General features: G+C 65.3%; 59 protein-coding genes and 3 tRNA genes (2 of these 62 running past the window's edge). 27 read left to right on the plus strand and 35 right to left on the minus strand.

The features are described 5' to 3' along the window. Both AC522E_RS12410 and AC522E_RS12415 read left to right on the plus strand, forming a co-directional pair. Positions 1 to 406, plus strand: partial view of an ABC transporter ATP-binding protein gene (locus AC522E_RS12410; RefSeq protein WP_500746576.1) — the final stretch only. It extends 566 nt beyond the left edge of the window; 406 of the gene's 972 nt are visible here — the last part of the coding sequence; its start codon lies off the left edge, out of view; its stop codon occupies positions 404 to 406. Then, positions 403 to 1,164, plus strand: coding sequence for an ABC transporter permease (locus tag AC522E_RS12415; protein ID WP_500746577.1), 762 nt, complete (start codon positions 403 to 405; stop codon positions 1,162 to 1,164). Before AC522E_RS12410 ends, AC522E_RS12415 begins: the two co-directional genes overlap by 4 nt. Positions 1,165 to 1,258: 94 nt before the next feature. Here AC522E_RS12415 and AC522E_RS12420 read toward each other — a convergent pair whose 3' ends face one another. From AC522E_RS12420 to AC522E_RS12430, 3 genes are all read right to left on the minus strand, one after another. Continuing rightward, positions 1,259 to 1,660, minus strand: a complete 402-nt coding sequence (locus AC522E_RS12420) for a hypothetical protein (protein ID WP_500746578.1) — start codon at positions 1,658 to 1,660, stop codon at positions 1,259 to 1,261. Between the two features lie 254 nt (positions 1,661 to 1,914). Then, positions 1,915 to 2,802, minus strand: coding sequence for a PhzF family phenazine biosynthesis protein (locus AC522E_RS12425; RefSeq protein ID WP_500746579.1), 888 nt, complete (start codon positions 2,800 to 2,802; stop codon positions 1,915 to 1,917). Between the two features lie 525 nt (positions 2,803 to 3,327). After that, positions 3,328 to 3,418, minus strand: a tRNA-Ser gene (locus AC522E_RS12430). Between the two features lie 239 nt (positions 3,419 to 3,657). On the opposite strand from AC522E_RS12430, the gene AC522E_RS12435 reads away from it, so the two are divergent. Further along, positions 3,658 to 3,909 (plus strand): hypothetical protein, encoded by a 252-nt coding sequence (locus tag AC522E_RS12435; RefSeq protein ID WP_500746580.1) that lies wholly within the window; start codon positions 3,658 to 3,660, stop codon positions 3,907 to 3,909. 21 nt (positions 3,910 to 3,930) lie between these two features. Here the strand turns inward: AC522E_RS12435 and AC522E_RS12440 are convergent, their stop codons facing one another. The 3 genes from AC522E_RS12440 to AC522E_RS12450 all read right to left on the minus strand — a co-directional run bounded on the left by AC522E_RS12440 (position 3,931) and on the right by AC522E_RS12450 (position 6,367). Next, positions 3,931 to 4,722: a glycosyltransferase family 2 protein gene (locus AC522E_RS12440; RefSeq protein WP_500746581.1), complete on the minus strand. Its 792-nt coding sequence runs from the start codon at positions 4,720 to 4,722 to the stop codon at positions 3,931 to 3,933. Between the two features lie 98 nt (positions 4,723 to 4,820). Next, positions 4,821 to 5,432, minus strand: a complete 612-nt coding sequence (gstA, locus tag AC522E_RS12445) for a glutathione transferase GstA (RefSeq protein WP_500746582.1) — start codon at positions 5,430 to 5,432, stop codon at positions 4,821 to 4,823. 128 nt (positions 5,433 to 5,560) lie between these two features. Next, the gene (locus AC522E_RS12450; RefSeq protein ID WP_500750672.1) at positions 5,561 to 6,367 is read right to left on the minus strand and encodes an endonuclease/exonuclease/phosphatase family protein; all 807 of its coding nucleotides are present in this window, start codon (positions 6,365 to 6,367) and stop codon (positions 5,561 to 5,563) included. Positions 6,368 to 6,672: 305 nt separating this feature from the next. Between AC522E_RS12450 and AC522E_RS12455 the strand changes: the two genes are divergently transcribed. The 4 genes from AC522E_RS12455 to AC522E_RS12470 all read left to right on the plus strand — a co-directional run bounded on the left by AC522E_RS12455 (position 6,673) and on the right by AC522E_RS12470 (position 11,427). Then, complete coding sequence (locus AC522E_RS12455) at positions 6,673 to 9,198, plus strand: heavy metal translocating P-type ATPase (protein WP_500746583.1); 2,526 nt, start codon at positions 6,673 to 6,675, stop codon at positions 9,196 to 9,198. Continuing rightward, positions 9,195 to 9,680: a Cu(I)-responsive transcriptional regulator gene (cueR, locus tag AC522E_RS12460; protein WP_500746584.1), complete on the plus strand. Its 486-nt coding sequence runs from the start codon at positions 9,195 to 9,197 to the stop codon at positions 9,678 to 9,680. Before AC522E_RS12455 ends, cueR begins: the two co-directional genes overlap by 4 nt. A gap of 218 nt (positions 9,681 to 9,898) precedes the next feature. Next, entirely contained in the window at positions 9,899 to 10,651 is a 753-nt protein-coding gene (locus AC522E_RS12465) for a L,D-transpeptidase (RefSeq protein ID WP_500746585.1), read from the plus strand. A gap of 89 nt (positions 10,652 to 10,740) precedes the next feature. After that, on the plus strand, positions 10,741 to 11,427 hold the full coding sequence (locus tag AC522E_RS12470; protein ID WP_500746586.1) for a metallophosphoesterase family protein: 687 nt from the start codon (positions 10,741 to 10,743) through the stop codon (positions 11,425 to 11,427). A 48-nt stretch (positions 11,428 to 11,475) separates the two neighbouring features. Here AC522E_RS12470 and AC522E_RS12475 read toward each other — a convergent pair whose 3' ends face one another. Next, positions 11,476 to 11,727: a hypothetical protein gene (locus tag AC522E_RS12475; protein WP_500746587.1), complete on the minus strand. Its 252-nt coding sequence runs from the start codon at positions 11,725 to 11,727 to the stop codon at positions 11,476 to 11,478. A 347-nt stretch (positions 11,728 to 12,074) separates the two neighbouring features. Here AC522E_RS12475 and AC522E_RS12480 point away from each other — a divergent pair, with 347 nt between their 5' ends. From AC522E_RS12480 to AC522E_RS12490, 3 genes are all read left to right on the plus strand, one after another. After that, complete coding sequence (locus tag AC522E_RS12480; RefSeq protein WP_500746588.1) at positions 12,075 to 12,533, plus strand: cupin domain-containing protein; 459 nt, start codon at positions 12,075 to 12,077, stop codon at positions 12,531 to 12,533. 53 nt (positions 12,534 to 12,586) lie between these two features. After that, positions 12,587 to 12,862: a DUF4242 domain-containing protein gene (locus tag AC522E_RS12485; RefSeq protein ID WP_500746589.1), complete on the plus strand. Its 276-nt coding sequence runs from the start codon at positions 12,587 to 12,589 to the stop codon at positions 12,860 to 12,862. A gap of 388 nt (positions 12,863 to 13,250) precedes the next feature. After that, positions 13,251 to 13,451 (plus strand): hypothetical protein, encoded by a 201-nt coding sequence (locus tag AC522E_RS12490; RefSeq protein WP_500746590.1) that lies wholly within the window; start codon positions 13,251 to 13,253, stop codon positions 13,449 to 13,451. A gap of 176 nt (positions 13,452 to 13,627) precedes the next feature. Here the strand turns inward: AC522E_RS12490 and AC522E_RS12495 are convergent, their stop codons facing one another. The 8 genes from AC522E_RS12495 to AC522E_RS12530 all read right to left on the minus strand — a co-directional run bounded on the left by AC522E_RS12495 (position 13,628) and on the right by AC522E_RS12530 (position 20,382). Then, positions 13,628 to 14,035 carry a hypothetical protein gene (locus tag AC522E_RS12495; protein WP_500746591.1) on the minus strand — a complete coding sequence of 136 codons (408 nt, stop codon included), beginning with the start codon at positions 14,033 to 14,035 and terminating at the stop codon, positions 13,628 to 13,630. A 254-nt stretch (positions 14,036 to 14,289) separates the two neighbouring features. Then, positions 14,290 to 14,365 (minus strand) — tRNA-Phe (locus tag AC522E_RS12500). 107 nt (positions 14,366 to 14,472) lie between these two features. Continuing rightward, positions 14,473 to 14,673 carry a DNA gyrase inhibitor YacG gene (locus AC522E_RS12505; protein WP_500746592.1) on the minus strand — a complete coding sequence of 67 codons (201 nt, stop codon included), beginning with the start codon at positions 14,671 to 14,673 and terminating at the stop codon, positions 14,473 to 14,475. Positions 14,674 to 14,692: 19 nt separating this feature from the next. Next, complete coding sequence (locus tag AC522E_RS12510) at positions 14,693 to 15,325, minus strand: Maf-like protein (RefSeq protein WP_500750674.1); 633 nt, start codon at positions 15,323 to 15,325, stop codon at positions 14,693 to 14,695. Positions 15,326 to 15,448: 123 nt separating this feature from the next. Continuing rightward, a complete protein-coding gene (locus tag AC522E_RS12515; protein WP_500746593.1) occupies positions 15,449 to 16,285 on the minus strand; it encodes a CDP-alcohol phosphatidyltransferase family protein in 837 nt (278 codons plus the stop codon). Positions 16,286 to 16,327: 42 nt separating this feature from the next. Next, positions 16,328 to 17,029, minus strand: a complete 702-nt coding sequence (locus AC522E_RS12520; protein ID WP_500746594.1) for a phosphatidylserine decarboxylase — start codon at positions 17,027 to 17,029, stop codon at positions 16,328 to 16,330. Between the two features lie 53 nt (positions 17,030 to 17,082). Beyond that, on the minus strand, positions 17,083 to 18,990 hold the full coding sequence (locus AC522E_RS12525; protein WP_500746595.1) for an ABCB family ABC transporter ATP-binding protein/permease: 1,908 nt from the start codon (positions 18,988 to 18,990) through the stop codon (positions 17,083 to 17,085). Between the two features lie 96 nt (positions 18,991 to 19,086). After that, positions 19,087 to 20,382, minus strand: coding sequence for a LysM peptidoglycan-binding domain-containing protein (locus tag AC522E_RS12530; protein ID WP_500746596.1), 1,296 nt, complete (start codon positions 20,380 to 20,382; stop codon positions 19,087 to 19,089). A 133-nt stretch (positions 20,383 to 20,515) separates the two neighbouring features. On the opposite strand from AC522E_RS12530, the gene AC522E_RS12535 reads away from it, so the two are divergent. Next, a complete protein-coding gene (locus AC522E_RS12535; RefSeq protein ID WP_500746597.1) occupies positions 20,516 to 21,115 on the plus strand; it encodes an LOG family protein in 600 nt (199 codons plus the stop codon). A 348-nt stretch (positions 21,116 to 21,463) separates the two neighbouring features. Here the strand turns inward: AC522E_RS12535 and AC522E_RS12540 are convergent, their stop codons facing one another. Next, a complete protein-coding gene (locus tag AC522E_RS12540; RefSeq protein WP_500746598.1) occupies positions 21,464 to 22,588 on the minus strand; it encodes a DUF2865 domain-containing protein in 1,125 nt (374 codons plus the stop codon). 307 nt (positions 22,589 to 22,895) lie between these two features. On the opposite strand from AC522E_RS12540, the gene AC522E_RS12545 reads away from it, so the two are divergent. Then, positions 22,896 to 23,402: a CreA family protein gene (locus AC522E_RS12545; RefSeq protein ID WP_500746599.1), complete on the plus strand. Its 507-nt coding sequence runs from the start codon at positions 22,896 to 22,898 to the stop codon at positions 23,400 to 23,402. A gap of 155 nt (positions 23,403 to 23,557) precedes the next feature. On the opposite strand, the gene AC522E_RS12550 is transcribed toward AC522E_RS12545, so the two are convergent. Further along, positions 23,558 to 23,887 (minus strand): hypothetical protein, encoded by a 330-nt coding sequence (locus AC522E_RS12550; RefSeq protein WP_500746600.1) that lies wholly within the window; start codon positions 23,885 to 23,887, stop codon positions 23,558 to 23,560. A gap of 290 nt (positions 23,888 to 24,177) precedes the next feature. Here AC522E_RS12550 and cysS point away from each other — a divergent pair, with 290 nt between their 5' ends. Genes cysS through cimA form a run of 3 tightly spaced genes read left to right on the plus strand, consistent with a single transcriptional unit; the run spans position 24,178 to position 27,748 of the window. Further along, the gene (gene cysS, locus AC522E_RS12555; RefSeq protein ID WP_500746601.1) at positions 24,178 to 25,647 is read left to right on the plus strand and encodes a cysteine--tRNA ligase; all 1,470 of its coding nucleotides are present in this window, start codon (positions 24,178 to 24,180) and stop codon (positions 25,645 to 25,647) included. Beyond that, the gene (locus AC522E_RS12560) at positions 25,647 to 26,156 is read left to right on the plus strand and encodes a GNAT family N-acetyltransferase (RefSeq protein ID WP_500746602.1); all 510 of its coding nucleotides are present in this window, start codon (positions 25,647 to 25,649) and stop codon (positions 26,154 to 26,156) included. The genes cysS and AC522E_RS12560 overlap by 1 nt, the downstream gene beginning before the upstream one ends. Then, positions 26,153 to 27,748: a citramalate synthase gene (gene cimA, locus AC522E_RS12565; protein ID WP_500746603.1), complete on the plus strand. Its 1,596-nt coding sequence runs from the start codon at positions 26,153 to 26,155 to the stop codon at positions 27,746 to 27,748. Before AC522E_RS12560 ends, cimA begins: the two co-directional genes overlap by 4 nt. A 173-nt stretch (positions 27,749 to 27,921) precedes the next feature. Here the strand turns inward: cimA and gltX are convergent, their stop codons facing one another. Both gltX and AC522E_RS12575 read right to left on the minus strand, forming a co-directional pair. Next, positions 27,922 to 29,262, minus strand: a complete 1,341-nt coding sequence (gene gltX, locus AC522E_RS12570; RefSeq protein WP_500746604.1) for a glutamate--tRNA ligase — start codon at positions 29,260 to 29,262, stop codon at positions 27,922 to 27,924. Between the two features lie 130 nt (positions 29,263 to 29,392). Then, a complete protein-coding gene (locus tag AC522E_RS12575) occupies positions 29,393 to 31,126 on the minus strand; it encodes an NAD+ synthase (protein ID WP_500746605.1) in 1,734 nt (577 codons plus the stop codon). Positions 31,127 to 31,236: 110 nt separating this feature from the next. On the opposite strand from AC522E_RS12575, the gene AC522E_RS12580 reads away from it, so the two are divergent. Then, positions 31,237 to 31,437, plus strand: a complete 201-nt coding sequence (locus tag AC522E_RS12580; protein ID WP_500746606.1) for a hypothetical protein — start codon at positions 31,237 to 31,239, stop codon at positions 31,435 to 31,437. Positions 31,438 to 31,524: 87 nt separating this feature from the next. Here AC522E_RS12580 and AC522E_RS12585 read toward each other — a convergent pair whose 3' ends face one another. The 3 genes from AC522E_RS12585 to AC522E_RS12595 all read right to left on the minus strand — a co-directional run bounded on the left by AC522E_RS12585 (position 31,525) and on the right by AC522E_RS12595 (position 35,976). Continuing rightward, positions 31,525 to 32,910: a class II 3-deoxy-7-phosphoheptulonate synthase gene (locus AC522E_RS12585; protein WP_500746607.1), complete on the minus strand. Its 1,386-nt coding sequence runs from the start codon at positions 32,908 to 32,910 to the stop codon at positions 31,525 to 31,527. A 424-nt stretch (positions 32,911 to 33,334) separates the two neighbouring features. Continuing rightward, positions 33,335 to 34,720 carry a glutathione-disulfide reductase gene (gene gor, locus AC522E_RS12590; protein ID WP_500746608.1) on the minus strand — a complete coding sequence of 462 codons (1,386 nt, stop codon included), beginning with the start codon at positions 34,718 to 34,720 and terminating at the stop codon, positions 33,335 to 33,337. After that, positions 34,717 to 35,976 (minus strand): O-antigen ligase family protein, encoded by a 1,260-nt coding sequence (locus AC522E_RS12595; protein WP_500746609.1) that lies wholly within the window; start codon positions 35,974 to 35,976, stop codon positions 34,717 to 34,719. Before AC522E_RS12595 ends, gor begins: the two co-directional genes overlap by 4 nt. A 138-nt stretch (positions 35,977 to 36,114) precedes the next feature. Between AC522E_RS12595 and AC522E_RS12600 the strand changes: the two genes are divergently transcribed. The 3 genes from AC522E_RS12600 (at position 36,115) to AC522E_RS12610 (ending at position 39,137) form a co-directional block, all read left to right on the plus strand. Further along, positions 36,115 to 37,086: a Bug family tripartite tricarboxylate transporter substrate binding protein gene (locus tag AC522E_RS12600; RefSeq protein WP_500746610.1), complete on the plus strand. Its 972-nt coding sequence runs from the start codon at positions 36,115 to 36,117 to the stop codon at positions 37,084 to 37,086. Between the two features lie 67 nt (positions 37,087 to 37,153). Continuing rightward, a complete protein-coding gene (locus AC522E_RS12605; protein ID WP_500746611.1) occupies positions 37,154 to 37,633 on the plus strand; it encodes a tripartite tricarboxylate transporter TctB family protein in 480 nt (159 codons plus the stop codon). Positions 37,634 to 37,637: 4 nt separating this feature from the next. Continuing rightward, on the plus strand, positions 37,638 to 39,137 hold the full coding sequence (locus AC522E_RS12610; protein WP_500746612.1) for a tripartite tricarboxylate transporter permease: 1,500 nt from the start codon (positions 37,638 to 37,640) through the stop codon (positions 39,135 to 39,137). Positions 39,138 to 39,256: 119 nt separating this feature from the next. Here AC522E_RS12610 and AC522E_RS12615 read toward each other — a convergent pair whose 3' ends face one another. From AC522E_RS12615 to AC522E_RS12630, 4 genes are all read right to left on the minus strand, one after another. Continuing rightward, a complete protein-coding gene (locus tag AC522E_RS12615) occupies positions 39,257 to 39,577 on the minus strand; it encodes a DUF2853 family protein (protein WP_500746613.1) in 321 nt (106 codons plus the stop codon). Positions 39,578 to 39,727: 150 nt separating this feature from the next. Continuing rightward, on the minus strand, positions 39,728 to 40,231 hold the full coding sequence (locus AC522E_RS12620; RefSeq protein WP_500746614.1) for a DUF2059 domain-containing protein: 504 nt from the start codon (positions 40,229 to 40,231) through the stop codon (positions 39,728 to 39,730). Positions 40,232 to 40,261: 30 nt separating this feature from the next. Next, entirely contained in the window at positions 40,262 to 40,957 is a 696-nt protein-coding gene (gene rpiA, locus AC522E_RS12625; protein WP_500746615.1) for a ribose-5-phosphate isomerase RpiA, read from the minus strand. Between the two features lie 116 nt (positions 40,958 to 41,073). After that, the gene (locus AC522E_RS12630) at positions 41,074 to 41,529 is read right to left on the minus strand and encodes a hypothetical protein (RefSeq protein ID WP_500746616.1); all 456 of its coding nucleotides are present in this window, start codon (positions 41,527 to 41,529) and stop codon (positions 41,074 to 41,076) included. 102 nt (positions 41,530 to 41,631) lie between these two features. Between AC522E_RS12630 and AC522E_RS12635 the strand changes: the two genes are divergently transcribed. Continuing rightward, complete coding sequence (locus AC522E_RS12635) at positions 41,632 to 42,345, plus strand: HAD family hydrolase (protein WP_500746617.1); 714 nt, start codon at positions 41,632 to 41,634, stop codon at positions 42,343 to 42,345. A gap of 57 nt (positions 42,346 to 42,402) precedes the next feature. On the opposite strand, the gene AC522E_RS12640 is transcribed toward AC522E_RS12635, so the two are convergent. Beyond that, positions 42,403 to 42,477 (minus strand) — tRNA-Val (locus tag AC522E_RS12640). Between the two features lie 242 nt (positions 42,478 to 42,719). On the opposite strand from AC522E_RS12640, the gene AC522E_RS12645 reads away from it, so the two are divergent. Further along, positions 42,720 to 43,304: a L,D-transpeptidase gene (locus AC522E_RS12645; RefSeq protein WP_500746618.1), complete on the plus strand. Its 585-nt coding sequence runs from the start codon at positions 42,720 to 42,722 to the stop codon at positions 43,302 to 43,304. A gap of 295 nt (positions 43,305 to 43,599) precedes the next feature. On the opposite strand, the gene AC522E_RS12650 is transcribed toward AC522E_RS12645, so the two are convergent. Further along, a complete protein-coding gene (locus AC522E_RS12650) occupies positions 43,600 to 43,962 on the minus strand; it encodes a gamma-butyrobetaine hydroxylase family protein (protein WP_500746619.1) in 363 nt (120 codons plus the stop codon). Between the two features lie 99 nt (positions 43,963 to 44,061). Here AC522E_RS12650 and moaA point away from each other — a divergent pair, with 99 nt between their 5' ends. The 3 genes from moaA to AC522E_RS12665 all read left to right on the plus strand — a co-directional run bounded on the left by moaA (position 44,062) and on the right by AC522E_RS12665 (position 46,910). After that, the gene (gene moaA / locus AC522E_RS12655; protein WP_500746620.1) at positions 44,062 to 45,096 is read left to right on the plus strand and encodes a GTP 3',8-cyclase MoaA; all 1,035 of its coding nucleotides are present in this window, start codon (positions 44,062 to 44,064) and stop codon (positions 45,094 to 45,096) included. A gap of 100 nt (positions 45,097 to 45,196) precedes the next feature. Beyond that, complete coding sequence (locus tag AC522E_RS12660) at positions 45,197 to 45,982, plus strand: transporter substrate-binding domain-containing protein (protein WP_500746621.1); 786 nt, start codon at positions 45,197 to 45,199, stop codon at positions 45,980 to 45,982. A gap of 61 nt (positions 45,983 to 46,043) precedes the next feature. Then, positions 46,044 to 46,910, plus strand: coding sequence for an NAD(P)-dependent oxidoreductase (locus tag AC522E_RS12665; protein ID WP_500746622.1), 867 nt, complete (start codon positions 46,044 to 46,046; stop codon positions 46,908 to 46,910). 57 nt (positions 46,911 to 46,967) lie between these two features. Here the strand turns inward: AC522E_RS12665 and AC522E_RS12670 are convergent, their stop codons facing one another. The 5 genes from AC522E_RS12670 to cobT form a co-directional block, all read right to left on the minus strand. Continuing rightward, entirely contained in the window at positions 46,968 to 47,174 is a 207-nt protein-coding gene (locus tag AC522E_RS12670; RefSeq protein WP_500746623.1) for a hypothetical protein, read from the minus strand. 10 nt (positions 47,175 to 47,184) lie between these two features. Then, a complete protein-coding gene (locus tag AC522E_RS12675; RefSeq protein ID WP_500746624.1) occupies positions 47,185 to 47,976 on the minus strand; it encodes an enoyl-CoA hydratase-related protein in 792 nt (263 codons plus the stop codon). Further along, positions 47,973 to 48,623, minus strand: coding sequence for a uracil-DNA glycosylase family protein (locus tag AC522E_RS12680; RefSeq protein WP_500750675.1), 651 nt, complete (start codon positions 48,621 to 48,623; stop codon positions 47,973 to 47,975). Before AC522E_RS12680 ends, AC522E_RS12675 begins: the two co-directional genes overlap by 4 nt. 70 nt (positions 48,624 to 48,693) lie before the next feature. Next, the gene (locus tag AC522E_RS12685; protein WP_500746625.1) at positions 48,694 to 49,218 is read right to left on the minus strand and encodes a thermonuclease family protein; all 525 of its coding nucleotides are present in this window, start codon (positions 49,216 to 49,218) and stop codon (positions 48,694 to 48,696) included. Further along, the gene (cobT, locus tag AC522E_RS12690) at positions 49,219 to 50,244 is read right to left on the minus strand and encodes a nicotinate-nucleotide--dimethylbenzimidazole phosphoribosyltransferase (RefSeq protein ID WP_500746626.1); all 1,026 of its coding nucleotides are present in this window, start codon (positions 50,242 to 50,244) and stop codon (positions 49,219 to 49,221) included. Between the two features lie 134 nt (positions 50,245 to 50,378). Between cobT and AC522E_RS12695 the strand changes: the two genes are divergently transcribed. Genes AC522E_RS12695 through AC522E_RS12705 form a run of 3 tightly spaced genes read left to right on the plus strand, consistent with a single transcriptional unit; the run spans position 50,379 to position 52,085 of the window. After that, positions 50,379 to 51,158: an adenosylcobinamide-GDP ribazoletransferase gene (locus AC522E_RS12695; protein WP_500746627.1), complete on the plus strand. Its 780-nt coding sequence runs from the start codon at positions 50,379 to 50,381 to the stop codon at positions 51,156 to 51,158. Between the two features lie 16 nt (positions 51,159 to 51,174). After that, on the plus strand, positions 51,175 to 51,372 hold the full coding sequence (locus AC522E_RS12700; RefSeq protein WP_500746628.1) for a DUF1289 domain-containing protein: 198 nt from the start codon (positions 51,175 to 51,177) through the stop codon (positions 51,370 to 51,372). Further along, positions 51,369 to 52,085 carry a retropepsin-like aspartic protease family protein gene (locus AC522E_RS12705; protein ID WP_500746629.1) on the plus strand — a complete coding sequence of 239 codons (717 nt, stop codon included), beginning with the start codon at positions 51,369 to 51,371 and terminating at the stop codon, positions 52,083 to 52,085. The genes AC522E_RS12700 and AC522E_RS12705 overlap by 4 nt, the downstream gene beginning before the upstream one ends. On the opposite strand, the gene AC522E_RS12710 is transcribed toward AC522E_RS12705, so the two are convergent. Beyond that, complete coding sequence (locus AC522E_RS12710; RefSeq protein WP_500746630.1) at positions 52,069 to 52,920, minus strand: sulfite exporter TauE/SafE family protein; 852 nt, start codon at positions 52,918 to 52,920, stop codon at positions 52,069 to 52,071. The genes AC522E_RS12705 and AC522E_RS12710 overlap by 17 nt on opposite strands. A 154-nt stretch (positions 52,921 to 53,074) precedes the next feature. After that, positions 53,075 to 53,834 carry the 3' portion of an ADYC domain-containing protein gene (locus tag AC522E_RS12715; RefSeq protein WP_500746631.1) on the minus strand. 44 nt of this gene lie beyond the right edge of the window, so the window shows 760 of its 804 coding nt (coding positions 45-804); its start codon lies beyond the right edge, outside the window — the gene reads right to left on this strand; it ends in the stop codon at positions 53,075 to 53,077.

The following is a 53,834-nucleotide window of genomic DNA, read 5'->3' on the forward strand; positions in this document are numbered from 1 at the left end:
GGAAATGGTCCGCCGCCTGCGTGAGAACGGCGTCACCATCATCCTGACCACGCACTACATCGAGGAGGCCGAGGAAATGGCCGATCGGGTCGGCGTGATCAGCAAGGGCGAGATCATCCTTGTCGAGGACAAGGCGGCGCTGATGCACAAGCTCGGCAAGAGGCAGCTCACCCTGCATCTGCAGGCACCGCTTCAGGCGCTTCCGCCCGATCTGAGAGACGGCCGGCTCGAATTGTCCGCCGACGGCTCGGAGCTGACCTATACCTTCGATGCACAGAGCGAACAGACGGGAATCGCCGACCTGCTCCGACGCCTCACGGACCACGGGATCGATTTCAAGGATCTGAACACGAAGCAGAGCTCGCTCGAGGAAATCTTCGTCAGCCTGGTAGGAGCGCGCTCATGAACATTCACGCGATCAAGGCGATCTACCTTTTCGAAATGGCGCGCATGTGGCGCACCCTGCTGCAGAGTCTTGCGTCCCCGGTGATTTCGACATCGCTCTATTTCATCGTCTTCGGCTCCGCCATCGGCGGACACATGGCGCAGATCGACGGCGTCAGCTACGGTGCCTTCATCGTGCCCGGCCTGATCATGCTCTCGATCCTGACGATGAGCATCTCGAACGCATCGTTCGGCATCTACATGCCGAAATTCACCGGCACCATCTACGAAGTTCTCTCCGCTCCGATCTCCGCGCTCGAGATCGTCATCGGCTATGTCGGCGCGGCGGCCACGAAGTCGATCATCCTCGGTCTTATCATCCTCGTGACTGCACGGGTGTTCGTGTCCTTCTCGGTCGTGCATCCGTTCTGGATGATCGCCTTCCTGGTCCTGACTTCGGTGACGTTCAGCCTGTTCGGCTTCATCATCGGGATTTGGGCGGACGGATTCGAAAAGCTGCAGCTCGTGCCGATGATGATCATCACACCACTCACCTTTCTCGGCGGCAGCTTCTATTCCATCAACATGCTCCCGCCCTTCTGGCAGAAGGTGACCTTGTTCAACCCGGTCGTCTATCTCGTCAGCGGCTTCCGCTGGAGCTTCTACAACGTCTCCGACGTCGCCGTCGGCATAAGCCTCGGCATGACCGTTGTCTTCATGGCGCTATGTCTGATCGTGATCGGGGTCATGTTCCGGACGGGATATCGGATGAAGGCGTGACACCAAGAGATTATGCCGGCTCCGAATCCGGCTCCTGATAACGCTCGAAGGTCATATCGTGGCGACGAGCCGGGATGGCCCTGCTTGTCGCGTCTCACTTCACCTTGGATCGAGGCTTCGCCTTTTCCGGACAGGCGAAGACGAACTCGGAATGGAGCGGGGTGAGCCGCTCGCCAGCGACGACCCGGCAGGTGGGACGGTTGGCGGCGAGGTATTCCCGCGCCCCCTCTTCGAAGGATACGCCGGTCGTCGAACTGACACTCCGGGCGCCTCTCATGCCCTCACAGATTGGCTGCACGATGTTGCCGGCGTATGGGGTCACGAGCAGTCTCGAGCCGTCCGGATGGAGTGCCACCAGATAGGCGCTGCACCTTGCCTTGATCGCGACGCCGCTTCCCGGTGCATAGCTCCACAGGGACCCGCTGGCCGTAGAGCAGGCCGAGAGACCCAGGGCCAGGGCGATCGCCAAGCCGGTTTTGTCGGGCCGATAGGACATGGGCCTCATGCGTTTCGAGACAAGGCAAAATTCCTGCTACGGACGATTTATTCCCCAATGCTGGCCAAAAGATGGGCGTTCGAGGGGCCGGCGCGTGAGACCTGCCGACTCCCGGATTCGTGCGGCGGCTGATGGTGCAGAGCCTCCGCGACGAGCCGTAGTTCTCTCCCTGCCCGTTCAACAGAGTGGCGACCCTTGCAATCGAGGATGCGGCCGCGCTCCATCAAGCTTCGGCGCGGCAGCTCCACGACGGCCTAGAGCAGCACCTCACCCCGGAACATGGGCGCGCAGCTGCCTCCGACGCGGGAGCGGAAGCCATCCTCTGCGCGCCGCGACGTCACCTTCAGCAGGCTTGGTCGACCCATCTCGACGCCCTGCGTAATGGTGAAGGCCGCCTCGGCTCCGCCGTCGAGCGAGAGCAGCAACGCGCCGAGCGTGGCGCTGGCGCTGCCTGTGGCCGGGTCCTCCCAGGTGCCGGCGAGAGGTGCGAACATCCGTGCCCGGATGGTCTGGCCGTCGCGGGCATAGAGGAACAGCGACAAGCGCCCGGCCAGCTCGGAATGCTGTCGCACGAGCTTGCGGAACACGGTGAGATCGGGAGTGGCCTCCGCCAGAGCCTCGGCTGCGACCTGCGTCAACACGAAGTTGACCCCGACCGAGGCAGGCACCGGCTTGTGGGCCGTCGTGACGATATCCTTGACCGAAAGCCCCGCGCAGGCGGCGATCTCGTCGACAGGCAGCACCGTACCGAGAGACAAGGCCTGCGGCGCCGCGATTTCGGCCCCTGTCACCTCTCCGGTCGCATCGCGCTCCACAGCGATCTCGACGAGGCCGGCCTTCTGCTCGAAGCGCAGCACGCCGTCGCGGTCGCGGCCATGGCGCGCCAGCACGCAAGCCGTTCCGACATTGGGATGGCCAGCGAACGGCATCTCGGCCTTACGATGGAAGATGCGCACGCGCGCATCATTGGCCGGATCGTCGGCTGGCAGGACGAAGGTCGTCTCGCTGTAGTTCATTTCCGCCGCCAGTGCCTGCATCTGCGCGTCGGAAAGCCCGCGCGCATCGGTGAAGACAGCGAGCGGATTGCCACCGAAGGGGCGGTCAGTGAAGACGTCGACTGTTTCGTACGGAAAGCGCGGCATGGCGGACTCCGAAGGCGGGTCAGGCTCAGCCGTTCCTACCAGCGACACCGGCGCAAAGCCAATGAAGCGATGGAATGCGATCCATCACTCTTGGTAATTATGGTCCGTACTTGCGTCCGGACGCTTCTACTTTTTCGGTCGTCGAGGCGCGGGTCGGGCTTGCCGGTCAGGGCCGTCAGATCCCGGCGAAGACCGCCGCTGTTGGCACAAAGCGGACCACGCGCTTCACCAGGGCTGCGTCCTTTCGGTGGCCACGGGTGGCGATCGTCCGGGCCCGGACGGCCTTTGGTTCGTCAGCAGCCCCGATCTTGGTGGGCAGCTTTGCGACGCCTCTCACTTCAAGGCATGTGAAGTCATCAGGACGCGGCGGGCAAACTGCCAGAACCGGTTCCGCTTGGTCAGACAGTCGGCCAACCGGCTGCCCCGTGCTGGGCGCTTTGCCGGACAGATCTGCGCCACGCGAGCGGGAAACGGCCTCCGGAGGCTAGAAAGTCTTTCAGGGTAAGGACATTCAAGGAATTGTGGTGGCGGAGACGGAGGGATTCGAACCCTCGATACCCTTTTGGGGTATGCTCATTTAGCAAACGAGTGCCTTCAGCCTCTCGGCCACGTCTCCATCGACAGGGAGTGGAATCTCGTTCCAGTCCGCCCCACCGGCGGCGCATATGGCGCGATAATGCCCCCCTCGTCAAGGTCGGTCGGACAGAACAATTCGGTTTGACGAGCCTCGGCGGGATAGGATCCTGAACCTGCCGCGGCTCGCGCCCACCCCTGCGTCAACTTGTGCGGAGTTGCACGTCCGGCCCAGCCCGATCCCCCTAGTCTCCTGGCAACGGCACGAGAGAGGCTTCCCGCGTGGATTCGGACCAGGACATTCAGGAGCATGCGGCACCGTCACGCGTCGGGGCTTTGTCCGATATCAGGGAGCAATTTCTCGAAGAGACGCCGCGGACGCTGCCGGGGCGGTTTGCCATAGCCGCCTTGCTGATGCTGGCGGGCCTGTGGATCGGTCTGTTCTCCTGGCTGGGATCCTATGCCTTCGAGCTGTCGGAGAAGTGGACCAGCGAGGAGCCGGGACGGCCACCGTCTCTCTTCGGGAAAAAGTGATCCGGCATGGGAGAGAAGGGTCTAGTCGCCCCTTGACGCAGGCCCCTTCAAGGCGTTGAGCCGGCGCTTCTCGTAGTGCTTGGCAAGGCGCAGGTGCCGGGAGATGGCGTAGTTCATCGCCGTCAGGAAGCCGTAGGTTCCCCGCAGGGCGTGGCGACGGCCGATATAAGCCTTGAGGAATGCCGCCGGCAGCTCGAAGAACACCCGCCAGGTCGGAATCGAGACACCGCGGATTTCCAGATCGACCGCTTGCTGGTCCGAATAGCGGTTGAGCTTGGCCAATTGATCGCCGAGGGACCGCACCGACCAGTGATGAATGATCGCCTTGAGCCTTCCGACCTTGGTGCCAGGCATGAGATCGACCCGGTCATGCACCAGCGAGGGGGAATAGCGCCCCCAGTCCTTGCGGTAGAGACGCACGGGGAAAAGGGTGTACGCGAAGGGATGCGGCGCCGCCTCGCCCGGAAAAATCTCGGCAATTCCGATCCGGTAAGCCTGGCGGGGCGGCTCGCCATTGGCGAAGAGAGCCCTTATCTCGGCCGCCAGCTTCGGCGGCACGACCTCGTCCGCGTCGACATTCAGGAGCCAATCGTAGCGGCACTGATCCTCGGCGAAGCGCTTCTGAGGGCCATAGCCCGGCCAGGGGTTGAAGATGACCCGCGCCCCGAGTTCCTCCGCCACCGCCTGCGTGCCGTCCGTGGAACCGGAATCGACGACGATCAGATCGTCCGTCAGGTCGCGGACGGCCCGGATGGTGTCGCCGATGCGGTCGGCTTCGTTCTTGGCGATGATGAAAACGGAAACAGGAAGCATGGTGACAGGAGCCGAATGATCGGGCTGCCTAGCCGCAGGCGGCGTGTCTTGCAAGGGTTTTGCTCCGGCCGAGCGTCGATCCGCCCTGCCTGAGCCTCTCAGACCGCCAGGGGAAGGCCTTCGTGCTCCATGGCCTTGCGCACCCGAGGCCGGTTCGCAACCCGCTTCATATAGGCCACAAGGTGCGGGTAGGCCCCAAGGTCGATCTTATGGAAATGCGACCAGTTCAGGATCGTGAAGCCATAGGCATCCGCGACCGTGAACGCATCGCCCATCAGGTAGGATCGTCCCTCCAGGGTCTGGTCGAGGAGCGCGAACCGCCGGTGCAGGATTTCGACGGCTGCCTTCCTGGACGCATCCGAGACCGGTCTCCACAATGGGCCGAACCCCTTGTGAAGTTCGCTGGCAATGAAGGCGAGCCATTCCTGGACCCGGAGCCGCTCGGGAGAACCGCACCGCGGGAGAAGGCCCGAATCCGGCACTTGATCGGCAATGAATTGGACCACCACCGCTGCCTCGGTGAGCAGCTCGCCATTATCGAGCATCAGGGCCGGAACGTACCCTTTCGGGTTGACGCTGAGGAAATCCCGCCCGGAACCAGTCGTTTTCGTCGTCAGGTTCACCTTGTCCAGTTCAAGGTCGAGACCGGCTTCCGAAGCAACGATATGAGGAGCCAGCGAGCAAGCTCCCGGCGAATAATAGAGCTTCATGGCAATCTCCGACTCGGGACCAGGTCTTCAACGCACGGCGAGTTCGGCGGAAGCTAATATGACAATTGCAACGTAGCAATATTCTCTTCTATGCGCGATGCAATGAATCCTTGCAATCTTGCAAAAATTCACAGGAGTTCCTCTGCGGAGAGAGGAAGGCCCGCGCTGTCGGCCGTCTGTGCACTGTGCCGGACCCGCAGCTCGGCGAGCAGCGGAAAGTGATCGGACGCCACGCGGGTGAGCTCATTGCGCACCGGCGCCGCCGCAATGGTGTCGACGGATTTCGTCGTGAAGACATGGTCCAGCCGCAGCACGGGGGCGCGGGTGTGGAAGGTCGGCTGCGGATCCCCGGTGGGGTTCGACAGCTGCGCGTCCCTGAGGCAGCCGGCCATGAGGCGATAGGAACGGGAATAGGGTGGAGCATTGAAATCTCCGAGCAGCACCGCCGATTCGGCGCGGTCCGGATGGCCCATCCACTCCTCTCCCAGGAGCGCCGCCGCCTGCGCCCGCCTTTCCCGCGAACGGAGCGAGAGATGGGCATTGATCACATGCAGCCCGTGGCCATCCACATCCACGGATACCCAGAGCGCACTGCGCTTCTCGAAAGATTGTCCGCTAGAAAGGCTCGGCAGGCGGCCAGACTTGACGATCGCCGATGGATGCCGGGTCAGGACGGCGATGCCGTATTGATCACCCAGGATCCGAATCGTCGGCTGGAAATGCAGATCCATCCCCAGCAGCTTCGCGACCATTTCCGCCTGGTCGGGATGACCCTTGTGAATCCGTCCGGCGCGGACTTCCTGGAGAGCAACGATGTCGGCCTCGCAGGAGGCGATGACCTCGGCGATGCGACCCGGTGAGATCTGCCGGTCCGTTCCGAGCCAGCGGTGAACGTTGTAGGTGAGAATACGGACATTCCGCCCCGGCTTATCCACGTGCTTCAAAGCTCAGTCTCGATCATCTGGGGACTTGCGGCTCACGGTGTCCGCGCATGAAAGGTTTCCGTCCGGCTATTGAGCAAACATGTCGGATCAATGACCGGAGAGAGGTCAAGGTTCCCGTTGCAACTGCCACTATGGCAAGGCTTGCGGCCGGATGCGCCCCCAACGATAGGCTAGGATACACAAGGTTTCATCCCCACTGGCATCCGCATCGCGGCATCCGGTGAAATCATCCTTGACCTTCCCATGATGGGAAGGATCATAAGACCGGCCTGGAACGTTCACCCGAGAGGTTCGCCATGGCCAATGCTTCGCCCTCAGATGTCACGATCGATATACCCGTCGAGGGAATGTCTTGCGCGTCCTGCGTGGGCCGGGTCGAGAAGGCGCTGCGCGCGGTCGAGGGCGTCACCTCCGCCAGCGTTAACCTGGCGACGGAGCGGGCGCGGGTTTCCTTCGTGCCCTCCCGCGCCGATCCGGAGGCGGCGGCGGACGCAATCCGGAGGGCCGGCTACGAAGCTCGGACCGGCAAGGTCGAACTGGCGATCGAGGGTATGACCTGCGCCTCATGTGTGGGGCGCGTCGAGAAAGCCCTCACGCGTGTCCCCGGTGTCCTCGCCGCCCACGTCAATCTCGCGACGGGCCGCGCCTCCATACATTATCTCGGCGGGGCCGATACGACTGCCCGTCTCATTTCGGCGGTGGCCGATGCAGGATACGAGGCACGCCTCTCCGATCCGACCGGACAGGATGCCGAACGGGAGGCCGCCGCCCGCGAGGAGGAGCGCGTTGCGCTTTACCGGTCGCTCATCGTTGCTGCCATGCTGACATTTCCGGTATTCGCGATCGAGATGGGTTCGCATTTCATCCCCGGCGTTCACGACTGGGTCCTGCAGACCCTCGGGCACCGCGAGACGTGGTATCTCGAATTCGTCCTGACGACGCTGGTTCTCTTCGGACCGGGCCTGCGCTTTTTCAGGAAGGGGGTCCCGGCCCTGCTGCGGGGCGCGCCGGACATGAATTCCCTCGTCGTGCTCGGCACCAGCGCAGCCTATGGATATTCGGTCGTGGCAACCTTTCTGCCCGGGGTTCTCCCGGCAGGCACGCGGAATGTCTATTACGAAGCCGCGGCCGTGATCGTGGCGCTGATCCTGCTCGGGCGTTATCTCGAGGCCCGCGCGAAGGGGCGCACATCGGAAGCGATCAAGAGGCTCATGGGGCTGCAGGCCAAGACGGCCCGGGTGCAGCGTGACGGGACGATGCATGAAATCCCGCTCGACCAGGTGCAGGTGGGCGACACCGTCCAGGTCCGCCCGGGAGAGAAGGTCCCGGTCGACGGCGATGTGATCGAAGGGTCGTCCTTCGTGGATGAATCGATGATCACGGGCGAACCCGTTCCGGTGCAGAAATCCGAAGGTGACGCCGTCGTCGGCGGGACCATCAACAAGACCGGCAGCTTCACCTTCGCCGCGACGAAGGTCGGCGCGGACACGGTGCTGGCCCAGATCGTCAGGATGGTGGAGGAGGCCCAGGGCTCCAAGCTGCCGATCCAGGCCATGGTGGACAGGGTCACCGGGTGGTTCGTGCCGGCGGTCATGGCCGCAGCCGCCCTCACCTTCCTGGCCTGGCTCTGGCTTGGCCCCGAGCCGGCCCTGTCCTTCGCGCTCGTCAATGCGGTCGCCGTGCTGATCATCGCCTGCCCGTGCGCCATGGGGCTCGCCACACCGACCTCGATCATGGTCGGGACCGGCCGAGCCGCCGAGCTCGGAATCCTCTTCCGCCAGGGCGAGGCCCTCCAGAGCCTGAAGGACATCGGCATCGTCGCTTTCGACAAGACCGGAACACTGACGCTCGGAAAGCCGACGCTGACGGATTTCACCGTGGAGGCCGGATTCTCGGAATCCGATATCCTGAGGCTGGTCGCGTCCGTCGAGAGCCGCTCGGAGCATCCCATCGGGGAAGCCATCGTCGAAGCGGCCGCGGTCCGTGGCCTGAACCTGTCGGTTCCGGACCGCTTCGAGGCGGTCACCGGGTACGGGGTCTCCGCCCAAGTCGACGGCCGCCGGGTCGAGATCGGCGCCGACCGCTTCATGAACAGGCTCGGCCTGAATGTCGCCGTCTTCGCGCCGACTGCTTCCCGCCTCGGCATGGAAGGCAAGAGTCCCCTCTATGCTGCCGTGGACGGCAAACTCGCGGCCGTGATCGCCGTTGCGGACCCGGTCAAGACGTCGGCCAGAGATGCTGTCGCCGCCTTGCACGCGCTGAACCTGAAGGTAGCCATGGTCACCGGCGACAACCGGCGGACGGCGGAAGCCATCGCCGGTCAGGTTGGGATCGACGAGGTTGTCGCCGAGGTTCTGCCTGATGCGAAGGTCGACGCGGTCCGACGTCTTCGGGCGCACCATGGCAGAATCGCATTCGTCGGAGACGGCATCAACGACGCCCCCGCGCTCGCCGAAGCCGATATCGGGCTCGCCATCGGCACCGGCACGGATATCGCCATCGAGAGTGCCGATGTGGTGCTGATGTCGGATGACCTGCGTGGCGTCGTCAAGGCCATCGATCTGTCGCGGGCCACCATCCGCAACATCAGGCAGAACCTGTTCTGGGCCTTCGCCTACAATGTCGTTCTCATTCCGATCGCCGCAGGGATTCTCTATCCGTTGGAGGGCGTGCTTCTGTCGCCGATGATCGCGGCAGGCGCAATGGCGCTGTCGAGTGTCTTCGTCGTCGGCAATGCACTGCGCCTGCGCCGCTTTCATCCTCGGATCCCGGGCGGCGCCCGTTCAATAGAGCCTCATCGCATCGCCGGAGAAACCGCATGAATATCGGGCAGGCAGCGGACCGCTCGGGCGTCTCCGCAAAAATGATCCGCTACTACGAATCCATCGGACTCATCCCGAAGACCATACGCACGGAAGCGGGCTATCGCGTCTACTCCGACGCCGATGTTCATACGCTCCGCTTCATCCGCCGCGCGCGGGACCTCGGCTTCTCGGTGGAACAGATCGGAGAACTCGTCTCCCTCTGGCAGGATCGCAGCCGCGCCAGCACCGACGTGAAGGCTATCGCGCTCGGGCACATCCAGGCTCTCGAGCGCAAGATCGAGGAACTGCGCGTCATGACCGATACGCTGAAGCATCTGGCGACGAGTTGCCATGGAGACCAACGGCCGGATTGCCCCATTCTCGAGGAACTGGCCGGAGAGGACGATCTTCACAATTGCGCGACATCCGGATCCCTGTTCGGGCGCTCCCCGGGGCCCAGCCGCATCGGACCGAAGTCCGGTCGCACCGACAGACGCTAGCCTGGTCCCACCCCAACCCATTGAGACTTCACAGAAACGGGACCTTGTCGGGCGCAGGGGTGTGGCCCTCGGACCACAGCCGGGCTCCGCCTCATTGCGGCCTTGAATGATCCACTTTCCGGCCACGTCCGGGTTTTGAACCTTTTATTCAACGCTTGTGCCCTATTTCCGGACATCGAGCGATGTTCTCAAAACCAAGAAACGACGAGTCCCCCCTGATGTTTGTTGTCGACCTGATCCCGGTCCGGGTCCTCCGGACAATGCTTCTTCGTGTTGGAATCCTCATCCTGCCGCTGGTGATGGCCGGATGCGTATCCACTCAGCAACCCCCGCAGCCGGTTGCCCGCGCCATCGATCCCACCTATGCCGCCATGTATGGGCCCAGACCGGACGAGCGCTTCCCCCTCCCCGCGACGGACATCTCCGAGGTCGATCCGAGCTACCTGAGGCGCGAGGTTGCCTACAACGGTCCGGAGCGGCCCGGGACCATCGTCGTGGATACTGACGACCGCTACCTCTATCTGGTCAGGGAAAACGGGCGCGCCCTGCGCTACGGCATCGGGGTGGGTGCGGAAGGTCGTGCCTGGAGCGGCCGTGCCCAGGTGGGCCGCAAGGCCGCCTGGCCGCGCTGGACACCCACGGCCGACATGATCAGGCGCGAGCCCAAGCGGAACGGACCCTGGGCGGGCGGCATGCCTGCCGGCCTCGGCAATCCTCTCGGCCCGCGTGCGCTCTATCTCTACCGGAATGGCCAGGACACCCTGTACCGGATCCATGGCACATCCGAGCCATGGTCGATCGGGCAATCGGTTTCCAGCGGATGCATCCGCATGTTCAACCAGGATGTGATCGACCTCTTCAGCCGGGTCCCGGTAGGCACGCCCGTCGTGGTGCTCAACAGGGGACGGCCGTCCGAGCCCTCGGACGGGATCCGCGTCTCTGAAGGCGACCCGGCGACGGAGACCTTCTGAGCCGAACCGGCAGCAGGCCTTCAGCGCCTGCCATGATGACGAACCGGCCTCCCCTTTCGGGAGGTCGGAGACGCACCTACATACGCGGCATGCTGACCTATGCCATCGGCGATATCCATGGACGGCATGACCTTCTCCTGGACCTGCTTGGGAGGATCCGTGATCACGCCGCCGGTCGGCCCCACAGCCTGATCTTTCTCGGCGACTATATCGACCGCGGGCCATCCAGCGCCGCCGTTGTCGAGACGGTGCGTGCGATCCAGGCGGACGGTCCGGAACGGGTCGTCGCGCTGATGGGCAACCATGAAGCCATGCTCCTCGCGGCGGTGAAGCATGCTTCGATGCTCCCGAACTGGCTGATCAACGGCGGCCTGGAGACCCTGGCCTCGTATGGCGTGGCCAGCCCCCGCGATCTTCCGTCCGACATGCTGGCATGGCTGCGGACCCTGCCGACCTCCCACGAGGACGAATGGCGCTGTTTCGTGCATGCGGGCCTGATGCCGGGACGGGCACGCTGCGATCAGACAGACCTCGACCGGATCTGGATCCGCGAGCCCTTCCTCGATACCGACTACGATTTCGGCAAGCATGTGGTGCACGGGCATACGCCCCTGCGCAGCACCGCTCCCGAGACGCTCCCCTACCGTACCAATCTCGACACCGCCGCCGTGTTCGGTGGCGCCCTGACCGCCGGCATCTTCGAAGACGGCCTTGGGCCTCCAACGGGCTTTCTTCAGGCACACGGCTCGGAGGAAATCGGGATGCGCGAACGATGAGGCCGGTCGCCAACCCTTCTGCGGATCAGACGCTCTGCCCGCGACAGGTCAGCCATGGCGGTTGGCGTAGCGTCTCTTCTTGGCGAGGTCCTTCTGTCCTTCAAGAACTTTGGCCGGGGCCACAACCTTCTTCCAGCGGATCGTGCGCCTTTTCCAGGACGGTCTCATGCGTGCCTTCGATGCCATGGGCATTCTCCCTGTGAACGGCACATGGAACCATACCGGCGCGAACGACGCCAGACCCTCGTTCTCCGCAAGGCCGATGCCCTGTGGGCAGACGGTCTCTCCGCTTCGTTTCATCGCTCAATGTGCTTCCGCGCACATGTCAGGCTCGACGCCATCCTTCGTTCTTGACAGTGGCTGGCAATAGGCGGAGCCTTTCCCCGCTGCCGGCATGGCAGCACACCTAGGCTGCGACGACGAGCGCGGCGCTCGGACAGAGGTTCAGCATGGAACCACCTCCGAACCTGGCTGCGTAACCGCCGCCACATCCGAACGAGCCTGAGTCCGCGACCTTTTGCGATCGGCCTGTCGGGCTCCGTCTCAGGAATCGCACTGCTCGGGTCCGTCTCCGCCGCGCCTCTCCTGGAATGGAGCGCCGGTTCGGCGGACGGGTGAAGTTGTCGTCAGGACAATGGAGGTTCGCCATGCGCCTGCTCATCGCATCGACCGCATTATTGCTCATTGCTACGACCAGCGTTCCGGCTCAGGACAAGGCAGGGGCTGCCATGCGGCCGGACCAACTCAAGTGGATGCCTGCCCCATCGGTGCTGCCCAAAGGTGCGGAAGCAGCGGTCCTGTCGGGGGATCCCGGCAAGGCCGGTCCGTTCACCATCCGGTTGAAGGCCCCGGCGGGCTACAAGGTCCCGGCGCATAGCCATCCCACGGCCGAGCGGGTCACCGTCATCTCCGGCGATTTCCATTTCGGCATGGGCGACAAGCTCGATCAGGCCAAGGCCGAGAAACTCGGAAGCGGCGGTTTCGTCGACCTGCCCGCCAACATGAACCACTACGCGTTCATGGGCACGGATGCCGTGGTGCAGATCGACTCGGAAGGCCCCTTCGTCATCAAGTATGTCGATCCGGCAGACAATCCGAGCCAATGATGCCGAGCCAATGATGACGTGAACCGAATACGGGAAAACGAGGGAGGACGGACATGCCCAAATTTGTCATCGAACGTGACATGCCGAATGTCGGCAAGCTGTCGAACGAGGAATTCCGGGGTGCAGCCCAGAATTCCTGCGACGTGCTCCGGGCCATGGGGCCCGAGGTACAATGGATCGAGAGCTATGTGACCGCCGACAAGATCTATTGCGTCTATCATGCGACGAACGAGGGCCTGATCCGCGAGCATGCCGATCGGGCCCATCTCCCCGCAAACAAGATCAGCAAGGTCGAGCGCATCATCGATCCGGCGACGGCGGAGGTTTGACGCTCCATGTGAGCGTTTGGACCGCGTCACCCGTCAACAAGCGCCTCACCCGAACGGCGTCCGCCTGCGGGGTCGTGCAGGCTCCGTCGTGCCGCAGGGAGGTGGTGGGGCGGGGTGAGACCCGAGGGATGGAATGCTCGGAAAGGTCGGGCCGTCGCGCCGCCTGGGCGACCGGCGGGTGTTCGCTGGCGGTCGCTGCGCCTGGACCCGGTCCGTCCGGACCTACGACTCTCGAACTACCCCTTTCGGTTCATTGCGAATCGCTGAATCAGTACCCTAAAAGCAATTCGCCGGCTTCAATGGCAATGCGCAGAAGTAAGTAGAAGTATCTAGGCGCATAAATCTTTTCTGACTGTTTCCATAGACGCTTAAAATGGGGGGCGACGAAGTGGAATCACACATCGAACGTGTGGCGAAGGCGTTCTATTGCGCCGAATCCGACGACTACAGCTGGGACGACGCGCCGGAACTGCTTAAATATGAGTTTCGTATGTATGCTCGCGATGCCTTGGCGCTTCTCACGATCGAGGAGGGTCGAAACGATGACTTTCTCGACGGACGCATCCGGGCGCAATCCTGGGCAGCTTAGAACCTTCAAGCCCGGGCAGTTTCACTTCTCCTGAGCAGCTTCCCCTAGCCCGTGTCCGCCAGGCCGAAGACGAGGCTCGCCTCTTCTCCAAGGTCATCGCCTTCGTTCACTGGCGCAAAGCCATGGAACGCGGCCTAAGGTCTCCTTGAGGCGAGCCTTTTCGAGCTGCGGCCCGGTCACCAGCACAAGGCTGCCGTGACCTGGTACTTCGTCTGGCAGAAAAGGCCATCTCCACTCTGAAGCTGCGCAAACGATCGTGGCCGGCAGGAGTTGATGCTGGCGGTATCGACCGCGCGGCCCGAGCTGTATCCTCGGGACTTGCAGATCCGTTTCGCGGCCTCCTTGCAATCGGCTCCGCCCTCCGGGGCGATCATGCAGCGATCGGAATCGTAGACGACGCGAGACAAGGGAGGGAGGTCCGGGCTGGCGTCCTGAATGGCCTCGAGCCCCGCCTTCAGCTTCGAACCCAGCATGCCTGTCCAGCTCGTCCTGTCGTCGGCGAGCTCGTCAGAACCAGCGCAACCGCCCACCGCCAGCGCGCCGATCATCACAGCCGATTTGAGCTGCGGCAGCCATGCCGTCATAAGGTGCCTCCGGATTCATCTCCCCGTGCCGGATCGAGACATCCCATGAATGTCCTATTGTTGCAACCCCGGGCAAAGTCGGAGGCGGATCCGATTGGCCGACGGCGCGGCGCGGCGGATGCCCATCAGCAGTCAGGAAAGAGGCAAGAAGGGAGATGGAAAGGCTTTCAAAGTCCCGCTGCTCCCGCCAGAAATGCCGGGCGGGACCAAAGCTGTGGGAAAGGCAGGAAATGAATGCGCAAGAATGAGAAAAATGGTGCCCAGGGGCGGAATCGAACCACCGACACTGCGATTTTCAGTCGCATGCTCTACCAACTGAGCTACCTGGGCGTCCGTCGCGGCGTTTCGGCCGTTTGCGTCGGAGGCCGGTTGTATAGTCAGAGCCGGCGCACATGTCCAGCTTTCTTCCGCGGCAAGTTCGAGGAAATTTTTTCGACTCAGGATTCCCTGTCGTTCTCGTCGCGGTCCTCGTCGTCCTCGACGGCGGGGATGGCATAGCGGCCGGAGAACCAGCGCTGGAGATCCACGTCGGCGCAGCGCTTGGAGCAGAATGGCCTGTAGTCGGGATCGGTCGGCTTGCCGCAGATCGGGCACTTGCCGGCGACGGCCTTGGGCTTGTTCTCGTTGGCCGGGTTCATGCGTGTCCCTACAGGCTTTTCAGGCGGCATTGAGCCAGCTGAAGCGGACGGGATAACCCTCCCCGTCGAGCAGGGCGACGGTCTCGTAGAGGGGCAGCCCCACCACGTTGGAATAGGAGCCGACGAGCTTCACCACGAAGGTGCCTGCGAGCCCCTGAATGGCGTATCCGCCTGCCTTGCCGCGCCATTCGCCGGAGGCGAGATAGCGCTCGAACTCGTCCCTGGAGAGGCGCTTGAAGCGGACCCTCGTCTCGACCATGCGGATCCGCACCGCATCCTTCGGTGTCACGAGGCAGATGGCCGTATAGACCCGGTGCGCGCGGCCCGAGAGGAGCCGCAGGCAGGCCGCTGCCTCGTCCACCACTTCCGCCTTGGGAAGGATCCGCCCGCCGGCCACCACCACCGTATCGGCCGAAAGAATGAAGGACTCCCGCAAATCCTCGCGCCCGCGGGCCGTGCGACGGGCCACCTCGGCCTTCTCCCGCGCCAGGCGCTTGGCGAGTTCGCGGGGATTCTCGGACTTCAACGGCGTCTCGTCCACATCCGCCGGAAGAAGCGCATCGGGCTCGATCCCGGCCTGCTGCAGGAGGGCCAGGCGGCGCGGCGATGCGGAAGCCAGGACGAGCTTCGGATGCCAGCCCGATGTCGACATCTCGGTTGAGGACGCCACGATATTCTCCACACTCTTGCGGGCTCAGGGGCCCCTTCGACGAGACAGGCGGGCCGGTCATAGGGGACCTGCGCCCGCCACAACATGGAACCGTGAGGCTTCGATTCAAGCGTCCGGCAGAGGCAACTCGGGCTCGGCCATCGACTCCGCCTCCTGGCGCTCCAATCGCCGGTAGCGCATGACGCTGATCGGGATCGTCGCCAGGAACAGAATCGTGATCGCCGTGAGCATCTCGAACGGGAAGCTGACAAGGAGGCCGAAGGCCGCCACCGACAGCACGAAGATCGGCAGCACCCAATGCCGCGGCACGTATTTGCCGATGGTCTTGCCCGAATAGACCGGGATGGTGGAGACCATCAGGAAGGCGAGCCCGAGCAGGTAGACGAGAACCACCGGCGCCACCGAGGCGCCGACGACCGGCACGCCGAGAAAATGCAGGTAGATCGGCAGCAGCGACGTGATGGCTCCGGCGGGCGCCGGCATCCCCGTGAAGAAGTTCTTCTGCCATTCGGGCCGGTTCGGCGTGTCGAGCATCACGTTGAAGCGGGCGAGCCGCAGCACCATGGCGATGGCGAAGACCAGGACCGCGATCCAGCCCACCGATTTCAGCTCGTGCAGGACGAAGCTGTAGAGCACGAGCGCCGGGGTCACGCCGAAATTGACGAAATCGGCGAGCGAATCGAGCTCGGCGCCGAAGCGGGAGGTCCCCTTCAGCATGCGCGCCACCCGCCCGTCGACCCCGTCGAGCGCCGCCGCCACGATGATGGCGAAGACCGCCGGCTCCAGCCGTCCCTCATAGGCGAGGCGGATGGCCGTCAACCCCAAGCACAGCGCCACCAGCGTGATGATGTTGGGCACGATGACGCGAAACGGCACCGGCTTGAAGAGCCGCTTGCGCGGTTCGTCCGGATCGGGCGCGAAGGGGGGGAAAAGATCGCTCATGGGAAGGTTGTAGGGGGTGCGGACAGGGGCGGCAAGGCGCCCCTAACCCACCCGATACTGCCGGGCCGGTTCATGGGCCGAGATATCCGCGAGCACTGTCTCTCCGGCAATCGCCGTCTGGCCGAGGCCCACGAGCACCTGCGTGGAGAGCGGGACATAGACGTCCACCCGCGAGCCGAAGCGGATCAGGCCGAAGCGCTCGCCGGGGCTCAGGGCATCGCCGGTCTTGACGAAGGAGACGATGCGGCGGGCGACGAGGCCGGCGATCTGGACAACGCCGATCCGCGTGTTTCCAGTCTCGATGACGAGGGCGCTGCGCTCGTTGTCCTCGCTCGCCTTGTCAAGTTCCGCATTGAGGAAAAGGCCGGGCGTGTAGAGAATCTGGACGATGCGACCGGCCACGGGAGAGCGGTTCACGTGGCAGTCGAACACGTTCATGAAGACCGAGATCCGGGTCATCGGCTCGTGGGGCAGGTCGAGTTCGGCCGGCGGGACGGCGGTGGTGATGAGGCTCACGCGCCCGTCGGCGGGCGACACCACGAGGCCGTCGCGGATCGGCGTCACGCGCGGCGGGTCGCGGAAGAAGTAGCAGACCCAGACTGTGAGGATCGTACCGACCCAGCCCAGCGGCGACCACAGCATGGCCAGCAGGATCGTCGCGATCAGTGCGATCAGGATGAAGGGATATCCCTCCTTGTGGATCGGGACGAGGATGCGGCGCATCGATTCCAGGATATCGGACATTCTTCCTCAGGCCTCTGTGACGAACAGGGGGATGGCAGGGGCGGCGGGTTCCGTCAACCCGCCACGCTCTCGGTGCTGCGCTCTTCCTCCTCGGCGCGCTTGAGAGTCTCCCGCGCCTCGTCCGCCTCGCGCTGGCGGTTCCACATGGCGGCATAGATGCCGCCCTGCGCCAGCAGGCTGGCATGCGTGCCGCGCTCGACGATGCGCCCGTGGTCCAGGACGATGATCTCGTCCGCGCCGATGATGGTGGACAGGCGATGGGCGATGACGAGGGTGGTTCGCCCGCGGCTGACCCGGTCGAGGGCGTCCTGGATCTCCTTCTCGGTGAAGGAGTCGAGGGCCGAGGTCGCCTCGTCCAGGACGAGGATCGGAGGACCCTTCAGAATGGTCCGGGCGATGGCGACGCGCTGCTTCTCGCCACCGGACAGCTTCAGGCCCCGCTCGCCCACGGGCGTCTCGTAGCCTTCCGGCAACTGGCCGATGAAACGGTCGATCTGGGCAAGCCGGGCGGCCTCCCTCACCTCTTCCGCCGCTGCGTCCCAGCGACCGTATTGCACGTTGTAGCCGATGGTGTCGTTAAACAGCACTGTATCCTGCGGAACCATGCCGATGGCCTTGCGGAGCGAAGATTGCTGCACGTCGGCGATGTTCTGCCCGTCGATGAGGATGCGCCCGCTCGTCGGCTCGTAGAAGCGGAACAGCAGGCGCGAAATGGTCGATTTGCCGGCGCCGGATGGGCCGACGATGGCGACGGTGTGCCCGGCCGGGACCTCGAAGCTGACACCCTTCAGGATCGGCCGGTCCGGATTGTAGGCGAAATGCACGTTGTCGAAGCGCACGACGCCGTCCGCGACGTGCAGGGGCTTGGCATCGGGCCTGTCCTCGATCTCGGGATTGCTGTCGAGGATCCGGAACATGTCGTCGATGTCGATGAGCGCCTGCTTGATCTCGCGGTAGAGCATGCCCATGAAGTTCAGCGGAATGTAGAGCTGCACCAGCATGGCGTTGACCAGCACGAAGCTGCCGATGGAGGTGCGGCCCGCCATGATGTCCCGCGCGGCGAGGATCATGACGACGGTCATGCCGATGGTGAAGATGACCGCCTGCCCCGCATTGAGCACGGCGAGCGAGGTATAGGTCTGCGTCGAGGCCTTCTCGAAGCGCTCCATGGAATGGTCGTAGCGGATCGCCTCCCGCGCCTCGGCGCCGAAATACTTCACCGTCTCGTAGTTGAGGAGCGAATCCACCGCCTTGGTGTTGGCGTCGACATCCGACTCGTTCATGCGCTTGCGGATCGAAATCCGCCACTGCGTGGCCTGATAGGTATAGGCGAGGTAGATCACCACCATCACGAAGACGACGACGGAATAGAGCCAGTCGAACTGCCAGGCAAGGATGCCGAGCACGAGGGCGAACTCGACGATGGTTGGGATCAGGGTCAGAACCGCCAGGCGCGACAATTCCTCGATGCCGTTGCGGCCACGCTCGAGCACGCGGGTCAGGCCGCCGGTCTTGCGCTCCAGGTGGAAGCGCAGGGAAAGCCGATGCATGTGCTCGAAGGTCTGCATGGCGAGTTTGCGCACCGCATGCATGGCGACCTTGGCGAAAAGCCCGTCGCGGACCTGGGTCAGCACCGCCATGAGGATGCGGGTGAAGCCGTAGATCACGGTCAGTAGGATCGGCGCGCGCCACAGCCACGATCCGGCGGTGGCCGCAGCTTCGGCCCCCTGGGTCCCGGAGGTGACGGCCACGAGGGCGTCGGTGGCCCATTTGAAGGCGAAGGGCGTGATCATCGTCGCGCCCTTGGCCACCAGCAGCAGCCCGAATGCCAGGAAGACCCGCATCTGCAGGTCGCGCCGGCCATGAGGCCAGAGATAGGGCCACAGCCGGTTGACGGTGGTCACGAAGCCGGGCGTTGTTTTCGCGGCCTCGCGCGGGGAGGACGCTGACGAAGAGGACATTTTGACGAGAATCCGATGAAGCTGCCGGACTTGCATATAAGCCATCGGCGGGACGAATTCACCCTGCCCTGTGCGGCGACCTCTCTCCGTGCGGGATCAGTTCGTCTGCCTGGCCTGGTCCGCAGGCAGCACGAACACCTGGCCGGGATAGATCAGGTCCGGATCGCGGATCTGCTTCTGGTTTGCGCCGTAGATCACGGTGTAGCGCATGCCCCGGCCATAGATGCGCTGGCTGATCCGCCACAGGCTGTCGCCACGGGAGACGATGGCCGTATCGATATTGGGCACGACGATCGTGCTCGGCGGCACCGGAGCATCGGGAAGGGCCGAAGCCATGCGGCTGCCTGTGCCGGCCTGGGGCATCGCCGACGCCGCAGGGGGCTGGTCGCGGGCCGGCCTGTCAGCGTTCGCTGCGGCCTGGCTCTGGGCCGTCTCGACCGGCACGTTGAAGGCCACTTCGGCGCGGGACTTCACCTGCCCCGACACCGGGTCGACATCGTCGAGCCGCACCCGGTAATCGCCAGGCTTCACCCCGCTGGCAATGGCGAAGGAGAGCTTCCCGTCCGCCCCTGCACCGCCCGGTGCGACCAGGGTCTCGTTGAGATAGAGGCGGATCGTGGCACCCGGCGCCGCCTGACCCGACACGTAGAGCCTGCCCGGCTCGGATTCGACACTGGTGATCTTGATCTCCGCCCGGGAAGCCGGCTGGGCCGAAGGGGCCGCCTGGACAGCCGGGGGCTCGGCGCCCGCCTGCTTCGGAGGTTGCGTTGCGGCAGGAGCCGCATCGGCAGCCTTGGACGCCGGCATCTCAGGATTGGACAGGAGGACCGTAGGCTTGTCCGGCGCGGCGAGAGCCACGAGCGGCCGGGCATCGCCGTTGATCGCCACGGTCACGCTTTCGCGGGAGCGCTGGCGCGTACCGTCCGGCGCGATGGATTGCAGGATGATCTGATGGGAGCCGGAGGGGAATGGCGGCGGCGTGATGGCGAACAGGCCGGAGGCGTCGGCCACGCTCCGGGCGTGGACCTGATCGTCGCTGAGGAGCTCGATCGTCGCACCGGGGGCCGCCCGGCCCGCGATGACGCTGTCTCCACCGGGCTCGACGCGGACGATGTCGAAGGACGGGGCGATCGGGCCGGCGGCCTTTGCATCGGCCGGCTTAGCCCCGGGATCGGCTGCCGGCGGCGCGGCCGGCTGTGAAGAGGCCTGGTTCTGCGGCTTGGCCTGCCCCTGTCCTTGTCCCTGGGTGGCCGGCGTGGGGGCGGCCTTGTCGGCGCTTGTCGTCATTTCGCCGCCGGTCCAGTTCAGAACACCAAAAAGGGCCAGCACGACGGCGACCGCCGTTGCGCCGAGAATGGCGATTGTCCCCCTAGCCTGCTTCACGTCCGCCATGATGCCTTTTCTCGTTATTGGCACTTTCGTGCATTAAACCTGTTTATCTTTCAAAAGGCTACGGCCATAAGGAATATTCGTAATGCCTTACGACTCAACGGGGGATAGCCCCCAATTTTCCGATATTCATCGAATGACTGCGATCAGATCCATTTGCGTCTACTGCGGCTCCGGTTTCGGAGACGACCCCGTTTTTGCTGAAAATGCGGCGGCATTAGGCCGCGCGATGGCGGAACAGGACATTGGTCTCGTCTACGGCGGGGGCAATGTGGGCCTCATGGGCACCATTGCCCAATCCGTTCTCGACCATGGCGGCTACGTCACGGGCATCATCCCGGACTTCTTGAAGTCCCGGGAAAAGCTCCTCGACGCGGTCCAGGAAACGATCACCGTCCCCGACATGCACACCCGCAAGCGGCTGATGTTCGAGAAGGCCGACGCTTTCGTCGCCCTGCCCGGCGGCATCGGGACCCTGGAGGAACTCGTCGAGCAGATGACCTGGGCCCAGCTCGGGCGGCACACGAAGCCGATCCTGATGCTGAGCACCAAAGGCTTCTGGAGGCCCCTGCTCAGTCTCCTCGCCCATATGCGCAACGAGGGCTTCATCCGGCCGGGACTGGAGCTCAACTACCTGGTGGCCGAGCAGGTGGAGGACGTCATCCCCATGCTCGAGGCCTCGGCCCGCCGGGTCGGCGTCGTCGCCAACGAGGACATGATCGAGCAGCAGTTCTAGGAATTTGCTCTAAGACCTTGTCATTCCGGATGGCCGAAGGCCAGTCCGACCCGAAGGGCCACGCGATGTGGGGAAATCGATAAGCTGTGAGCTTTGTGAGAATGGAGCAGCGGCTGTCGTCGCCCGTCATCCTGAGCCGATAGAGTTGATGGGTCCGGGCTCTCGCTGGGCTCGCCCGGAATGACGGAGGGTGATCCCCTCACGCTGTCGTTCCGGGACGGCTCGGAATGACGGGCCAGGGGTGCGGTTGCGCGCTTCTCGTCAGGCGCACCGGCTATGGATTCCAGGCCCAGCTCTTCGAGCTGTCCCTGAATGACAGGGGAGGCGCAGCCGCCACTTTCCAGTGCCTCAGTTCGCGTTCGGCACCGGGATCAGTTCGGGAGCGATCACGCGGACACTGTGCTTCTTGCCATCGCTCAGCACGGCCTCGCGCTTGCCGCCCTCGCTCTGGGTCACGACCTTGCCGGTTTCGATGGATTTCGGGCCGATACCCGCCGATTCCTTGCTGGCGGTGGGCGCCGCAGCGGCTGTCTCGGCGGCGGCCTTGGCCTCCTCGTCGGTCTTCTTCTCGACCGCCTTGCGGGCCTGGACGACTTTCGGCCGCGACATCTCCTCCGCCTTCTCGGCGGTCACGATGACGTCGCCCTTGCGCTGCTCGAGCATGCTTTCGGCCCGGCGCAGCACGATGGCCCAGCTCTCGCTGTCCTTCTTGCACGCCACGGCCGGGTCGAAGTTCTTACGGAACTTGAAGGCATTGGGCAGCGAGTTGTAGGGCCGGTTGCCGGAAACGGAAACGGCCCGGTTGAGCCCATCGTCGCCGCCCGGATAGGCGAAGGCGAGTGTCTCGGTCTCGGGGCAGAGGGCCTGGCACATCTCATTGGCGCCCTCCCGCCCGCCGGGCGAGACGCTCAACGGGAAGAAGGAGCCGTCGCCGGTCCGGACGCAGATGAGCTTGCGGCCACCATAGGCATGCTGCTCCTCGGTGATGATCGGCTGCCCTTCGGGCATGATCTCGGAAGGCTGCGGCTGCTGACCGCGGGGCGGGCCGAAAAGGGATTCGAAGAAGCCTCGCGGCTGGTCCACGGCACAGCTCTGCTGCACCGCCGCCACGAGCTGGCGCCGGCGGAATTCGAAATCCCCCGAATCGTAGCTTTGCGCCGAGAGCCGGGCGAAGTTCGCCTCCATCTGACGGATCCGCTGGGAGATGGCGCCGCATTCCGCCGGCGGCGGCCCGGCCAGGAAGCCGAGGGGGCCGCGCTCGCAGCCGATGGACCGGTAATACCCGACCAGGCGGCCGATCTCGACGCGCATGTTCTCCGCTTCGCCCGAACTGGAACGGCCGCCGCTCCGTTCGAGGGCCGCCAATTCGGCGCGGAACCGCTGGCATTCAGCGGATTGCGCAACCGCGGTTCCGCCGGCGGCCAGAAAGGCTGCAACGGCGACGAGGGAGCGGAGAAAAGATGTCTTTGCCATTATGAGCGTCGCGAAACCGATAATCGTTCAAGCCGTCCCTGCCCCGCATTGGGGGTCAAATGACGTCGTGAAATTGACCCTAATGTGATGATCGCCCTGCCCGTCACCGGGAAACGGACATCATCCCCGCTGCAGAAGAATCCCTTTTACGGCGAGACCGTTGGAAAAGCATGTACCCTCATACGACCGTCGGAGCAAATGACCGCGCCGGCCACAGGATCCGCATCTGCCGCCTTCACGCAGAGCAACCCTCGCCAAATTCGCCCGGGATCCCCACATAGCAGCTTGACCATTGGAGAGAGTTGTCATGTTCGCCCGCTTTGCCCTGGCCGCCGCCCTGATGCTGGGAGCCGTTTCCGGCGCTGCCGCACAGGAGCCGGATGTGATCTTCAAGAAGTCCACGGTCTGGCGCGCCCTGACCCCGAACGACAAGCTCGCGGTCTATGGCATCGACGATCCGGACATCGAGGGCGTGGCATGCCATTACACGACGCCGGAGCGGGGCGGGATCTCGGGCACCTTCGGCGTGGCAGAGGAGGTCTCCGATATTTCCCTCTCATGCCGCCAGATCGGGCCGGTGCGCTTCAAGAGGAAGTTCGAGCAGGGCGATGTGGTGTTCAGCGAGCGGCGCTCGCTGATCTTCAAGCGCATGCACATCGTCCGCGGCTGCGACGCCAAGCGCAACACCCTGGTCTACATGGTCTATTCGGACCGCCCCATCGAAGGCTCGCCCAAGAACTCGACCTCGAGCGTGCCGCTCATGCCCTGGGGCAGCGAGCAGCCGCCGAAATGCGGGGAGTGGGTGACCGGATAAGATTCGTGGAACCGCGGGTTTGCCCCTGTCCTTTCGGGGCCGCTTCAGCGAAGCCCGGGCATAATTCAGGATAGGACGCAGCGGCTTTCCTTGAACCGTCGCGTTTATGGGTTCCGGACTGGCCGTCGGCCATCCGGAACGACAGCGTAGCAGGGTCAGTTGGCGCAGGTGATGGCGACGGGCAGAAGCTCCTGCGTCGCGATCGAGACCTTCTGGACGGAGCCGGTCACCTCGTCGGGCGTGGTCTGGCGGAAGGACACCGCGCGCGCATACCCTTGCGCCTCGCACCAGGTATCGGCCACGGCCTGTCCGCAGGTATGCCCGGTGACCAGGCATTCCGCGACGCCGTATCCGTCCGCGGCGGGAACGATGAAGGTGGCCTCCGTCGAGGAGGCCTGGGTGCCGTTGGGGAGAAGCGTCAGCGACACCGTCGCCGCCACGAACATAGCAGTACCCAACCCGAGCATGGCATATGCACGGCGCATGTAGACCTCACTACTTGGAACTCGTGAACCATTGTCACGATGGGACGTGAATAAACCGCTAACGCGCTGTCCTCATGCGGGTTTCCGCCAAAATTGCAAATAAATTCTGCCTATCGGAAGGGAACCTTGACGAAGACGGCCGGAGAAGGCATTGATCGAGGCATGAGAACGGCAGCGATCCTCATTTCCGGGATTATTTGCAGCTAGCGCACCCGCTGGCTGGAGCCGTCTCGTTCTCATTCCAAGATCGAAACCATCCTCCGGCCTGCGGCCTGAAGAGGTATGGTTTCATGGCGTCGAAGCTTCGGCTCTACAACACGTTGACCCGGTCGAAGGACGATTTCGTCCCGATCGACGAGAGGAACGTGCGCCTCTACGTGTGCGGACCGACCGTTTACGACTACGCCCATATCGGCAATGCGCGCCCGATCATCGTCTTCGACCTCCTCTTCCGGCTCCTGCGGCACGTTTACGGAGCGGAAGCGGTCACCTATGTGCGCAACATCACGGATGTGGACGACAAGATCAATGCGCGGGCCGCGCGCGACTATCCGGACCTGCCCCATAACGAGGCGATCCGCCTCGTCACCCGGAAGACCGAGGACCAGTTCCACGCCGATATCCGCGCACTCGGCGTCCTGATGCCGGAGGACGTGAACGAAGCCGGCCAGCCCCCCCGCTTCGTCGAACCGCGCGCCACCGAGCATATCGCCGAGATGAGGATGATCATCGAGCGGCTAATCGCCCGCGGCGCCGCCTATGTGGCCGAGGACCACGTGCTCTTCAGCGTCGCGGCCATGCAGAACCTGCCGAACGTACCGAAATACGGCGCCTTCTCCCGCCGCTCGCTCGACGAGCTTCTCTCCGGTGCCCGGGTGGATGTGGCACCCTACAAACGCGACCCGATGGATTTCGTGCTCTGGAAGCCCTCCGGCCCGCACGACCCGGCCTGGCCGTCCCCCGCCGGCATCGCGACGCCGGGGCGCCCCGGCTGGCATATCGAATGCTCGGCCATGTCCTGGCGGCATCTCGTGAAGGCTTTCGAGACGCGGCTCGCCTGCAGCGATCCGGCCGAGCGTGAAACCTTCGACATCCATGGCGGCGGCATCGACCTCGTCTTCCCCCACCACGAGAACGAGATCGCGCAGAGCTGCTGCGCCTTCGACATGCCGCGCATGGCGAATGTGTGGATGCACAACGGCTTCCTGCAGGTGGAAAGCGAGAAGATGTCGAAGTCGCTCGGCAACTTCTTCACGATCCATGACCTGTTGCAGGATTGGCCAGGCGAGGTGCTGCGCTTCAACATGCTGCGCACCCATTACCGCCAGCCCATCGACTGGACGGTGAGAGGGCTGGAGGAGAGCGAGAAGACACTCGACCGCTGGTACGGCATGGCGGGAGACGGAAAGACCGCCGCCCTCTCCGCGCCAGTCGTCGAGGCGCTCGCCGACGATCTCAACACGCCGCGGATGATGGCCGAGCTGCATGCTCTCGACAGCAAGGGTGCGCACACGGAGCTTGCCGCCAATCTCCGGAGCCTCGGATTCCTGGCCGACAGCCCCGAAGCCTGGAAGGCGCGCCGCCAGGCGTCGCTTGCGGTCGATCCTGTCACCGTCGAGACACTCATCGCCGCGCGCAAGGAAGCCCGCGCAGCGAAGAACTGGCCCGAGTCCGACCGCATCCGCGACGAGCTCGCCGCCCTCAACGTCGTGGTCAAGGACAACAAGGACGGCACCACCACCTGGGAGGTTGCACGCTGATGGGACAATCATTGCCGAAACCCGGCCTGCGGCCGTTCCTGCCCGCCGACGTGCCGCTGCTTGCCGGGATCCTCCAGGCCAGCGTCGAGGAGCTGACGGGCGAGGATTACAGCGAGGGCCAGCAGGAGGCCTGGGCCGCCGTGGCGGAGGAGGAGGAGTTCGTCGAGCTTCTCGCGGGCGGGCTCACCCTCGTCGCCACCGTCGAGGGTTCCCCCGTCGGGTTCATCGCGCTCGAGGACAATGAGCAGATCGCGCTGTTCTACGTCCACCCAGCCGTGGCGGGACAGGGCATCGGCTCGATGCTCTACGACGCGGTGGAAAAACTCGCCACGGCGCGCGGCGCCAAGCGTCTCGTCGCGGATGCCAGCGACAACGCCCGGCCGTTCTTCGAAAAGCACGGCTTCGAGGCGCAGCGCCGCAACACGGTGACCCTCGGGGACGAATGGCTCGGCAACACCACCATGGAAAAGCGTCTCGGGTCGCCCGAGGACAGGACCCTTTCGTCATGACCCGTGAACGCGTCTACCTCTTCGACACGACCCTGCGCGACGGTGCGCAGACGACTGGGGTCGACTTCTCCCTCGAGGACAAGCGCGCGGTCGCCAGCCTCCTCGACACCATCGGCGTCGACTATGTGGAGGGCGGCTATCCAGGCGCGAACCCGCTCGATACCGCCTTCTTCTCCGAGAAGCGCACGCGGAACGCCAAGTTCACCGCCTTCGGCATGACGAAGCGGCCCGGCCGCTCGGCGTCGAACGATCCCGGTGTCGTGACCCTGCTCGAGGCGCAGGCCGATGCGATCTGCTTCGTCACCAAGTCCTGGGACTATCACGTCCATGTGGCCCTGGAGACGACGCTGGAGGAGAACCTCGCCGGCATCCGCGACAGCGTCAGTGCGGCACGCGAGAAGGGCCGCGAGGTCATCGTCGATTGCGAGCATTTCTTCGACGGCTACAAGGCCAATCCCGACTATGCCTTGGCCTGCGCGAGAACGGCCTACGAATCCGGCGCGCGCTGGGTGGTGCTCTGCGACACCAATGGCGGCACGCTTCCCCACGAGGTGTCGGTCATCGTCTCGGCGGTCGCCGGGACGGTGCCGGGTGCGCATCTCGGTATCCATGCCCATGACGATTGCGGCTGCGCGGTGGCGAATTCGCTCGCCGCCGTGGAGGCGGGCGCGCGCCATATCCAGGGCACGTTGAACGGGCTCGGCGAGCGCTGTGGCAACGCCAACCTCGTCACGCTCATCGGGGCGCTGAAGCTGAAGGACGGGTATGCCTCCCGCTTCGATCTCGGGGTCTCCGACGAGGCGCTGGGCGAACTCACGCATCTCTCGCGCCAGGTGGACGAGATCCTCAACCGGCAGCCGAACCGCCACGCCCCGTTCGTCGGCGCCAGCGCCTTCGCCACCAAGGCCGGCATCCATGCCTCCGCCGTGCTGAAGGATCCGCGCACCTACGAGCATGTGGTCCCGGAAAGCGTCGGCAACATCCGCAAGGTCCTGGTCTCAGACCAGGGCGGGCAGTCGAACATCCTGGCCGAGCTGAAACGTCTCGGCTTCACCTTCGAGAAGGGTGATCCGAGGGTGTCGCGCATCCTCGACGAAGTGAAGCGCAAGGAGGCGGAGGGCTTCGCCTTCGAAGGCGCGGACGCGTCCTTCTACGTCCTGGTCAAGCGCATGCTCGGCGAGGTGCCCGCCTTCTTCCAGGTCGAGCGCTTCTCGGTCAACGTGGAGCGCCGCTTCAACGCGGTCGGCGAAATGGTCACCGCCTCCGAGGCCATCGTGAAGGTGCGGGTGGGGGACGAAGTGCTGATTTCGGCGGCGGAAGGCAACGGCCCCGTCAACGCCCTCGACGTGGCGCTCCGCAAGGATCTGGGCAAGTACCAGGACCTGATCCAGGACCTCGAGCTGATCGACTACAAGGTTCGCATCTACCAGGGCGGATCGGACGCGGTGACCCGCGTGCTGATCGAGTTCTCGGATGGGAAAGGCGACAGCTGGACCACCATCGGCGTCTCTCCCAACATCATCGACGCCTCGTTCCAGGCCCTGACGGATTCGATGGTCTACAAGCTCCTGAAGAGCGGCGCGGGGCTCTGACACCTCCCCACGGTCATTCCGGGACGGCCCAAAGGGCCGGGCCCGGAACCCATAAACGCGCACGATGTCGATCAGAACGCAGCGGCTAACGCTGCGCACAGGCTTCACTCGCTAGCGGTTATAGGTTCCGGGCTCTCGCTTCGCTCGCCCCGGAATGACGGGTCGGTTGCCTCTCAAGCCGCCTCCCCTGACAGCCGCGCCCTCGCCCGCTCGGGACCGATGAGCGGCAGCAGCGCGCCGAGCTCCGGGCCGTGGTCGAGGCCGGTGAGCGCCATGCGCAGGGGCATGAACAGGGCCTTGCCCTTCACGCCGGTCGCGGCCTTCACGGCATCGGTCCAGGTTTTCCAGGTCCCGCCATCCCAGGGCGTGGGCGGAAGCAGGTCTCGCGCCGTTTCGATGAAGGCCCGCTCGGTGATGATCGGGACGATGGGCCCTTGCACCACGACCCACCATTCGGCGGCCTCCGCCACCTTCGTCAGGTTGCCGCGCACGGCGAACCAGAAGGCTTCGCCTCCGTCGGCATCGAGGGCGGCGAGGCGGCTGCGGACCGCCTCGTAGGGCATCTCGTGGATCAGGCGGGCATTGAGCTGGTCGAGCTCATGCTCGTCGAACTTCGCGGGTGCGCGGGAAATGTGGGAGAAGTCGATGAGACGCGCCAGCTCGTCGAGGTCCGCGACCGGACGCACGGCCTCGGCGGATCCGACCAGGACCGCGAGCGACGCGACCGCCTGCGGCTCGAGCCCGGCCTCGCGCAGGCTCCGGACCGACAGGTGGCCGAGGCGCTTCGAGAGCCCCTCCCCGCTCGCCGTGATGAGCAGGCTGTGATGGGCGAAGGTCGGCACCTTCGCTCCGAGGGCCTCGAAGATCTGGATCTGCACCGCCGTATTGGTGACATGGTCCTCGCCGCGGATCACGTGGGTGACCTTCAGCGCGATGTCGTCCACCACGGAGGGGAGCGTGTAGAGATAGGTTCCGTCCTCGCGCACCAGAACCGGATCGGACAGCGAGCCGCAATCCACATGGGCGGGGCCGCGCACGAGGTCGTCCCAGGCGACCGTCTCGTGATCGAGGCGGAAGCGCCAATGGGGCCGCCGGCCCTCGGCTTCCAGCGCCGCGCGGTCTTCGGCCGTCAGCTTGAGCGCCGCGCGGTCGTAGATCGGCGGCAGGCCCCTGGCGAGCTGGCGCTTGCGGCGGAATTCGAGCTCCTCCGGCGTCTCGTAGCAGGGATAGAGCCGGCCGAGGTCCTTCAGCCGCTCCGCCGCATCGTCGTAGAGCTCGAACCGCTCCGACTGGTGCACCACCACATCCGGCGGGATTCCAAGCCATGCGAGATCCGTCTCGATGGAGTCGGCATATTCCTTCTTCGAGCGCGCGAGATCGGTGTCGTCGAAGCGCAGGATGAACGTGCCGCCCTCGCGGCGTGCGAAGAGCGCATTGAGCAGGGCGACGCGGGTGTTGCCGATATGAATGTGCCCGGTCGGGGACGGGGCGAAGCGGACGATGGGCTTGGACATGGGATCAACCCTATGGCGAAGGGCGGGTGTCGGCGCAAGGGGTGGGCGGCGCATCCCCTGTCATCGCGGGACAACGCGCAGCGCCGGGCGCGGAATATAACGGTGCAAGGTCCCGGAGTGACAGTTCTGGCTACACATCCACCGAGGCCTGCCGCGGCTTCGCCGTCGCGCGCTCCAGGGCCTCGTCGGGGCGATGCGCCACCAGCCCCTGGTCGCGGAAGCGGTTGACGATCGGATACCTGCGGTCGCGGCCGAAATTCTTGCGGGTCACCTTCACGCCGGGGGCCGACTGGCGGCGCTTGTATTCGGCGAGATAGAGCAGCCGCTCGACCTTCTTGACCGTCTCGAGGTCATGCCCCCGTGCGACGATCTCCGAGACCCGCAGCTCGTCCTCCACGAGGCCGCGCAGGATGTCGTCGAGAACCGGATAGGGCGGCAGCGAGTCTTGGTCCGTCTGGTTCTCGCGAAGCTCCGCGCTCGGGGCCTTCGAGAGGATGTTCTCGGGGATCACGATGCCGTCGGGGCCCAGCGCCCCATTCGGCTTCCAGCGGTTGCGCAGTGCCGAGAGGCGATAGACCTCCATCTTGTAGAGATCCTTGATCGGGTTGAAACCGCCATTCATGTCGCCGTAGAGGGTGGCATAGCCGACCGACATTTCCGACTTGTTGCCCGTGGTCACCACCATCGGCCCGAACTTGTTCGAGATCGACATCAGGATCGTGCCGCGGGCGCGGCTCTGGAGGTTCTCCTCCGTGATGTCCCGGGGCTTTCCGGCAAAGAGCGGCTGAAGCAATGCCTCGAAGCCTTCGACGGCGGGCGCGATCGGAACCGTGTCGTAGCGGACACCGAGGGCCCTGGCGCAGGCCTCCGCATCCTGCAACGACTCGCTCGACGTGTAGCGGTAGGGCAGCATGATGCAGTGGACGCGATCCGCTCCCAGGGCGTCCACCGCCATCGCGGCGCAGAGGGCCGAGTCGATGCCGCCCGAGAGGCCGAGCACCACGCCGGGGAACCGGTTCTTCTCCACGTAGTCGCGCAGGCCGAGCACGCAGGCGGCATAGTCCGCCTCCTCGCCTTCCTCGACCGTGACCAGCGGCGCATCCCGGCAGGCCCAGCCCTCCTCGCCCTTCTCCCAGACAGTGAGGGCAACGGTTTCCTCATAGGCCGGCAGCTGGCAGACCAGCGCGCAATCGGCATTGAGGGCGAAGGATGCGCCGTCGAAGACCAGTTCGTCCTGCCCGCCCATCTCGTTGAGATAGACCAGCGGCAAGCCGGTTTCCGTGACGCGCGAGGCGGCGATGTTGAACCGCTCCTCCGTCTTGCCGCGCCAATAGGGTGAGCCGTTCGGCACCAGGAGGATCTCGGCGCCGGTCTCGGCGAGGCATTCCACCACGTCGCCGGACCAGATATCCTCGCAGATCGGAAGTCCCAACCGGATGCCGCGGAAATTCACGGGGCCGGGAAGCGGGCCCGGCTCGAAGATGCGCTTCTCGTCGAAGGGGCCATAATTGGGCAGATCGACCTTGAACCGCACGGCGATGGCGCCCTGGTCGAGCAGCGCATAGGCGTTGTACAGATTGCCGTCGTCCCGCCAGGGAAGCCCGATCAGCATCGCGGGCCCGCCATCCGCGGTCTCGCGGGCGAGCCGCTCGAGCGCGGCGCGGCAGACATCCTGGAAGGCGGGCTTCAGGACCAGGTCCTCGGCCGGATAGCCGGCGAGAAACAGTTCCGTGAACATGACGATATCGGCGCCGAGCCGGGCCGCTTCCGCCCGTGCGGAACGGGCCTTCGCCTCGTTGCCGGCCACGTCGCCGACAATGGGGTTGAGCTGCGCGAGGGCGATCTTGAGAATGTTCTGAGCCATGACGCTTCGCATGTAGCGCGCAGCCTGCGGCTCAGCAATCCGCGGGGCGCGGTTTCCCCACGCCTTCGTCCGTGTCCGTCGCCACCCTCCGGGGTGGGCGGGAGCAATGGATGTTCATTTGGCAGGCGGCGATTGCCGTCGGGCCTGATCCGGCAAATACGCCAAGCTTAGAGGGAACCCGGCACAGCTTAGTTCGTTGTCCTCCCACGAAACGTACGGAGACAGCGATGTTAAAAGGTGGCTTACTTTGGCTCATCGGCATTCCGCTGCCGATTATTCTTATTCTCTTCTTCCTCGGTTATCTGCACTGAGAAGAATAGCCGACCTCCAAAGACCCTCACTTCAAGCAAAGGGGCGCGAAAGCGCCCCTCTTTTTTATCCGCCTGTGAAGCAAACCTTTATTCGGCGGCAACCGCGTCCGGCCGCTCCCGGCCCTGGCGCTCCTGCTTGACCATTTCCGAGGTCAGGAAGGCGATCTCCAGTGCCTGCTCCGCGTTGAGGCGCGGGTCGCAATAGGTGTGGTAGCGGTCCATCAGGTCCGCATCCGTGAGCGCGCGGGCGCCGCCGGTGCATTCCGTGACGTTCTTGCCGGTCATCTCGAGATGGATGCCACCCGCATAGGTGCCTTCGGCCTGATGGACGGCGAAGAAGTCGCGGACCTCGCTCATGATGCGCTCGAACGGCCGGGTCTTGTAGCCCGACGCCGCCTTGATCGTGTTCCCGTGCATGGGATCGCAGGACCATACGACGGTGCGCCCTTCCCGCTTCACGGCCTGCACGAGTGCCGGCAGATGGTCGATGACCTTGCCCGCCCCGAAGCGGCAGATGAGCGTGAGGCGTCCCGCCTCGTCCTCGGGGTTGAGCTTGTCGATGAGCCTGAGCAGCCCTTCCGGCGTCAGCGACGGGCCGCATTTGAGGCCGATCGGGTTCTTGATGCCGCGCATGTATTCCACGTGGGCATGGTCGTCCTGCCGGGTCCGGTCGCCGATCCAGAGCATGTGGCCGGAGGTGGCGTACCAGTCGCCGGTCGTGGAATCGACCCGGGTCAGAGACTGCTCGTAGCCGAGCAGCAGGGCCTCGTGGCTGGTGTAGAAGTCGGTCGATCGCATCTCGGGATGCGTCTCCGGATCAACACCGATGGCCCGCATGAAGTCGATGCTCTCGGTGATGCGCTCGGCCAGCTCGCGGTACCGCGACGATTGCGGCGAATCCTTCACGAAACCCAGCATCCAGCGATGCGCATTCTCGAGATTGGCGTAGCCGCCGGTCGCGAAAGCGCGGATCAGGTTCAGGGTCGCTGCCGACTGGCGGTAGGCCTCGACCTGGCGGCGCGGATCGGGGACGCGCGATTCCGGGGTGAACTCGATATCGTTGATGATGTCGCCCCGGTAGCTCGGCAGCTCGACGCCGCCCACCGTTTCCGTATCGGAAGAGCGCGGCTTGGCGAACTGGCCGGCCGAGCGGCCCACCTTCACGACCGGCGAGCTGCCTGCGAAGGTCAGCACCACCGCCATCTGGAGGAACAGGCGGAAGAAATCGCGGATGTTGTCGGCGTTGTGCTCGGCGAAGCTCTCGGCACAGTCGCCGCCCTGGAGGAGAAAGGCCTCGCCCTTGGCCACCTTGCCCAAGGCGCGCTTCAGCTTGCGGGCCTCGCCTGCAAAAACCAGCGGCGGAAACCCGGCGAGCTGCCGCTCGACGTTTCCAAGCGCCTCAAGGTCCGGATAGGCCGGGACCTGCTGGATCGGCTTGTTTCTCCAGCTATCGGGCGTCCACCGCTCGGTCATGACACACTCCCCGTGTCGTTCGAATATCCCTGTCGTTCACCGCAACAAGCGGCACGAGCGGGCACCTATACACGACATAAACAAAAAGGCGAGTGCGGAGAGGTCGCGCTGGGCAAGCTGTCATTCCGGGTCCCATAGCGGCCGAGCTTTACCGGAAGGGTGCGGCGGCGGCCGTCCCCCTCTGACCTTGAACCGTCGTGGTTCTGGGTTCCGGGCTCTCGCTCCGCTCGCCCCGGAATGACGGAGGGTGATCCCCTCACGCTGGCATTCCGGGACGCACCAAAGGTGCGGGCCCGGAACCCATAATCACCAACGATGCAGGTTGAAGAGCGGCGGCAGCTGCCGCGCCCCATTCGTAAGGCCCGGCGATAGTGGGCCTGGTCCTTTCGGACCATCCCCGGAGCGATGGGGGCAGGTCCCGGGCCTACCCCACATCGACCGGCTTCTTCACCACGAAGGGTACCCGCATCGTCACCAGCTCCTCCGCGGCTGTCGGGTGGACCGCGATGGTGCGATCGAAATCGGCCTTGGTGGCGCCCATGGTGACGGCGATGCCGGCGAGCTGGATCATTTCGCCCGCATCGTGGGAGAGGATGTGGACGCCGACCACCTTGTCGGTCGCCTTCTCCACCACGAGCTTCATCAGCACGCGGTCGGCGCTGCCCGAGACCGTCGCCTTCATGGGGCGGAAGGAGGTCTTGTAGATGTCGACCTCGCCGTAGCGCTCGCGCGCGGCCGCCTCGCTGCAGCCGATGACGCCGATTTCGGGAGTCGAGAACACCGCGGTCGCGATCAGGTCGTGGTCCACCATGGTTGGCCTGTCGCCGAACACCGTATCGGCGAAGGCATGGCCCTCGCGAATGGCGATGGGGGTGAGGTTCGCACGGTTGGTCACGTCGCCGACCGCGTAGATCGAGGGGACGATCGACTGCGAATAGCCGTCCACAATGACCGCGCCGGCCTCGTCCAGGCTGACGCCGGCCTGTTCGAGGCCGAGATCGGCCGTGTTCGGACGCCGGCCGGTGGCGACGAGAACCTGATCGATCCTCAGGACCGAGCCGTCGTTCAGGGTCGCCGCGATGCCGTCCCCCTCCCGGTCGAGGCGGTGGACCGTCCGCTCCAGCGCGAGATCGATGCCGCGATGACGATAGGCATCGGCCAGGACATCGCGGATGTCCTCATCGAAGCCGCGCAGGAGCTTGTCGCCCCGATGGAGGAGCGTGACCTCGCTGCCGAGCCCTGCGAAGACGCCCGCGAACTCGACCGCGATATAGCCGCCGCCGACCACGAGGATGCGCTTCGGCAGTTCCTTCAGGTGAAAGACCTCGTTCGACGTGATGCCGAGTTCGCCGCCGGGGATCGCAGGGCCCATGACGGGATGGGCTCCGACCGCCACGAGGATGTATCGGGCACGGACCTCCTTCCCCGTCGCAAGGATGCGCACCGTATGCGGATCGACGATCACCGCGCGGCTGTCGACGACCTCGACGCCGGCCTTGTCCAGATTCGCCCGGTAGATACCCTCCAGCCGGTCGACCTCCTTGTGCAGGTTGCGGGTCAGGGTCTCCCAATCGAAGCGGAGCTGGGAGAAGGTCCATCCGAACCCGGCAGCCTCCTCGAATTCCTCGGGGAAGCGGCTGGCATAGACCATCAGCTTCTTGGGAACGCAGCCGCGGATGACGCAGGTGCCGCCGACACGGTACTCTTCCGCGACCATGACCCTGGCTCCGTAGCCCGCCGCGACCCGTGCCGCCCGCACGCCCCCCGACCCGGCGCCGATGACGAACAGATCGACGTCGTAATTGCTCATGGTCTGGTCTCCAGTTCTTTCCGGCGCGCAGCCAGGATCCATACGATAGCGGCACCGATGGAGGCCGCCCACCACCCCTGCCAGGCACCATGGCCGACCATGGCGACCGCCGACGCAGCCCCCAGGAGCGACAGTGACGCGGCCGCGACCAGCCGGCGCTGCCGCGCAATGCGCCGCAAGAGCAGGAGGATCACGGCCAGGACGAGAAGTGCTCCGACGCCACCGAGCTCGACCCAGATCTGGATCAGGGCGTTGTGGGGATGGCCGACCCCGAGCAGGGTCTCGTCCTCGGTCGGGACGCGCTCGGCCACCGACGTGTCGCGCAGGCGCGGGCTGACGCCGAAGCCCGCGCCGAAGACCGGCTGCTGCCGGATGGCCTCGCCGAAGCTGAGCCAGATGTCGACCCGGTCGCGGGAATGATCGTCGGCAAGCTCCTGATGGACACTGGGCGGAATCATCCGGTCCGTGATCTGTCCGAGGAACGGCGCCGCGACCGTCACGGCCACGAACGCGATGGCGGCGAGGAGCGCCGTGACCCTCGGGGCCGCGAGCGCCGCCAGGAACGTGGCAAGGCCGGCGGCGAACCCGAGCACCGAAGCGCCGCTTTCCGAATGGGCCATGGTGACGAGGGCCAGCGCCGCGAAGCCCAGGCTGAGCACCCAGCCATGGCGGATCCGGGCCAGCATCCAGGCGGCCACCGCCGGGGTCAGGCAGAGAAGGGTGAGGACAGGACGGTTGAAGATGAAACTGTGCCAGCGCATTCCCAGAGACCGGCGCAGGGCGAGCCCGGTCCGGAGCTCGAAGAGCATCATGCCGCAGGCCAGGATCGAGGCTGCGGCGAGAAGCCAGAAGGCGCCTCGGGTCATCCGTTCGGGCAGCGCAACGGCGAGTATGAAGCCGCCCGCGACGGAAATCGCGAACTCGCCGAAGGCTGAGATCGAGACGCCCTTGAACTCGCTCCAGCTCACGGAGACCAGGCACCAGGCGAGGAAACCCTGGGCCGCGAGACCGAGTGGAGACCTCAGTGCCGCGAGTGCCTTGTCGGCGAAGTCAGGGAGTCGCCCCTCCGCGACGACCGCCGCGAGGGCGAAGACGGCTGCGAGCCCCAGGAACGCGGGGCTGGAGCGATGGGCGACCGCCATCCCGACCGGCATGAGGGCGAGCGCCGCCATGGCGGCGCGCCACAGCCCCTCGGCCACGGGGGCCCGGGCGCCGGTCGAGGATCCTTCGGCGGAGGCCGGAGCGTGAATCGTCATGGCGAGGCTCTTACGCGAAGGTTCAACATCGATAAAGCAGCAAGCGCTTGCAGCTTCGAATTTCCGCCTTTACCGTCCGCCCCAGCGTGTAGGCTCGCAGAGCGACCGCGCCAAATCTCGTGTATCGGAGGAAACAGAATGAGCCAGTATCGCAAGGGACTCTGGCGGGGCATGCTCGCCGCGGCTGCCGTCGCGGGTCTTGTCTCAACGGCTTCGGCCCAGTCGGAGCTCAAGATCATGGCTCCTGCGGCGCCGGGCGGCGGCTGGGACCAGACGGCCCGCTCCATGCAGCAGGCGTTGACCCAGTCTGGGATCGTCAAGAACGTCCAGGTCACCAACGTTCCGGGCGCCGGCGGCTCCATCGGCATCGCCCAGTTCGTGAACGGCGCCAAGGGCGACGGCACCCAGCTCATGGTCATGGGCTATGTCATGGTCGGCGCGCTGCTCACCAACAAGTCGCCGGTGACCCTCGACCAGACCACCCCCATCGCCCGCCTGACCGGCGAGTACGAGGCCATCGTCGTCCCCGCCAACTCCCCGATCAAGGACGCCAAGGACCTTGCGGCGGCCGTGAAGGCCGACCCGGCGAAGGTCACCTGGGCCGGCGGCTCGGCCGGCGGCGTGGACCACATCGCCGTCGCGCTCTTCGCGAAGGCCGTGGGAGCCGATCCGACGAAGATCAACTACATCCCGTTCTCGGGCGGCGGTGAGTCCCTTGCGGCGATCCTGGGCGGCAAGGTCACCGCGGGCATCTCCGGCTATGGCGAGTTCGAAAGCCAGATCAAGGCGGGCAAGCTGCGCCTCATCGGCCTGACGACCCCGGCCGGCAAAGGCACCGCCGAGATGCCGTCCCTGAAGGATCAGGGCATCGACCTCGAGATCGCCAACTGGCGCGCGGTCGTGGCTCCTCCCGGCATCACCGCCGAGCAGAAGAAGGCTCTCACCGACACCATGGACAAGATGCACTCGTCCAAGGAGTGGACCGAGATCCTGAAGCAGAAGGGCTGGGACGACGCCTACCAGTCGGGCGACGCCTTCTCCAAGTTCCTCGCCGACGATCAGATCCGCACGAAAGAGGTCTTGACCTCGGTCGGCCTCGTGAAGTCATAAAAGGACAGCCCGGATCGACGTTTGGAAGCGCCGCCCCGTGCGGCGCTTCTTTTTAGGAAAAAGAACAATGACGACACGAACCCCCAGGCGCGTCGACAAGGCGGGACTCCTCATCGCCCTGCTCCTCTTCGTTCTTGCCGGCACGATCTGGCTGGACATGAGCACCCTCCAGCTTTCCTCCGTCTATGGTGTGGGACCCAAGGCGATGCCGATCGTCGTTTCCGTGGGCCTTGCAATCCTTGGCCTGGGCAACGCGATTTCCGCCTTTCGCGGCGATCTGCCCGAGCGGGAGACCCTCGACTGGAAGCCCATCGTCCTGATCGTCGGCGGGCTGGCCCTGCTCATCGCCTGTATCAAGTTCAATGTCGGCTTTATCCCGGCCACGGCGATCCTGTTCGCCTGCACCTCGGCCGCCTTTGGACGCCGCGCCTTCTTCACCGATCTCGCGATCGGCTTCGCGGCGGGCCTCGTGATTTATGTCCTGTTCGCCAAGCTCCTGACCCTGAGCCTTCCGATGGGCCCCCTCGAGCGTCTGATCGGAGCGTAACGCCATGGATTCGCTTTTCGCCCTCGCCCACGGCCTGACGGTCGCGATCCAGCCGATGAATCTGCTTTTCGCGCTGATCGGAGTGCTGCTCGGCACCGCCGTCGGCGTGCTGCCCGGCATCGGCCCGGCACTCACGGTCGCGCTCCTCCTGCCCATCACCTTCAAGCTCGATCCGGGCGGTTCGATCATCATGTTCGCCGGCATCTATTACGGCGGCATGTATGGCGGCTCGACGACCGCGATCCTCATCAACACACCCGGCGAGAGCGCCTCCATGGCGACGGCGCTCGAAGGCAACAAGATGGCCAAGGCCGGCCGCGGCGGCCCCGCCCTCGCGACCTCGGCCATCGGCTCCTTCGTCGCGGGCACCATCGCGACCCTCGGCCTCGCCTTCCTGGCGCCGACCCTCGTCGAGCTCGCAGTGCGGTTCGGCCCCGAGGATTATTTCGCCCTGATGTGCGTGGCCTTCGTCACGGTCTCCGCCACCTTCGGCGATTCTCCCGTCCGGGGGCTCACGAGCCTCTTCATCGGCCTCGCCCTCGGACTCGTCGGCATCGACAAGCTCACCGGTCAGGCGCGCCTGACCTTCGGCGTCCCCGAACTGCTCGACGGCGTCGAGGTCACGACCCTCGCCGTCGGCCTGTTCGCCGTAGGCGAGGCGCTCTATGTCGCCTCCCGGCGCCACATCCAGGAAGAGGTCGTCGAGCCTGTGCGCGGCTCGCTGTGGATGACGAAGGAGGACTGGAAGCGCTCCTGGTGGCCCTGGATCCGCGGCACGCTCTTCGGCTTCCCCATCGGCGCCCTACCCGCCGGCGGCGCCGAGATCCCCACCTTTCTCTCCTACTCCACCGAGAAACGGCTGACGAAGTATCCGGAGGAGTTCGGCAAGGGCGCCATCGAGGGCGTGGCCGGGCCGGAGGCCGCCAACAACGCCTCCGCGGCCGGCACGCTCGTGCCGCTCCTGGCGCTCGGCCTGCCGACCTCCGCCACGGCGGCCATGATGCTCGCCGGGTTCCAGCAGTACGGCCTCAATCCCGGCCCCCTGCTCTTCGCCGAGCGGCCGGAGCTCGTCTGGGGCCTGATCGCCAGCCTCTTCATCGCCAATGCGATGCTGCTCGTGCTCAACCTGCCGCTCGTCGGGCTCTGGGTGAAGCTGCTCGCGATTCCGCAGCCGTGGCTCTATGCGGGCATCCTGGTCTTCGCCACCATGGGTACCATCGCAGCCAAGCCGTCCGTGGTCGAGCTGACGATGCTCGGCGCCTTCGGTGTCCTCGGCTTCCTCATGCGGCGGTTCGACTACCCGATCGCGCCGGTGGTGGTCGGGCTGATCCTCGGGCCGATCGCGGAGGCACAGCTCCGCCGCGCGCTCTCGATCAGCCTCAACGACCCGATGGTCCTGCTGCAGAGCCCGATTTCGGCGACCCTGCTCGGCATCGCCCTCATCGCCCTGGTGCTGCCCTTCGTGCTCAAGGGGCTCAACCGCTTCAAGATGCAGGAGGATTAGGCCGCACGTCGCGCGGTCGTCGTTCCTGCCCCTGACGGAATGCGTGAATCGGGCGCGACGCGCCCGGTTCCCTCGCCGGAGAGCTTCCCCGCCTTCGTCCGGGATGCGGTGCCCGCGGCCTATGAAAAGGCGGACAGTTTCCCGAACTGCTCGGCGAGCATGTAATAGACCGTCACCCGGTTCTTGGTCCGGTCACCCTTCAGCTTTTCGCCGACCTGCGCGATCGCCTTGTCGAGATCGGAATCGGGATTGGTCAACCCGAGTTTTTTCTTCAAGAAGTTCTCGCGTACCCGCGCGACCTCGTCCTTGTCCGAGAATGCAACGAGCGCGGAATCCCGCTTCTGAAGCGAGATTCCACAATGCCTCACAATTCCGGCGATCGCCTTGTCATCGGCATTCGGGACATATTTCTTGACGTCGGCTGCCCAGTCTTCGGACATGACCCTCTCCCCTTCCGGATGCGCCGCCTGTCGAGCAGGCACACACGACCAACAGGAAGAGAGCTAACGCCGAGCTTGGTCGCGGCAAGGCCAACAAAGAAAAAGCCCGGTCGCCCGGGCTTTCCCAAATCGTGAAAAGACCTTCGCGGCTTACTGCAGCTGGTGGCCGCGCTTGCCCATTTCGGCGCGGGCGCGGATCATGATGTATTCCGACATGTTCTGGGACCAGGTCGCGAGCTCCCTCACGATGTCGTCGAGGAGGCCGGGCTGGACCTCCACGTATTTCTTGCCGGCCGCGGTCTTGTAGAAGTCCGAGATCTCCTTGAGCTCCTGCTCCGACAGCCGGGTCGCGAAGGCGCGGGCCGCCGTGTCGATCATCTTCTGCTTCTGCTGCTCCACCTCCGGCCGGAGGAGCGCCACGACCTCGTCGAGATCCTTCCGGATCTCGGGGCGCGTCACGTTCATCTGCTCCAGCTGGGTGAAGAAGGGCTCGGTCATGGCGTCGAAGGAACGGGTCATGCCGGAATTGATGGCGACCTCGCGGGCAAGCGTGAGCTGATTGGCGGTGGGCTGCGCTGTCTGCGCGAGGACGGGGCTCGCGAGCATGAACAGCGCGACGGTCGTCGCAGCCAGGCGAGAGGCGGAACGGATCATGGGGTTAGGCTCCAGTCATGACGATGAGGGTCAGATCTGACCGAGTTCGACAAGACCCTGCCCGGTGGCGAGGATCGCACCGGTGGCAAGGCCGATGAAAAGACCATGCTCGACGACGCCGGGGATGTTGTTGAGCGTCGAGGCAAGGACATTCGGCTTTTCGATGCGCTCGAGATGCGCATCGAGGATGAAATGCCCGCCATCCGTGATGTAGGGCGTTCCGTCGGCGGTTCTGCGCAGGCGCAGCTCTCCGCTCATCTCCAGTGTTTCCAGCAGTTTTTCGATGGCGATCTGGGTCGCGCGCAGGCCGAAAGGCACGACCTCGATCGGCAGCGGAAAGCGCCCGAGCCGCGTGACCCGCTTCGATCCGTCCGCGATCACGATCATGCGGCGGCTGGACGAGGCCACGATCTTCTCGCGCAGGAGCGCGCCGCCGCCGCCCTTGATCAGACGCAGGTCGTCGTCGATCTCGTCGGCTCCGTCGACCGTCAGGTCGAGTTCCGGGGTCTCATCGAGCGTCGTCAGCGGAATGCCTTCGCGCGCCGCCTGGTTGCGGGTCGCCTCCGAGGTCGGGACGCAGACGACGGACAGGCCGCCGCGCACGCGCGCTCCGATCGCGGCCACGAAATGGGCCGCCGTCGAGCCGGTACCGAGTCCCAGCCTCATCCCGTCCGTCACGAGGGACGCGGCCTTCTCCGCCGCATCGCGCTTCAGATTGTCGCTCACTGTTGCTTCCTAACGCAGATCGTCCCCGTGGCGAGGACGGCCAGGGACGCGTCTAGCACGTTGCCGCCACGGGAAGAAAGATTGTTTCAGGGTCTTTTCATAGCCGGAACGCCTTGTCAGGGCCGCTGCGGCGATGCGCCCGTGCCGGACCGGACGCTCGGGGTCGCTCCCGGAGCGGCCTGGGGGGCTCCTTGCGCCGATGGATTGGTCTGCGGCGTGCACACCACCTTCTCGTCGAAGACGTAGCAGATGCTCATGTCCCCGGTCCGGTAATTGACCCGGAACACGCCGCCCTCGCGCTCGTGGCGGGACGCGACGAGGCCATATTCGCCGGGGACCTGCGGGCCGGCCCCTTCGCCGGAGCCGAAGCAGAGCGTCACGCCGATGGTGCCTTCCTGGAGACCGTACTGACAGGAGCTGACCTCGCCCGTGATGCGGTCGATCCTGTAGATCCGGTTCAGGTCCGTCTGCGGCGCAGGCACAAAATCATAGGGAGCGGCGATGGCGGGGACGGCCAGGCTTCCCAGCACGACAATCGACGATAGATATGCCAAGGAACCGGCGAGCCGCATTCAACACTCCCTCTTGGTGAGTCCGGTAAGAACGAATCAACCAGACGACCATATCATCCCCTCATGCTTGATTCCCCCGTCCTGTGCAGGTAGCCGACGTCCATGGCCATTCATAGCCCGTCCCTGGCGCCCCGCGTCGCCCCGCCCATCGTCGTGTTCGACCTCGACGGCACGCTGGCCGATACGGCAGGCGATCTCATCGGGACGCTCAACGTGATCCTGGAGGGCGAAGGCCTGCCGCCCCTGCCCGTGCGGAAAGCGCGTGACCTCGTCGGAGCCGGCGCCCGCGCCCTCCTCCAGCGCGGCTTCGAGGCCGGACAGAAGGAACTCGCGCCGGACCGCCTGGACCACCTCTTCCAGCAGTTCATGGTCCACTACCGGGACAACATCTGCGTCAAGACGCGGCTGTATCCCGGGGTCGAGGCGGCCCTCGAACGACTCCGGCAGGCGGGTTTCGTTCTCGCCATCTGCACGAACAAGTATGAGGATCATTCGGTCCGGCTGCTCGAGGCCCTGCGGATCGGGCACCGATTCGCCGCCAATTGTGGCCGCGATACCTTCACGGTCTTCAAGCCGGACCCGCGTCATCTCACTCTGACCATCGAGCGTGCCGGAGGCAACCCGCACCGGGCGGTGATGGTCGGCGACTCACGAACCGACATCGTTACCGCGCAGGCCGCCCGCATTCCCTCGATCGCGGTGCCCTTCGGCTATACGGACGTCCCTGTCCGCCGCCTCAATCCGGACCTCGTCATTGGCCATTTCGACGAATTGTTCGATGCCGTCGGGACGCTGGTGCGCCTCGCCGCGGCGTGATCGGCCCGGCTTTCGCCGCCGTACACACGATTGTGAAGATGTTCCGCCAGGAAGGAATGGTGGGCGCGACAGGGATTGAACCTGTGACCCTTCGCGTGTGAAGCGAATGCTCTCCCGCTGAGCTACGCGCCCTGACCAGGGCCTTCTAAGGTCGTTGATCCCCCGGCGTCAAGCGCTTCCGGAGCGGACCGGCAGACATTTCGCTCCAGGGAATATGGCAGCATGGCTTTAACCTCCCGGTTACGACATGGCCAAATGAAGGCGGCCTGCGCGGTGATTTGGCAACGGACCTTTGTTATCCAACGGATCCGAAACGCGGCCATTGCGTTGAGCAATGACAAACCCGCATCAACCATGTTCATTTCGAGGCAAATATGGGACGCACCCGCGCTGCCCTGCTTGGGCTTGCTTGCGCCTTCGCCGCTCTTGCGACGCCGGCCGCGGCTTTCACGGCAATCGACCCCCTGACCCGCCAGCCGCTCTATGGTGCCGAGGAGTCGCTGACGCCCCAGGCTTCTCCGATTCCGCGTCAGGTCGTTGCCTTCGACGGCCGCTATGCGGCGGGGACCATCGTGATATCCACCAGCGCGCGGCGCCTCTATTTCGTGCTCGGCGACGGCAAGGCCCTGCAGTACGGCGTCGGTGTCGGCCGCCCGGGCTTTACATGGGCCGGCAGCCATTCGGTGACCATGAAGCGCGAATGGCCCGACTGGCGGCCGCCGGCCGCCATGCTCAAGCGCCGTCCCGACCTGCCTCGCCACATGGCCGGCGGCCCGGACAATCCGCTCGGGGCCCGCGCGCTGTATATCGGCGGCACCATGTATCGCATCCACGGCTCCAACGAACCTGAGACCATCGGACAGGCCGTTTCCTCCGGTTGCATCCGCATGACCAACGACGACGTCATCGACCTCTACAGCCGCGCCAAGGTCGGCACACGGGTCGTGGTGCAGCGGTAACACGATCCGCTGCGCCCTCTTCGGCCGGCGCGGAAACTATAACCACCCGCGTTGCAGGATCGATCGCAGCGGCCGCCGCTGCATCCTGTTCTGGGTGGTCCCCGGTTACGGGTTCCGGACTGGCCTTCGGCGATCCGGTATGACGGCGCGAGAGATGAACCCCCTGTCATTCCGGGGCGCCGCAGGCGAGCCCGGAACCCATGACCACGACGGTTCAAGGTCAGAGAGCGACGATAGCCGCGGGGCCTTTCTCGTAACGCTCAGCGGTTACGGATTCCGGAAAATGACGATAGTCCTACCGATCCCGTGACAATCCCTTCGCGGCAAGCTCTTCGAGATAGGCGCTGAAGCGCTCCTCGTGTTCGGTGCCGAGCTTGTAGAGGTAGTCCCAGCCGTAGATCCCTGTGTCGTGCATGTCGTCGAAGACGAGCTTGACGGCATAGTTCCCGATGGGCTCGACCCCGATGATCTCGACGTTGCGCTTGCCGGGCACCGTCTTGCGCTCGGCAGGGCTGTGGCCCTGCACCTCGGCCGAGGGGCTGGCGATGCGCAGGTATTCGGCCGGCAGGTCGAAGGCCGCGCCGTCGTCGAACGTGATCCGCAGGCTCCGCTTGCCGGGCGCCAGACGAAGTTCGGTGGGCCAGCGTTCCGTTGTCATGTTCCGCTCCATTTGCCCCGTTTGTGAATTGACGCTAGCTGCTCGATAACTAGGTTGAAAGCAAGCCCAGCTGCGACAACGACAAAGGAACGGCAGCCGATGCCGGCACCAGTGCACCCGCCCCTCGCCTCCATGCCAAGGCCGCTCGTGGACCCGTTCGGCCGGAGCATCACCTATCTGCGGGTATCCGTGACGGACCGGTGCGACTTCCGCTGCGTCTATTGCATGTCGGAGGACATGGCCTTCCTGCCGAAGCGGGACCTCCTCACCCTGGAGGAGCTCGACCGGATCTGCTCGGTCTTTGTCGAGAACGGAGTGCGCAAGCTGCGCATCACCGGCGGCGAGCCCCTGGTGCGGCGGGATATCATGAACCTGTTCCGGTCCCTGACCCGCCACCTGGAGACGGGAGTGCTGGACGAGCTGACCCTGACCACCAATGGGTCGCAGCTTGCCCGCTTCGCGACGGAACTCGCCGCCTGCGGCGTCCGGCGCGTCAACGTGTCCATCGACACCCTGGATCCGGAGAAGTTCCGCCACATCACCCGCTGGGGCGATCTCGCGAAGGTGATGGCCGGCCTCGATGCGGCGCAGGCGGCTGGCCTCAAGGTCAAGATCAACGCGGTGGCCCTGAAGGGGGTGAACGAGGACGAGATCGAGGGGCTTCTGACGTGGGCTCATGGGCGCGGCATGGACCTGACCCTGATCGAGGTCATGCCGCTCGGCGAGATCGACGGGCAGCGCATCGACCAGTTCCTGCCCCTGTCCCTGGTGCGGGCACGCCTCGCCCAGCGCTTCACCCTCGATGAGATCGACGAGCGCACCGGCGGTCCGGCCCGCTACGTGCGGGTGGCCGAGACCGGCGGCAAGCTCGGCTTCATCACCCCCATGACCCATAATTTCTGCGAAAGCTGCAACCGCGTGCGCCTGACCTGCACGGGACAGCTCTTCATGTGCCTCGGCCAGGAGGACGCCGCCGACCTGCGGGCGCCGGTGCGGGCTTCGCAGGGCAACGAGGCGCTCCGGCAGGCGATGGCCGAGGCCATATCCCGGAAACCGAAGGGTCACGATTTCATCATAGACCGCCGCCATAACCGTCCGGCCGTCGGACGTCACATGAGCCTCACCGGCGGCTAGCCTCCAGGGATACTGCCCCGCGACAGTATTGGCCCGGAAGGATTCTTGACTATTCGAAGGGTTCGCGGAATATCGCGGCGACATTCAAGGCTGCAGCATCGTGATCGTGTTGAGTTTCGGGCGACGACTGGCCACCTGGGCGGCCCTCTGTTTGTGGCTTGCCTCGGGCCTGCCGGCATGGGCCCAGCAGAAACCCGCGATCCGCATCGCCGTCGAGGGCGCCTTCCCACCTTTCAACTACATGGAAAACAACGAGCTGCAGGGCTTCGAGGTCGATCTCGGCAAGGCCCTCTGCGAGGCCATGAAGGCGGAATGCATCCTCGTCCAGCACGACTGGGATGGCATCATACGCGGGCTTCTCAACCGCGAATACGATGCGATCATGTCCTCCCTGGAGATCACGGAGAAGCGCCAGAAGCGTCTGGCCTTCTCCAAGCCGTACTATCACATCCCCGCCATCTTCATCGCGCCGAAGGACGGCTCCCTCGAAGGGGTAACGCCGTCGGCGTTGGCGGGAAAGAAGATCGGCGCCGCGGATCGCAGCGACCATGCCGAGTATCTCAAGCAGTTCTACAAGGACTCGGAAGTCATTCCGTACAGCTCGCCGGTCGAGGCCAACCTCGACCTCCTGGTCGGGCGCATCGATGCGGTGTTCGGCGGGCAGCGCTCGCTCTCCGAATTCCTGAAGACCCGCGAGGGCGAGTGCTGCCGTATCCTGGGCCGCGCGCCCGACACGCCGCCCTACAAGCGTCAGTTCTACGGCGTCGGGATGCGCAAGGACGATGCCGCTCTGAAAGCGCAATTCGACACGGCCCTCGATCAGGTCATCGCCGACGGGACATATGACCGGATCCGCGCGAAGTATTTTTCGTTCGATATCAAATAGTGGCGTTTGACGCTCCTTCGCTCACTCCATAGAACCGGAATCGACGGTCAGGGAGAAAACGATGGCGAAGGTGAGTTTCATCGGTCTGGGTGTCATGGGCTACCCCATGGCAAGGCACCTGAAGGCCAAGGGCCACGAGGTGACGGTCTATAACCGCACCGCTGCGAAGGCGGACCGGTGGGTTTCCGAAAACGGCGGCCGCGCGGCCCAGACGCCCCGCGAGGCGACGGAAGGCCAGGAGATCGTCTTCGCCTGCGTCGGCAACGACGACGACCTCCGCCAGGTCACCCTCGGCCCCGACGGCGCCTTCCATGCCCTTCAGCCCGGCATGATCTTCGTCGACCACACCACCGCCTCCGCCGAAGTGGCGCGCGAACTCTACGAGGCCGCGAAGAAGAAGGGTGCGTCTTTCATCGACGCGCCGGTTTCCGGCGGACAGGCCGGCGCCGAGAACGGCGTGCTGACCGTGATGTGCGGCGGCGATGCGGAGGCCTATGCCAGGGCGGAGCCGGCGATCATGAGCTTCGCCCGCGCCAGCCGCCTGATGGGCGCGGCGGGTGCCGGACAGCTCACGAAGATGATCAACCAGATCTGCATCGCGGGTCTCGTCCAGGCGCTCTCCGAGGGGATCCATTTCGGCAAGCGCGCCGGCCTCGACATCGAGGCCGTGCTCGACGTCATCTCCAAAGGTGCCGCCGGGTCCTGGCAGATGGAAAACCGCGGCAAGACCATGAACCAGGGCAAGTTCGATTTCGGCTTCGCGGTCGATTGGATGCGCAAGGACCTCGCCATCGTCCTCGCCGAGGCCCGCAAGAACGGCGCCAGCCTGCCCGTCACCGCAATTGTCGACCAGTTCTACGCCGAGGTGCAGGCCAAGGGCGGCAACCGCTGGGACACGTCGAGCCTGATCTCGCGACTTGAGCGGTGAGAGCCGCGCTGTCTCACGTCACCTTTGGAAGAAGGTCAGACTGCAGGTCCGGCCGCTCTACCGCCGCGTCATCGTCAGGTAGACGATGAAGCCGCCGACACCGATCGCGAGCAGCGCCAGCACGATCTGGCGCGTCTCGCCCGTAAAGGCCGCATCGCGATACATCTGCGAGAGCGCAGCCGATCTGTCGGGATCCTGGGAAACCAGGATGCTCAGGAAAGCGATGAAGACCAGAAGCGCAAGGATGATGTAGTTTATCCGCATCGCTCCCCCCTCACCGGCCCTGGAAACGTGGCGCGCGCTTTTCACGGAACGCCGTGACGCCTTCCAGGAAATCATCGCTGAATCCCGCCTCGCGCTGCAGCTTCGCTTCAAGGGCGAGCTGCGTTCCGAGGTCGTTCGACAGGCTTTGGGCCACTGCCTGCTTGGTCAGGCGATGGGCAAGGCCGGGCCCGCGGGCGAGCGCCGCGGCGAAGGCGGCCACGTCCTCCGCAAAGGTCTCATCGTCGAAGATCTTGAACACGAGGCCCATGGCCTTCGCCTCCTCCGCCGAGATGGGCTCCGCCGTCAGCATCAGCGCCAGCGCCTGCTTGAGTCCGACGAGGCGCGGCAGGATCCAGGTCCCGCCCGCATCCGGCACCAGCGCTATCCTGGCGAAGGCTTCCTGCAGATAAGCGGAGCGCGCGGCCAGCACGATGTCGCAGGCGAGCGCGATGTTCATGGAGGCGCCGACAGCCGGCCCGTTGAGGGCGGCAATGGTCGGCTTGGGATAATCGGCAAGGGCAAGGATAAGCGGGTTGTAGTCGCGGGCAAGCGGTGGTCCCAGATCGATGCGGCCCCTCTCGTCCGTGGGCAGGTTCTCGGTCAGGTCCTGGCCCGAGGAGAAGGCGCGGCCCTCGCCTGTCAACACCACGGCCTTGACGGAGCCGTCGGCCGCGAAGCGATGAAGCGTCTCGCGCAACTCCGCGTGCATGATGCCGTTGAGCGCATTCAGCTTGTCGGGCCTTGCCAGCGTGATGGTTGCAACCGGTCCGTTCGTCGTCGCGTGCAGGGTCGTCAGGCTCATGCGGCGGGCTCCTTCTCGTCGCGCGCGAGCATAGAGCGGACTTGGCTGCGAAGCACGGGCAAAAGCTCGGCCTCGAACCACGGATTCTTCCTCAGCCAGCCGTTGTTCCTCCACGAAGGATGGGGAAGCGGGAGGATGCGGGGAGTCCGAGGCTCGGCGAGAAGCCCGCGCCAGCGCTGCACAGTGAGGGTCAGGCCGTCGCGGAAGTCTTCCCGAAGATGCCAGGCCTGGGCATATTGGCCGATGAGCAGGACGAGTTCGAGGCGAGGAAGTGCGTCGAGGATGGGCGTACGCCATGTCTCGGCGCATTCCCGGCGCGGCGGCAGGTCCCCGCCTTTGGAATCCTGGCCCGGAAAGCAGGCGCCCATCGGCACGATGGCGACCCGCGCCGGGTCGTAGAACGCCGCTTCGTCGAGGCCGAGCCAGTCCCGGAGACGGGCTCCCGAACGGTCTGAAAAGGGAATGCCGCTGGCATGAGCCCGCGTTCCCGGCGCCTGACTCGCGATGCAAAGCCGCGCCGTCGGGCTGCCCTGGAGAATGGGACGGGGTTCGTGCGGAAGTGCGGATCCGTAGCGGGGTTCGTCGCGGCAGATCCGGCAGGCCCTGAGGCGTTGCGACAGCGCGTGGAAATCGTCGGTTGGAGTCATACCGCAGAGATGGGATGCGAAGCCGGGCGGATCGAGGCGACCCGTCACGACATGACGTCGCGCATCGCGCTCAATACACCTGATGCCGCCGCCATTCCTGCGGTCGCTCGAAGGACGTCGCCCAGACGCCGCGCGATTGCAGTCGCGCCTTGGCCTCGAGAAGCCGATAATCGCCGTAAGCGACGGCGCAGCCCTCGGCCACCATGCGGGCGCCGATATCCTCGCCACTGACGAAGCAGCGGGCAAGCTGCCGCTGGTAGCGGTCCCGGCCGGAGACGCGGCATTCCACATGCTGGTTGAGGATCATGCTGAGCAGCGTGTCGCGGGCCTTTTCCCCGCACAGGACGGGGTTGCCGTCGCGGATGCAGGACTGGGTCATCTCAGGCGCGTCGATGCCTTTAAGGCGAATCTTGCTGTCGCCGATCCGAATCGTGTCGCCATCGATGGCAAAGGCACGACCGGCAACCACCCTGTCGCTCCCCTCGAGGAACAGATGCGCGCCGGCGGCCATGAGCAGCGCGATCCCAAGGGAGGCAAGGCCGAGGATCGTCTGCACGGGGCCGGACAGGCTGGAACGGTAAGATCGTATATCCATTCAGGGCAACCGCTCCGAGACACCGGCCTGGCTGAAAGTCGCCATGTCACGATGTACCGTAGCGGCAGTTTTGACAATCCCCATCGCGAGGGCAGCCCCACTTCCCTCGCCGAGACGCATTCCCAGCGCCAGGAGCGGGATCTTGCCGAGGCGCTCCAGCACGTCCTGGTGCGCCCCTTCCGCCGAAAGGTGTCCGGCGATGCAATGATCGATGGTGGCGGGGTGGATGGCGTGGAGGATCGCCGCCGCCGAGGTGGCGACATAGCCATCGAGGATCACAGGGATGCGCTGGAGGCGCGCCGCCAGGATCGCTCCGGCCATGGCGGCGATTTCGCGCCCACCAAGGCGCCGCAGGATTTCCAGCGGGTCCTTCAGATAGTCGCGGTGATGGGCGCGCGCGCTTTCCACCGCTGCGATCTTGCGGGCGAGGCCCTGCTCGTCGACACCGCTGCCGCGCCCGACCCATTGAGCGGCCTCGCCGCCATAGAGGGCCGCGTAGATCGCCGCCGCCACCGTAGTGTTGCCGATGCCGAGCTCACCGATGGCGAGCAGGTCGGTTCCGCCAGCGATCGCTTCCATGCCGAAGGCCATGGTGGCGACGCAGGACTTCTCGTCCATCGCTTCCTCGATCGTGATGTCGCCGGTCGGCAGGTCGATGGCGAGGTCGAAGACCTTGAAGCCCAGCCCGAGGCCGGCGCAGATCTGGTTGATCGCCGCGCCGCCGGCGGAGAAGTTCTCCAGCATCTGGCGGTTGACCGCGGAGGGATAGGCGGACACGCCGCGCTCCGCCACGCCATGGCTGCCGGCGAAGACGCAGACGAGCGGCCGGTCCGCCGAGGGTGTGGCCTTGCCCTGCCAGGCCGCGAGCCACTCGTTCAGCCATTCGAGGCGCCCGAGGCTGCCTGCCGGCTTGGTCAGTTGGCCTTCCCTCTGGCGCACCGCCGCCACCGCCGCTTCATCCGGGCCCGGCATCGTCGTGATCAGCCGACGGATATCGTCGAAGGGCGAGGTCTCGGATGCGGTCATGGAAAGCTCCGGCCCAATGGGCATTGCGGAAGAGGCAGAGGCGTGACCTATAACGGTCAAGGCAACCTGGGTGAAGCATGTCCGATCGATTGAAGGAGGCCGGCAGCCTTTCGCTGCCTGCATGGCAGGAATTCATGTCCGATACAGCAAGGGCCCTGCGCTTTTATTCCCGATTGCCGGTTCCCGTCCTGCCCTGGGAGGGGGATCCGCATGGGCCGCCCGACGGCGGGCGAATCGCGCGGGTCCTCCCCGTCGCCGGGCTTGTTCTCGGCCTGGCGCCCGCCGTCGTCCTGGCCGCATCCCTCTGGCTCGGCCTGGGCGAGTGGATATCCGCGATCCTGTCGGTCGCGACGGCGACGATCACCACGGGCGCCTTTCACGAGGATGGGCTCGCCGACACCGCCGACAGCTTCGGCGGCACGACCCCCGAGCGGCGCCTTGCAATCATGAGGGACAGCCTGATCGGCTCCTTCGGCAGCTCCGCGCTCGTTCTCGGATTCGCCCTGCGGATCGCGACGCTCGCGACGCTCGTCCTCAGGGCCGATGTCATCGCCGTCGTCGGGGCAATCCTCCTCTGTGCGAGCCTGTCCCGGGTTGCAGGGCTGATTCCCCTGGTGTTTCTGCCGCCCGCCCGGCAGGACGGTGCCGCGAAGGCGGTCGGACGGCCGGAGCGGGAGAATTTCTGGCTCTCGGCGGCCCTGGCGGGAACCCTCTCGCTTCTCATCGGGCTCGGCACGGGACTCCCTTCCTCCGGTCTCGCATTGATGATCCTGTTCGCGGGCCTCAGCGGGGTCGCCCTGGCGCGGCTTGCGGCCCGCCACGTCCAGGGCGGGACGGGCGATATCGCCGGCGCGGCGCAGCAGGTGGCGGAGATCGCTGCGCTGATCGGCCTCTTGATTGCGCTTCGTCCCTGACGACATGATGGATGATATGAGCCGCGCTTCCAGCCCCTGCATCCGCGTCTGCATCCTCGATCCGGAGACGGGTCTCTGCGAGGGCTGCGGCCGCACGCGCGAGGAGATCGGTCACTGGTTCCGCATGAGCGAGGAGGAGCGGTTGCGCATCATGGCCGAACTGCCCGAGCGCATGCGCCAGGCCTTCGCCCTGGATGAGAACGAGCCGGAATGACCATGCCCGGCATCCGTGCCCTCGGCGCCGCCCTCCTCGCCTCCGCGCTTCTCATCGGCGCCATGGGCGAGGCTCCCGCTGCAGGGCTTCGCCCGGGCGAGATCGCGGGCCTTCTCGCCCTGTTCGGCTGCCTCCTGCTCATGGCGGGCGCCATCATCGACGGATTCGCCAGGCACTGGACGCACGGCGTCCAGGCGGTTGCTGTCAGCGGCGGCCTGCTGCTCGCGGCCCTTGTCACCTACGCGGCCCGGGAAGACCTGCAGATGGTCCTCGACCGGACAATCGGCGACATCGCCGATGGACGGGCGGTGGTGACGGACAAGGGCGAGGTGGTCGCGGCCCGGCGCACCGACGGCAGCTTCACGGTGAACGGCCAGGTCAACGGGCGCGGAGCCCGTTTCGTCTTCGACACTGGCGCGAGCACGGTGGTTCTGCGCGCCGAGCACGCGGCCGATTTCGGCTTCACGGACGAGGACCTGACCTTCTCGATCCCGGTGGCGACCGCCAACGGCGTCGCACTCGCCGCGCCGGTGATCATCCGCTCGCTGACGGTCGGGTCGATCACCGAGCGCAATGTGCCGGCACTCGTCACCCGCTCCGGTGCGCTGCATGCCAATCTGCTCGGAATGAGCTTCCTGGAACGGCTCGCGTCTTACGAGGTGCGCGGCAACCGGCTGATCCTGCGACCGAAGGAGCCTATGCCAGCAGGCTGACGAAGAAGCGGATGCAGACCGTCAGCAGGAAGAGGCCGAAGGCGACTTCGAGCTTGCGCTTCGAGAGCCTGTGCGCAAGGCGCGCGCCGACCGGCGCCAGCCATGTGCTGGTCGGGATGAACAGCAGGAAGCCCAGGAGCGAGATGTAGCCCAGCGCCAGCGGCGGCTGGAGCGCGATCACGTCCGGATATTCCGCCATGCGCGGCCAGCCGGCATAGATGTAGCCGATGGCGCCGGGAATGGAGATGAGGATGCCGAGCCCGGAGGACGTCGCCACCGCCTGGTGGATCGGGCGGTTGTAGAAGGTCATGAACAGGTTCGAGAGCTGCCCGCCGCCGATACCCATGAGCGCCGACAGCACGCCGATGATCCAGCCATAGACGATCATGATCGGCTTTGCCGGCATGTCGAGCCCGAACCGCCAGGTGTCCTTGCCGAAGAGCAGACGGATGGCCGAGATGCCCGCCACGGCGACGAACACGGTCTTGAACAGGTCGGCGGGCGCGTAGCGGGCGACGACGCTGCCCATGATCACGCCGACAACCACCGGCACGGCCCAGACCCGCAGAATCGACATGTCGACCGCGCCCTTCGCCTGATGGGCGCGGAAGGAACGGATCGAGGTCGGGATGATGATGGCGAGCGAGGTTCCGACGCAGAGCGGCATCCGCACCTCCTCCGGCACGCCGACGAACCGGAACAGTTCATAGAGGATCGGCACCGCCACCGCGCCGCCGCCGACGCCGAACACGCCGGCCAGAAGTCCCGTCACCGCCCCGGCGGCGAGGAGGGCGACGACGAGCCAGGACAGGTCGAAGAGGGAAATGCCGAACATATCAGGAGATCTTTCAAGCCAGGGACAGGATATGTGACGGAGATCGACCGCCAGGGCAAGTGCGGCCAAAGCTGCGGCCGCGACAGCGCCCGATCTCACCTATCGCGGATCGCGGCTGTTCCCTCCCCCCGATGAAGGTGCGATCCCTTCTCCCTTACGGCGAGGGAAGCGTGGCGCCTCGTTGTCCCGCGGCCGAACGGTTGAACAGCAGAGCCTTCGGTTCGGTGCGCATCGCCTCCTCCGTGCAGGCCTGCGGCCCGAGATGGCCTCGCAGCCGGGGATAGCGCTGTGCCAGATCGGAAAGGCTCACGTGCTCGGAGATGCGCGGGTGGGCGACGCAGAGGGCTCCCTCCGGCCCCCAGGCCGCCTCGAAGGCCAGGTCATCGTTCGGATCCGACCGCTGAATGCCGAACCGGTCGTAGAGATCGACGAGGGTGCCATCGCGCGTCGTCGGGCGATTGTCGCCGCCGTAATCGGCACGCAGCATGTGGATGCAGGCACGATGCAGATCGCGCATCGGGATGCCTTCCGGCGTTTCCCAGGGCCTGTAACCCATCAGCACGCACTTGCCCTCGGCACCGCTGGTACAGGTGAAGGTGAAGCCGCCCTTTTCATCGGGCAGCGCGAGAGCGAGCCTGCGCCCCTTCGGGTCAGGCTGGCAGATGTTCTCCGGCGCGCTCCCCCGGCGGTGCAGGGAAAGGCTGAGAAGCGGCACCGCGCCGCCCGTGGCGACCTCATCCATCGTAACGCTGTCGATGTCGACCTCAGTCTCGCCAGTCGCATCGGCGAGTTTCAGGGTCAGGCCGACGAGGCCCTCGCGCTTGAGAACACGCCCGTCGCCGAGCGACAGGACGAGATCGGCGCCCTCCATCCGCAGGCTGCCATCGAGGGCGTGACAGCGGCTCATGATGCCC

It is taken from the genome of Microvirga sp. BF8, from assembly GCF_059888585.1.

Bases quoted from the DNA above. Each gene is read 5' to 3' on its own strand.
- AC522E_RS12415 (WP_500746577.1), top strand. From the start codon at position 403: ATGAACATTCACGCGATCAAGGCGATCTACCTTTTCGAAATGGCGCGC.
- AC522E_RS12420 (WP_500746578.1), bottom strand. From the start codon at position 1,660: ATGTCCTATCGGCCCGACAAAACCGGCTTGGCGATCGCCCTGGCCCTG.
- AC522E_RS12425 (WP_500746579.1), bottom strand. From the start codon at position 2,802: ATGCCGCGCTTTCCGTACGAAACAGTCGACGTCTTCACTGACCGCCCC.
- AC522E_RS12440 (WP_500746581.1), bottom strand. From the start codon at position 4,722: ATGCTTCCTGTTTCCGTTTTCATCATCGCCAAGAACGAAGCCGACCGC.
- gstA (WP_500746582.1), bottom strand. From the start codon at position 5,432: ATGAAGCTCTATTATTCGCCGGGAGCTTGCTCGCTGGCTCCTCATATC.
- AC522E_RS12455 (WP_500746583.1), top strand. From the start codon at position 6,673: ATGGCCAATGCTTCGCCCTCAGATGTCACGATCGATATACCCGTCGAG.
- cueR (WP_500746584.1), top strand. From the start codon at position 9,195: ATGAATATCGGGCAGGCAGCGGACCGCTCGGGCGTCTCCGCAAAAATG.
- AC522E_RS12465 (WP_500746585.1), top strand. From the start codon at position 9,899: ATGTTTGTTGTCGACCTGATCCCGGTCCGGGTCCTCCGGACAATGCTT.
- AC522E_RS12470 (WP_500746586.1), top strand. From the start codon at position 10,741: ATGCTGACCTATGCCATCGGCGATATCCATGGACGGCATGACCTTCTC.
- AC522E_RS12475 (WP_500746587.1), bottom strand. From the start codon at position 11,727: ATGAAACGAAGCGGAGAGACCGTCTGCCCACAGGGCATCGGCCTTGCG.
- AC522E_RS12480 (WP_500746588.1), top strand. From the start codon at position 12,075: ATGCGCCTGCTCATCGCATCGACCGCATTATTGCTCATTGCTACGACC.
- AC522E_RS12485 (WP_500746589.1), top strand. From the start codon at position 12,587: ATGCCCAAATTTGTCATCGAACGTGACATGCCGAATGTCGGCAAGCTG.
- AC522E_RS12495 (WP_500746591.1), bottom strand. From the start codon at position 14,035: ATGACGGCATGGCTGCCGCAGCTCAAATCGGCTGTGATGATCGGCGCG.
- AC522E_RS12505 (WP_500746592.1), bottom strand. From the start codon at position 14,673: ATGAACCCGGCCAACGAGAACAAGCCCAAGGCCGTCGCCGGCAAGTGC.
- AC522E_RS12510 (WP_500750674.1), bottom strand. From the start codon at position 15,325: ATGTCGACATCGGGCTGGCATCCGAAGCTCGTCCTGGCTTCCGCATCG.
- AC522E_RS12515 (WP_500746593.1), bottom strand. From the start codon at position 16,285: ATGAGCGATCTTTTCCCCCCCTTCGCGCCCGATCCGGACGAACCGCGC.
- AC522E_RS12520 (WP_500746594.1), bottom strand. From the start codon at position 17,029: ATGTCCGATATCCTGGAATCGATGCGCCGCATCCTCGTCCCGATCCAC.
- AC522E_RS12525 (WP_500746595.1), bottom strand. From the start codon at position 18,990: ATGTCCTCTTCGTCAGCGTCCTCCCCGCGCGAGGCCGCGAAAACAACG.
- AC522E_RS12530 (WP_500746596.1), bottom strand. From the start codon at position 20,382: ATGGCGGACGTGAAGCAGGCTAGGGGGACAATCGCCATTCTCGGCGCA.
- AC522E_RS12535 (WP_500746597.1), top strand. From the start codon at position 20,516: ATGACTGCGATCAGATCCATTTGCGTCTACTGCGGCTCCGGTTTCGGA.
- AC522E_RS12540 (WP_500746598.1), bottom strand. From the start codon at position 22,588: ATGGCAAAGACATCTTTTCTCCGCTCCCTCGTCGCCGTTGCAGCCTTT.
- AC522E_RS12545 (WP_500746599.1), top strand. From the start codon at position 22,896: ATGTTCGCCCGCTTTGCCCTGGCCGCCGCCCTGATGCTGGGAGCCGTT.
- AC522E_RS12550 (WP_500746600.1), bottom strand. From the start codon at position 23,887: ATGCGCCGTGCATATGCCATGCTCGGGTTGGGTACTGCTATGTTCGTG.
- cysS (WP_500746601.1), top strand. From the start codon at position 24,178: ATGGCGTCGAAGCTTCGGCTCTACAACACGTTGACCCGGTCGAAGGAC.
- AC522E_RS12560 (WP_500746602.1), top strand. From the start codon at position 25,647: ATGGGACAATCATTGCCGAAACCCGGCCTGCGGCCGTTCCTGCCCGCC.
- cimA (WP_500746603.1), top strand. From the start codon at position 26,153: ATGACCCGTGAACGCGTCTACCTCTTCGACACGACCCTGCGCGACGGT.
- gltX (WP_500746604.1), bottom strand. From the start codon at position 29,262: ATGTCCAAGCCCATCGTCCGCTTCGCCCCGTCCCCGACCGGGCACATT.
- AC522E_RS12575 (WP_500746605.1), bottom strand. From the start codon at position 31,126: ATGGCTCAGAACATTCTCAAGATCGCCCTCGCGCAGCTCAACCCCATT.
- AC522E_RS12580 (WP_500746606.1), top strand. From the start codon at position 31,237: ATGTTCATTTGGCAGGCGGCGATTGCCGTCGGGCCTGATCCGGCAAAT.
- AC522E_RS12585 (WP_500746607.1), bottom strand. From the start codon at position 32,910: ATGACCGAGCGGTGGACGCCCGATAGCTGGAGAAACAAGCCGATCCAG.
- gor (WP_500746608.1), bottom strand. From the start codon at position 34,720: ATGAGCAATTACGACGTCGATCTGTTCGTCATCGGCGCCGGGTCGGGG.
- AC522E_RS12595 (WP_500746609.1), bottom strand. From the start codon at position 35,976: ATGACGATTCACGCTCCGGCCTCCGCCGAAGGATCCTCGACCGGCGCC.
- AC522E_RS12600 (WP_500746610.1), top strand. From the start codon at position 36,115: ATGAGCCAGTATCGCAAGGGACTCTGGCGGGGCATGCTCGCCGCGGCT.
- AC522E_RS12605 (WP_500746611.1), top strand. From the start codon at position 37,154: ATGACGACACGAACCCCCAGGCGCGTCGACAAGGCGGGACTCCTCATC.
- AC522E_RS12610 (WP_500746612.1), top strand. From the start codon at position 37,638: ATGGATTCGCTTTTCGCCCTCGCCCACGGCCTGACGGTCGCGATCCAG.
- AC522E_RS12615 (WP_500746613.1), bottom strand. From the start codon at position 39,577: ATGTCCGAAGACTGGGCAGCCGACGTCAAGAAATATGTCCCGAATGCC.
- AC522E_RS12620 (WP_500746614.1), bottom strand. From the start codon at position 40,231: ATGATCCGTTCCGCCTCTCGCCTGGCTGCGACGACCGTCGCGCTGTTC.
- AC522E_RS12630 (WP_500746616.1), bottom strand. From the start codon at position 41,529: ATGCGGCTCGCCGGTTCCTTGGCATATCTATCGTCGATTGTCGTGCTG.
- AC522E_RS12635 (WP_500746617.1), top strand. From the start codon at position 41,632: ATGGCCATTCATAGCCCGTCCCTGGCGCCCCGCGTCGCCCCGCCCATC.
- AC522E_RS12645 (WP_500746618.1), top strand. From the start codon at position 42,720: ATGGGACGCACCCGCGCTGCCCTGCTTGGGCTTGCTTGCGCCTTCGCC.
- AC522E_RS12650 (WP_500746619.1), bottom strand. From the start codon at position 43,962: ATGACAACGGAACGCTGGCCCACCGAACTTCGTCTGGCGCCCGGCAAG.
- moaA (WP_500746620.1), top strand. From the start codon at position 44,062: ATGCCGGCACCAGTGCACCCGCCCCTCGCCTCCATGCCAAGGCCGCTC.
- AC522E_RS12665 (WP_500746622.1), top strand. From the start codon at position 46,044: ATGGCGAAGGTGAGTTTCATCGGTCTGGGTGTCATGGGCTACCCCATG.
- AC522E_RS12670 (WP_500746623.1), bottom strand. From the start codon at position 47,174: ATGCGGATAAACTACATCATCCTTGCGCTTCTGGTCTTCATCGCTTTC.
- AC522E_RS12675 (WP_500746624.1), bottom strand. From the start codon at position 47,976: ATGAGCCTGACGACCCTGCACGCGACGACGAACGGACCGGTTGCAACC.
- AC522E_RS12680 (WP_500750675.1), bottom strand. From the start codon at position 48,623: ATGACTCCAACCGACGATTTCCACGCGCTGTCGCAACGCCTCAGGGCC.
- AC522E_RS12685 (WP_500746625.1), bottom strand. From the start codon at position 49,218: ATGGATATACGATCTTACCGTTCCAGCCTGTCCGGCCCCGTGCAGACG.
- cobT (WP_500746626.1), bottom strand. From the start codon at position 50,244: ATGACCGCATCCGAGACCTCGCCCTTCGACGATATCCGTCGGCTGATC.
- AC522E_RS12695 (WP_500746627.1), top strand. From the start codon at position 50,379: ATGTCCGATACAGCAAGGGCCCTGCGCTTTTATTCCCGATTGCCGGTT.
- AC522E_RS12700 (WP_500746628.1), top strand. From the start codon at position 51,175: ATGAGCCGCGCTTCCAGCCCCTGCATCCGCGTCTGCATCCTCGATCCG.
- AC522E_RS12705 (WP_500746629.1), top strand. From the start codon at position 51,369: ATGACCATGCCCGGCATCCGTGCCCTCGGCGCCGCCCTCCTCGCCTCC.
- AC522E_RS12710 (WP_500746630.1), bottom strand. From the start codon at position 52,920: ATGTTCGGCATTTCCCTCTTCGACCTGTCCTGGCTCGTCGTCGCCCTC.